At 70.2% G+C, this 56571-nt stretch carries 49 protein-coding genes, 1 pseudogene and 1 riboswitch (1 of these 51 only partly in view); of the genes and pseudogenes, 15 read left to right on the top strand and 35 right to left on the bottom strand.

What is annotated here, in order from left to right:
- Both AC1DG4_RS02840 and AC1DG4_RS02835 read left to right on the top strand, forming a co-directional pair.
- On the top strand, positions 1-264 hold the 3' portion of the coding sequence (locus tag AC1DG4_RS02840; RefSeq protein WP_477380772.1) for a hypothetical protein. Its footprint begins 132 nt before the window's first position; 264 of the gene's 396 nt are visible here — the last part of the coding sequence; the start codon falls outside the window, past its left edge; its stop codon occupies positions 262-264.
- 61 nt (positions 265-325) lie between these two features.
- Positions 326-760 carry a pyrimidine dimer DNA glycosylase/endonuclease V gene (locus tag AC1DG4_RS02835; protein WP_477380774.1) on the top strand — a complete coding sequence of 145 codons (435 nt, stop codon included), beginning with the start codon at positions 326-328 and terminating at the stop codon, positions 758-760.
- A gap of 159 nt (positions 761-919) precedes the next feature.
- Here AC1DG4_RS02835 and AC1DG4_RS02830 read toward each other — a convergent pair whose 3' ends face one another.
- The 4 genes from AC1DG4_RS02830 to AC1DG4_RS02815 all read right to left on the bottom strand — a co-directional run bounded on the left by AC1DG4_RS02830 (position 920) and on the right by AC1DG4_RS02815 (position 7182).
- On the bottom strand, positions 920-1522 hold the full coding sequence (locus AC1DG4_RS02830) for a histidine phosphatase family protein (RefSeq protein WP_477421052.1): 603 nt from the start codon (positions 1520-1522) through the stop codon (positions 920-922).
- Positions 1523-1606: 84 nt separating this feature from the next.
- On the bottom strand, positions 1607-2659 hold the full coding sequence (locus AC1DG4_RS02825) for an aldo/keto reductase (protein ID WP_477421050.1): 1053 nt from the start codon (positions 2657-2659) through the stop codon (positions 1607-1609).
- A gap of 204 nt (positions 2660-2863) precedes the next feature.
- A complete protein-coding gene (locus AC1DG4_RS02820; RefSeq protein ID WP_477380779.1) occupies positions 2864-5140 on the bottom strand; it encodes a polyribonucleotide nucleotidyltransferase in 2277 nt (758 codons plus the stop codon).
- Positions 5141-5256: 116 nt separating this feature from the next.
- Positions 5257-7182 (bottom strand): GDSL-type esterase/lipase family protein, encoded by a 1926-nt coding sequence (locus AC1DG4_RS02815; protein WP_477380781.1) that lies wholly within the window; start codon positions 7180-7182, stop codon positions 5257-5259.
- A 183-nt stretch (positions 7183-7365) separates the two neighbouring features.
- Here AC1DG4_RS02815 and AC1DG4_RS02810 point away from each other — a divergent pair, with 183 nt between their 5' ends.
- Both AC1DG4_RS02810 and AC1DG4_RS02805 read left to right on the top strand, forming a co-directional pair.
- Positions 7366-7536 carry a DUF5302 domain-containing protein gene (locus tag AC1DG4_RS02810; RefSeq protein WP_477380782.1) on the top strand — a complete coding sequence of 57 codons (171 nt, stop codon included), beginning with the start codon at positions 7366-7368 and terminating at the stop codon, positions 7534-7536.
- Between the two features lie 110 nt (positions 7537-7646).
- Positions 7647-8852 (top strand): aggregation-promoting factor C-terminal-like domain-containing protein, encoded by a 1206-nt coding sequence (locus AC1DG4_RS02805; protein WP_477421049.1) that lies wholly within the window; start codon positions 7647-7649, stop codon positions 8850-8852.
- Positions 8853-8864: 12 nt separating this feature from the next.
- Here AC1DG4_RS02805 and AC1DG4_RS02800 read toward each other — a convergent pair whose 3' ends face one another.
- Both AC1DG4_RS02800 and AC1DG4_RS02795 read right to left on the bottom strand, forming a co-directional pair.
- On the bottom strand, positions 8865-9350 hold the full coding sequence (locus AC1DG4_RS02800) for an SRPBCC family protein (RefSeq protein WP_477380785.1): 486 nt from the start codon (positions 9348-9350) through the stop codon (positions 8865-8867).
- A 105-nt stretch (positions 9351-9455) separates the two neighbouring features.
- Entirely contained in the window at positions 9456-10913 is a 1458-nt protein-coding gene (locus AC1DG4_RS02795; protein WP_477380787.1) for a cation:dicarboxylate symporter family transporter, read from the bottom strand.
- Positions 10914-11093: 180 nt separating this feature from the next.
- Here AC1DG4_RS02795 and AC1DG4_RS02790 point away from each other — a divergent pair, with 180 nt between their 5' ends.
- From AC1DG4_RS02790 to AC1DG4_RS02780, 3 genes and pseudogenes are all read left to right on the top strand, one after another.
- A complete protein-coding gene (locus AC1DG4_RS02790) occupies positions 11094-12389 on the top strand; it encodes a sensor histidine kinase (RefSeq protein ID WP_477380789.1) in 1296 nt (431 codons plus the stop codon).
- Complete coding sequence (locus AC1DG4_RS02785) at positions 12386-13084, top strand: response regulator (RefSeq protein ID WP_477380790.1); 699 nt, start codon at positions 12386-12388, stop codon at positions 13082-13084. Before AC1DG4_RS02790 ends, AC1DG4_RS02785 begins: the two co-directional genes overlap by 4 nt.
- Positions 13085-13149: 65 nt before the next feature.
- Positions 13150-13295: riboswitch (FMN riboswitch) on the top strand.
- Between the two features lie 7 nt (positions 13296-13302).
- Positions 13303-13743 (top strand): annotated as a pseudogene (locus tag AC1DG4_RS02780) (6,7-dimethyl-8-ribityllumazine synthase); the annotation flags it as partial.
- Positions 13744-13806: 63 nt separating this feature from the next.
- Here AC1DG4_RS02780 and AC1DG4_RS02775 read toward each other — a convergent pair.
- The 6 genes from AC1DG4_RS02775 to efeU all read right to left on the bottom strand — a co-directional run bounded on the left by AC1DG4_RS02775 (position 13807) and on the right by efeU (position 20861).
- Entirely contained in the window at positions 13807-15159 is a 1353-nt protein-coding gene (locus tag AC1DG4_RS02775) for an FAD-binding oxidoreductase (RefSeq protein WP_477380792.1), read from the bottom strand.
- A 67-nt stretch (positions 15160-15226) separates the two neighbouring features.
- Positions 15227-15871 carry an FMN reductase gene (locus AC1DG4_RS02770; RefSeq protein WP_477380794.1) on the bottom strand — a complete coding sequence of 215 codons (645 nt, stop codon included), beginning with the start codon at positions 15869-15871 and terminating at the stop codon, positions 15227-15229.
- Between the two features lies 1 nt (position 15872).
- Complete coding sequence (locus tag AC1DG4_RS02765) at positions 15873-17087, bottom strand: LLM class flavin-dependent oxidoreductase (protein ID WP_477421083.1); 1215 nt, start codon at positions 17085-17087, stop codon at positions 15873-15875.
- Positions 17088-17279: 192 nt separating this feature from the next.
- A complete protein-coding gene (gene efeB, locus AC1DG4_RS02760; protein ID WP_477380796.1) occupies positions 17280-18638 on the bottom strand; it encodes an iron uptake transporter deferrochelatase/peroxidase subunit in 1359 nt (452 codons plus the stop codon).
- A gap of 1 nt (position 18639) precedes the next feature.
- Entirely contained in the window at positions 18640-19872 is a 1233-nt protein-coding gene (gene efeO / locus AC1DG4_RS02755) for an iron uptake system protein EfeO (protein WP_477380798.1), read from the bottom strand.
- On the bottom strand, positions 19869-20861 hold the full coding sequence (gene efeU / locus AC1DG4_RS02750; RefSeq protein WP_477420373.1) for an iron uptake transporter permease EfeU: 993 nt from the start codon (positions 20859-20861) through the stop codon (positions 19869-19871). The genes efeO and efeU overlap by 4 nt, the downstream gene beginning before the upstream one ends.
- Before the next feature lie 164 nt (positions 20862-21025).
- Between efeU and AC1DG4_RS02745 the strand changes: the two genes are divergently transcribed.
- Positions 21026-22030, top strand: a complete 1005-nt coding sequence (locus tag AC1DG4_RS02745; protein ID WP_477380801.1) for an isopenicillin N synthase family dioxygenase — start codon at positions 21026-21028, stop codon at positions 22028-22030.
- Between the two features lie 288 nt (positions 22031-22318).
- On the opposite strand, the gene rpsO is transcribed toward AC1DG4_RS02745, so the two are convergent.
- Complete coding sequence (rpsO, locus tag AC1DG4_RS02740) at positions 22319-22588, bottom strand: 30S ribosomal protein S15 (protein ID WP_116241715.1); 270 nt, start codon at positions 22586-22588, stop codon at positions 22319-22321.
- A gap of 162 nt (positions 22589-22750) precedes the next feature.
- Between rpsO and AC1DG4_RS02735 the strand changes: the two genes are divergently transcribed.
- On the top strand, positions 22751-24037 hold the full coding sequence (locus AC1DG4_RS02735) for an MFS transporter (RefSeq protein ID WP_477380802.1): 1287 nt from the start codon (positions 22751-22753) through the stop codon (positions 24035-24037).
- 33 nt (positions 24038-24070) lie between these two features.
- Here the strand turns inward: AC1DG4_RS02735 and AC1DG4_RS02730 are convergent, their stop codons facing one another.
- Positions 24071-24565, bottom strand: a complete 495-nt coding sequence (locus AC1DG4_RS02730) for a carboxymuconolactone decarboxylase family protein (RefSeq protein WP_477380804.1) — start codon at positions 24563-24565, stop codon at positions 24071-24073.
- A gap of 84 nt (positions 24566-24649) precedes the next feature.
- Between AC1DG4_RS02730 and AC1DG4_RS02725 the strand changes: the two genes are divergently transcribed.
- Entirely contained in the window at positions 24650-25516 is an 867-nt protein-coding gene (locus AC1DG4_RS02725; RefSeq protein ID WP_477380806.1) for a sigma-70 family RNA polymerase sigma factor, read from the top strand.
- A 64-nt stretch (positions 25517-25580) separates the two neighbouring features.
- Positions 25581-26474: a DNA-3-methyladenine glycosylase family protein gene (locus AC1DG4_RS02720; RefSeq protein WP_477380807.1), complete on the top strand. Its 894-nt coding sequence runs from the start codon at positions 25581-25583 to the stop codon at positions 26472-26474.
- 72 nt (positions 26475-26546) lie between these two features.
- Here AC1DG4_RS02720 and AC1DG4_RS02715 read toward each other — a convergent pair whose 3' ends face one another.
- The 3 genes from AC1DG4_RS02715 to AC1DG4_RS02705 all read right to left on the bottom strand — a co-directional run bounded on the left by AC1DG4_RS02715 (position 26547) and on the right by AC1DG4_RS02705 (position 29283).
- Positions 26547-27095, bottom strand: coding sequence for a YceI family protein (locus AC1DG4_RS02715; protein WP_045273818.1), 549 nt, complete (start codon positions 27093-27095; stop codon positions 26547-26549).
- Between the two features lie 164 nt (positions 27096-27259).
- Positions 27260-27628 (bottom strand): FKBP-type peptidyl-prolyl cis-trans isomerase, encoded by a 369-nt coding sequence (locus tag AC1DG4_RS02710; protein ID WP_477380809.1) that lies wholly within the window; start codon positions 27626-27628, stop codon positions 27260-27262.
- Positions 27629-27846: 218 nt separating this feature from the next.
- On the bottom strand, positions 27847-29283 hold the full coding sequence (locus tag AC1DG4_RS02705) for a PrsW family intramembrane metalloprotease (protein WP_477380811.1): 1437 nt from the start codon (positions 29281-29283) through the stop codon (positions 27847-27849).
- A 60-nt stretch (positions 29284-29343) separates the two neighbouring features.
- Between AC1DG4_RS02705 and AC1DG4_RS02700 the strand changes: the two genes are divergently transcribed.
- Positions 29344-30213, top strand: coding sequence for a fumarylacetoacetate hydrolase family protein (locus tag AC1DG4_RS02700; protein WP_477380813.1), 870 nt, complete (start codon positions 29344-29346; stop codon positions 30211-30213).
- Positions 30214-30243: 30 nt separating this feature from the next.
- On the opposite strand, the gene AC1DG4_RS02695 is transcribed toward AC1DG4_RS02700, so the two are convergent.
- The 9 genes from AC1DG4_RS02695 to AC1DG4_RS02655 all read right to left on the bottom strand — a co-directional run bounded on the left by AC1DG4_RS02695 (position 30244) and on the right by AC1DG4_RS02655 (position 40579).
- Positions 30244-31359 (bottom strand): LacI family DNA-binding transcriptional regulator, encoded by a 1116-nt coding sequence (locus AC1DG4_RS02695; protein ID WP_477380814.1) that lies wholly within the window; start codon positions 31357-31359, stop codon positions 30244-30246.
- Between the two features lie 24 nt (positions 31360-31383).
- A complete protein-coding gene (locus tag AC1DG4_RS02690; RefSeq protein WP_477380816.1) occupies positions 31384-33237 on the bottom strand; it encodes a glycoside hydrolase family 3 protein in 1854 nt (617 codons plus the stop codon).
- Between the two features lie 26 nt (positions 33238-33263).
- Positions 33264-34124: a carbohydrate ABC transporter permease gene (locus AC1DG4_RS02685; RefSeq protein ID WP_477380818.1), complete on the bottom strand. Its 861-nt coding sequence runs from the start codon at positions 34122-34124 to the stop codon at positions 33264-33266.
- 4 nt (positions 34125-34128) lie between these two features.
- Positions 34129-35088 (bottom strand): carbohydrate ABC transporter permease, encoded by a 960-nt coding sequence (locus tag AC1DG4_RS02680; RefSeq protein ID WP_477380820.1) that lies wholly within the window; start codon positions 35086-35088, stop codon positions 34129-34131.
- A 1-nt stretch (position 35089) separates the two neighbouring features.
- Positions 35090-36358 carry an extracellular solute-binding protein gene (locus AC1DG4_RS02675; protein ID WP_477421047.1) on the bottom strand — a complete coding sequence of 423 codons (1269 nt, stop codon included), beginning with the start codon at positions 36356-36358 and terminating at the stop codon, positions 35090-35092.
- A gap of 162 nt (positions 36359-36520) precedes the next feature.
- A complete protein-coding gene (locus AC1DG4_RS02670; RefSeq protein WP_477421045.1) occupies positions 36521-37981 on the bottom strand; it encodes an aspartate ammonia-lyase in 1461 nt (486 codons plus the stop codon).
- A gap of 64 nt (positions 37982-38045) precedes the next feature.
- The gene (locus AC1DG4_RS02665) at positions 38046-38948 is read right to left on the bottom strand and encodes a metallophosphoesterase (protein WP_477380826.1); all 903 of its coding nucleotides are present in this window, start codon (positions 38946-38948) and stop codon (positions 38046-38048) included.
- 63 nt (positions 38949-39011) lie between these two features.
- Complete coding sequence (locus AC1DG4_RS02660; protein WP_477380827.1) at positions 39012-39344, bottom strand: peptidase; 333 nt, start codon at positions 39342-39344, stop codon at positions 39012-39014.
- Positions 39341-40579, bottom strand: coding sequence for an inorganic phosphate transporter (locus AC1DG4_RS02655; protein ID WP_477380829.1), 1239 nt, complete (start codon positions 40577-40579; stop codon positions 39341-39343). Before AC1DG4_RS02655 ends, AC1DG4_RS02660 begins: the two co-directional genes overlap by 4 nt.
- A gap of 168 nt (positions 40580-40747) precedes the next feature.
- Between AC1DG4_RS02655 and AC1DG4_RS02650 the strand changes: the two genes are divergently transcribed.
- Both AC1DG4_RS02650 and AC1DG4_RS02645 read left to right on the top strand, forming a co-directional pair.
- On the top strand, positions 40748-42880 hold the full coding sequence (locus tag AC1DG4_RS02650) for a S9 family peptidase (protein WP_477380831.1): 2133 nt from the start codon (positions 40748-40750) through the stop codon (positions 42878-42880).
- A 199-nt stretch (positions 42881-43079) separates the two neighbouring features.
- The gene (locus AC1DG4_RS02645; protein ID WP_477380832.1) at positions 43080-44000 is read left to right on the top strand and encodes a hypothetical protein; all 921 of its coding nucleotides are present in this window, start codon (positions 43080-43082) and stop codon (positions 43998-44000) included.
- Positions 44001-44162: 162 nt separating this feature from the next.
- On the opposite strand, the gene AC1DG4_RS02640 is transcribed toward AC1DG4_RS02645, so the two are convergent.
- The 6 genes from AC1DG4_RS02640 to truB all read right to left on the bottom strand — a co-directional run bounded on the left by AC1DG4_RS02640 (position 44163) and on the right by truB (position 50602).
- Positions 44163-45191, bottom strand: coding sequence for a 6-phosphofructokinase (locus tag AC1DG4_RS02640; RefSeq protein ID WP_477380834.1), 1029 nt, complete (start codon positions 45189-45191; stop codon positions 44163-44165).
- A gap of 221 nt (positions 45192-45412) precedes the next feature.
- Positions 45413-47578 carry a DEAD/DEAH box helicase gene (locus tag AC1DG4_RS02635; protein ID WP_477421043.1) on the bottom strand — a complete coding sequence of 722 codons (2166 nt, stop codon included), beginning with the start codon at positions 47576-47578 and terminating at the stop codon, positions 45413-45415.
- Positions 47579-47792: 214 nt separating this feature from the next.
- Positions 47793-48770, bottom strand: a complete 978-nt coding sequence (locus AC1DG4_RS02630; RefSeq protein WP_477380837.1) for a bifunctional riboflavin kinase/FAD synthetase — start codon at positions 48768-48770, stop codon at positions 47793-47795.
- Positions 48767-49201 carry a hypothetical protein gene (locus tag AC1DG4_RS02625; RefSeq protein WP_477380978.1) on the bottom strand — a complete coding sequence of 145 codons (435 nt, stop codon included), beginning with the start codon at positions 49199-49201 and terminating at the stop codon, positions 48767-48769. Before AC1DG4_RS02625 ends, AC1DG4_RS02630 begins: the two co-directional genes overlap by 4 nt.
- Before the next feature lie 136 nt (positions 49202-49337).
- On the bottom strand, positions 49338-49709 hold the full coding sequence (locus AC1DG4_RS02620; RefSeq protein ID WP_477380839.1) for a hypothetical protein: 372 nt from the start codon (positions 49707-49709) through the stop codon (positions 49338-49340).
- A complete protein-coding gene (gene truB, locus AC1DG4_RS02615) occupies positions 49706-50602 on the bottom strand; it encodes a tRNA pseudouridine(55) synthase TruB (RefSeq protein WP_477380841.1) in 897 nt (298 codons plus the stop codon). Before truB ends, AC1DG4_RS02620 begins: the two co-directional genes overlap by 4 nt.
- A gap of 86 nt (positions 50603-50688) precedes the next feature.
- Here truB and AC1DG4_RS02610 point away from each other — a divergent pair, with 86 nt between their 5' ends.
- The gene (locus AC1DG4_RS02610; RefSeq protein WP_477380843.1) at positions 50689-51585 is read left to right on the top strand and encodes an HhH-GPD family protein; all 897 of its coding nucleotides are present in this window, start codon (positions 50689-50691) and stop codon (positions 51583-51585) included.
- A gap of 54 nt (positions 51586-51639) precedes the next feature.
- On the opposite strand, the gene AC1DG4_RS02605 is transcribed toward AC1DG4_RS02610, so the two are convergent.
- The 3 genes from AC1DG4_RS02605 to infB form a co-directional block, all read right to left on the bottom strand.
- Positions 51640-53601, bottom strand: a complete 1962-nt coding sequence (locus tag AC1DG4_RS02605) for a LuxR C-terminal-related transcriptional regulator (RefSeq protein ID WP_477380845.1) — start codon at positions 53599-53601, stop codon at positions 51640-51642.
- Positions 53602-53963: 362 nt separating this feature from the next.
- A complete protein-coding gene (rbfA, locus tag AC1DG4_RS02600) occupies positions 53964-54395 on the bottom strand; it encodes a 30S ribosome-binding factor RbfA (RefSeq protein ID WP_477380846.1) in 432 nt (143 codons plus the stop codon).
- A gap of 138 nt (positions 54396-54533) precedes the next feature.
- The coding region (gene infB / locus AC1DG4_RS02595) for a translation initiation factor IF-2 (RefSeq protein WP_477421041.1) at positions 54534-56571 on the bottom strand (2038 nt) is incomplete at its 5' end.

Genomic DNA, 56571 nt, shown 5'->3' with positions numbered 1-56571 from the left:
ATCAACCAGTGGGAAGACTGTGTTCCCAACGCCCCATGGGAAGACGAGCCGATCGAGGCGGTTTACAGTCCAAACGAGATCGAAGCGATGGCCCAGTTCCACCGGGTGTGGACGCGGGCCGCTACTGCGATTCCGAGTGGCTACCCCGACCTGTCCGACGTACAGGTTCTCCCCGAATGGTCGGAGCTGCAGGATCAGGCACAACGCGCGCTAGCAGTGTTCCTCACACGGGGCAAGATGCCCGAGGACCGCGTGAGCTCATGAGCAAGGGCAAGCTCAACCCGAACGCGACCCGGTGGTATCGCAAGGATCTGGAGCAGCACGCATGAGGTTGTGGTCCGTGCATCCGCAGCATTACGACCGGCAGGCGCTGACGGCATGCTGGCGCGAAGGCCTGCTCGCCCAGGCCGTCATCGCGGATCCGACCCGCCGCGGCTATGCGCATCATCCGCAGCTCCAGCGCTTCCGCCAGACGCGTCATCCCCTCGCCGCGGTCGGCGACTACCTCGCCGCGGTCGTCGACGAAGCCGACGCCCGTGGCTACCGGTTCGCGCGCGAGAAGATCCTCAAGACGGGTCCGGTCGAACGCATCCCCGTCGCCCGTGGTCAGCTCGAGTACGAGTGGGGGCACCTGCTCCGCAAGCTGGAAGTGCGCAGCCCGGATCTCTGGGAGCGCTGGCGCACGATCCCCCTCCCGGCGCCGCATCCGCTGTTCACGATCGTGGACGGCCCGATCGCGGACTGGGAACGCGTCGGCTGAGCACGCACCGGCCTGGCCCCCTCGCGCCGCGACGATCAGCACACGATGCGACGATCAGCACACGGATCCAGGGATCCGTGTGCGCATATCGTCGCTGGCTGTGCGGATCGTTGCACGCTCTAGGGGCAAAAGACGCCCCGTACGCCACCCAGAACGGGGTCAGACCAGGAGCGGATCCGGCAGGCCCGTGCGCAGCTCCATGGGGAGGTGGCTCAGGTCGTTGTGCGCGACCAGGCTCCACGGCCGTCCCTGCTTCTGCGAGATCACGGTGAGGCCGCAGTTGGCCTGATTCAGCGTCATCCAGCGCCACTCCGGGGCTTCCAGCACTTCTCGCACGAACCAGCTGATCACGAAGTTGTGCGTGATGAGCACCTCGTGGACGTCTCCCGGCTTGCGCACCAGGAACTCGTTCACGGCGTCGCCCATCTGCGCCCGGCCCGCCTCGATCTCCGCATYGGTGATGGACCCGAAGAACGGCTCGAAGACGGCCGGAGTCTCGTCTGTCATGCCGGTGGGCACGCAATCGAACAGCAGGGCGGACGGCTCCGCCTCGACGGAGGGGATCCGCTCCGAGATCGCACGGGCCGTCTCGGCGGCGCGCAGCAGCGGAGAGTGCCAGATCGCGTCGAGCGGCAGGCCGGACAGGCGATCGGCGAGGAGCGCGGCCTGGCGACGTCCCCGCGGTGAGAGGGGTCCGTCAGCGAGACCGTGCTCGGCGTCCTGATGCTCGCCGTGCCGGACCAGATAGATGTAATGCGTCACAACCCGCTCGCCTCGTCTCCGGCGCCGCGGCCGGGGTGCTTCCAGCCTATGTCACAGATCGGACACAGCGACTGACCGAGTGGGTCAGCTCGCCGCCCGGGTGAGTTCGGCCAGCTGCGCGCGACCGAGGGCGACGCCCGCGCCCTGCATCAGCTCGTCGACCTGCTCGGTCGCGAACGCGTTGACGATGGGCGCCGTGATCGTGCGTTGCGCGAGCAGCCAGCCGATCGCGACGGCGGCGACGGGCACCTGCAACTCGGAGGCGGCGATGTCGAGCGCTCGCAGCACCTTGATCCCACGACGGTTGATGTTGCCGCGCAGCTGCATTCCGCGCACCCCCTGGAGCGACTGCTTGGTGCGGTGCTGGCCGGACAGGAATCCGTGCTCGAGCGCGTGCGACGGCGTGACGGCCAGCCCCTGCGCCGCGGCGACGAGCCGAAGGTCGCCCTCGAAGCCCGCTCGGCGCAGAAGGTTGTACGGCTCGTCCAGGACCTCGATGCGCGGGTAACCTGCGGATGCCAGGATGCGTGCCTCCACGAGCCGTTCCGCAGTGAAGCCGAAAGCACCGATCGCCCGGACCTTGCCGGTCTCGACCAGCCACTCTGCGGTGGCCAGCGTGTCCTCGAGGGCACTGCCGTCGTCGAACGTGCCGTCGAGGTAGAGCACATCGATGCGCTCGACGCCGAGGCGGGTCAGCGAGGCCTCGGCCGCGCGCACCAGGTTCACCGATCCGATGCCGGGGTTGTCGGGGTGGCCGCCGACGCGCACGCTCAGGATGTTGTCCTCGCGGTTGCCGCGCGTCGCGAGCCAGCGGCCGATGATGTGCTCACTGCGCCCGGCGGCGAAGCTGTCGGCCGTGTGCACCGCGTTGCCGCCGAAATCGGCGTAGCGGTCGAGGATGTGCAGCGCGGTGTCCGCGTCGGTGTTCCAGCCGAACTCGGCGCCGCCGAGGATGAGCGRGAAGGTGCTGATGCCGGTGTCTGCGAGCGGCACGCGCAAGCTGCTCCCGATGCCGGGGCCGACCACGGGGATCGGCGCGGAGGGATGGGGCGTGACCAGGGCGGGCGCACCGGTCGCTGCGGGTGCGGCGTGGCCGATGGCGGATCCTGCTGTGGGTCCGACGCTGAAGAGACGCATGCGATCACCCCCGTGCCTGCTGCGTTCGTGTTCTGTGGCGCACCCCCCGGTGCGTCCCTTCGAGAGTAAGGGAGGCCTCGGACAGTTCCGTTCATTGAGTCGTCCAGGAGGCGAACAACTCGTAACGTTTGGATCACGAAGACGGGAAAAGGCCCACCCTGTCCCCCTTTCGGTGGACAGGGCGGGCCTTTTCGTGCGAAGGGCTCAGACCTCGGCGACCTCAGCGGCCGGCTCGGCTGCCTCGGCCGGCGCCTCGTCGATGACCGGCTCGAGCGAGAGCTTGCCGCGGTCGTCGATCTTCGTGATCTTCACGAGGATCTTCTGGCCGACGGAGAGCACGTCATCGACGTTCTCCACGCGCTTGCCACCGGCGAGCTTGCGCACCTCGGTGACGTGCAGCAGGCCGTCCTTGCCCGGGAGCAGGGAGACGAACGCACCGAAGGTCGCGATCTTGACGACCGTGCCCAGGAACTGCTCGCCGACCTCCGGGTTGGTCGGGTTGGCGATCGCGTTGACCTGGGCGCGGGCGGCCTCGGCCGAGGGGCCGTCGGTCGCGCCGATGTAGACGGTGCCGTCCTCCTCGATGGAGATCTGCGCGCCGGTCTCGTCCTGGATCGCGTTGATCGTCTTGCCCTTCGGGCCGATCAGCTCGCCGATCTTGTCGACCGGGATCTGCACGCTGATCACGCGCGGCGCGGTCGGCGCCATCTCGTCCGGGCTGTCGATCGCGGCGTTCAGCACGTTGAGGATCGTGAGACGAGCCTCCTTGGCCTGGGTCAGCGCCCCTGCCAGCACCTCGGAGGGGATGCCGTCGAGCTTCGTGTCCAGCTGGATCGCGGTGACGAACTCGCTCGTTCCGGCGACCTTGAAGTCCATGTCGCCGAGGGCGTCCTCGGCACCCAGGATGTCGGTGAGCGCCGCGTAGCGGGTCTCACCGTCGACCTGGTCGGACACGAGGCCCATCGCGATGCCGGCGACCGGCGCGCGCAGCGGCACACCCGCGTTCAGCAGCGACAGGGTCGAGGCGCAGACGGAGCCCATCGACGTGGATCCGTTGGAGCTGAGCGCCTCGGACACCTGACGGATCGCGTACGGGAACTCCTCGCGGGTCGGCAGCACCGGCACGAGGGCGCGCTCGGCGAGGAAGCCGTGCCCGATCTCGCGACGCTTCGGCGAACCCACACGGCCGGTCTCACCGGTCGAGTAGGGCGGGAAGTTGTAGTGGTGCATGTAGCGCTTGCTCGTCGTCGGGGACAGCGAGTCGATCTGCTGCTCCATCTTGAGCATGTTCAGCGTGGTGACGCCCAGGATCTGGGTCTCGCCGCGCTGGAAGATCGCGGAGCCGTGCACGCGCGGGATGACCTGCACCTCGGCGTCGAGCGGACGGATGTCCGCCAGGCCACGACCATCGATGCGGACGCCCTCGGTGAGGATCCGGCCGCGCACGATCTTCTTCGTGACCGACTTGTAGGCGCCGGAGAACTCGCTGAGCGCGACCTCGGGCTGCTCGCCCGCCTCCACGGCGGCGATGAGCTCGGCCTTGACGCGGTCCTTGATCGCGTCGTCGGCGTTCTGGCGCTCCTGCTTGTCGGCGATCTGGTAGACGTCGACGAGCTCGGCGTAGGCGCGCTCGGCCACGAAGTCGTACGTGCCCTCGCTGTACGGCAGGAAGACCGGGTACACGCCCGGCTCCTTCGACGCCGTGGCGGCCAGCTGGGCCTGCGCCTCGACGAGCTGCTTCAGGAACGGCTTGGCGGCTTCGAGGCCCTGCGCGACGATGTCCTCGCTGGGCTTGGTTGCGCCGGCCTTGATCAGGTTCCAGCTGCCCTCTGTGGCCTCAGCCTCGACCATCATGATCGCGACGTCGGTGCTGCCGTCACCCTTGGTGACGACGCGGCCGGCCACGACGAGGTCGAAGACGGCCTCGGCGACCTGCGCCTGGTTCGGGAACGCGACCCACTGGTCGGCGTGCTCGCCGTGACCGGGGATGAACGCGAGGCGCACACCGGCGACGGGACCGGAGAACGGCAGACCCGAGATCTGCGTCGATGCGGACGCCGCGTTGATCGCGAGCGCGTCGTAGTACTCGCCCGGAGCGATGCTCAGGACGGTGATCACGATCTGCACCTCGTTGCGCAGGCCGTCGACGAACGACGGGCGCAGCGGACGGTCGATCAGGCGGCACACGAGGATCGCCTCGGTGGAGGGGCGGCCCTCGCGACGGAAGAACGAGCCGGGGATCTTGCCGGCGGCGTAGGAGCGCTCCTCCACGTCGACCGTCAGCGGGAAGAAGTCGAAGCCCTCACGCGGCGACTTGCCCGCGCTCGTGGCGGAGAGGAGCATCGTCTCCTCGTCCAGGTAAGCGGCGACCGCGCCTTGCGCCTGCTGCGCGAGACGACCCGTCTCGAAGCGGACGGTGCGGGTGCCGAAGCGGCCGTTGTCGAGAACGGCCTCAGTAGCGGTGATTTCAGGACCTTCCAAGAGGTCTCTCCTTCTTTGTTTAGGCTCGCTCTCCCGTGTGGAGCGCGAGCATGGACGGATGCGCACAGAGGCATCCTGTTCGATCCTATCAGCGTGGCGCGCCTGAGTCCGCGCCGTCAGACTTCGCTGGGCTCGCGCACTCCGCGCTCGCGGCCGAGGCGCACGTAGTCGTGGTGCTTCGCGCTGCGCCCGTCCCCCGCGGCCCTGCCGTGCAGACGACGCCAGACCCACGGCAGCGCGTGCCGGCGCCACCACACGCCGGCCCCGGTGCGCTCCGCGGCGTGCAGGGCCTCGTCCAGCGCGCCGAGCTCGTCGGCGAGGGGCACGCCGAGCGCGACGCCCGCCCGATAGGCGAGGAAGCGGTGCCCTCGACTGGAGAGGTGCACGAGGTCCTCCCCCCAGTTCGGCCGCTCGGCGAGCTGCGGATGCAGGTCGGTGTCGAGCAGGATCGCCCCCTGGCGGTGGGCGATGCCCGCGAGCGCCGTGGCCCAGGCGGAGAACCGGCGGGCATAGATCCGGGCCGCCGGATTCCCCGGCAGGAAGGACGTCACGAGGAGCACGTCGGCGCCCGCCTCGCGCAGCTGCCGCACCGCGTCCTCGAGGCGGGTGGCCAGGAGCGGGACCGAGACCCGCTGCTTCACGAGGTCGTTCGCCCCCACCAGGATCGAGACGAGGTCTGGGCGCAACTGCAGCGCGCGGTCCAGCTGGGTTCCGCACACGTCCCCGACGCGCTTGGACCGGATGGCGAGGTTCGCGTAGTCCAGCGGCTCGCGCGCGGCGAGCAGCAGTGCGAGCCGGTCCGCCCAGCCGCGCAGCGCACCGTCGGGGCCGGGGTCGCACAGGCCCTCGGTGAGCGAGTCGCCGAGCGCGACGTAACGGCGCCAGTGCTTGCGCTCCCCCGCAGGCGTGGGCTCCGGCCGGACGGCCCGGGGCGCGCGCAAACCGGCGTCGGCCCTGTGCAGATCCTGCGCCTCGACGAAATGGCCGAGCAGCTGGTCGCACACCGCGCTCCAGCTGCGCCCCTCCACCGCCTCGCGGCCGGCGCGGCCGAACGCCTGCCGCTTGCGCGCGTCGCCGGCGAGGTCCCGCACCCGCTCGCGCAGATCCTGCAGGTCGCCCGGGCGGTACAGCCAGCCGTCGATGCCCTGGCGCACCAGATCCAGCGGCCCTCCCCTGCCCGTCGCCACCACCGGGATCCCGCTCGCGTGCGCCTCCTGCAGGGTCTGCCCGAACGTCTCGCTCTCCCCTGGATGCACGAAGACGTCGAATGACGCCATCGCCTGCGCGAGCTCCGGGCCGCTGAGATGCCCGAGGAACACGGCATCAGGCAGCAGCGACTCGAGCCGCGGACGGGAGGGCCCGTCTCCGACGATCACGAGCCGCACTCCCGGCAGATCCGCGAGCACGCGCAGATCCTCGACCTGCTTCTCGGGGGCGAGCCGACCCACGTAGCCGACGACGGCCTCGGCGCCGGAGCGGTGCGCCCACGCGCTCGCACGACGGTCCGGGTGGAACCGCTCGGCATCCACGCCCCGGCCCCAGCGACGCACCCGGTCGACCCCGAGCCGGGCGAGCTGCTCCTCCGATTCGGACGAGGGAGCGAGGGTGAGCGTGGCACGTCGGTGCAGCCGGGCGATGTGGGCCTCGGCGAGCGCGGTCGTCAGCGAGACCCCGTAGCGCGCGGCGTAGGCGGCGACGTCTGTCTGATATGCCGCGACCGCGGGCACCCCGATCCGCTCCGCGGCGAGCGCGCCGCGCCAGCCCAGGGCGAACGGCGAGGCGAGGTGCACCACGTCCGGAGCGAAGCGGGCCAGCGACGCCGACAGCCGATGCGTGCTGGACGTGCCGACGCGCACGGTGCGGTAGCCCGGCAGCGCCACGGAGGGGATGGGCTCGACCCTGGCGTGTCCGATCATGCGCGGCATCTCCGCGGCGGCGGGGGCATACACCCGGGCCTCGTGGCCGTGTCGCTCGAGATGACGAAGGATCTGCAGGACGCTCCCGGTCACACCGTTCATGTGCGGGAGGAAGGATTCCGTCACGATCGCTGCTCTCACGTGATCAGGATCCCGCTGGTTTCCGCCGCGCATCGCCGGGAACCCCCGCCGTCGCGGAGTGTTCACCCGATGCACCGCGATCGGTCACCCGGCGTCCGCCACCGCGCCCCCTGCTCGTCCTTCGTCGTTCTCCGGGACTCCGCAGCGCGCCGGGGCTAGGCTGACGCAATGAGTACCGACGACACCGCCGCCGCGGATATGAAGCGCAAGTTCAAGGAAGCGCTCGAGAAGAAGAACGCCCAGCAGAATCGGGGCGAGGCTCACTTGGACGGCGACTCCGCCGTGCACGGCACGCACGGGGCGCAGACCAGGCGCGAGTTCCGCCGCAAGAGCGGCTGATCCCGTATCCACCACGAAGGGCGTCGACGAGGGATCGTCGGCGCCCTTCGTCGTCCGCGCATCCGCGCAAAGGGGTGGGAATCCACAGCGAGCGGGGTTAGCGTCGAATGGTGATCGTTTCCACCGCCCCTGCCGCACCCGCGCGCAGAGCACGCGCAGCCCGCCCGATCCTGGCCCTCGTGGCGGGCGCGCTGCTGATCGTGCCTCTCGCGGTGGCCGCACCGGCGTATGCCRACGACTACCCGTCGTGGCAGGACGTGCAGAACGCGCAGGGTGACGAGCAGGCCACGCAGGATCAGATCACCCGCATCAACGACGCCCTCGCCACGGCGCAGCAGAAGGCCGCGGACGCCTCGACCGCGGCGATGAAGGCCAACCAGGTCGCGGACTCGGCCCGTGCCGACGCGCACACGGCCGCACAGCGTGCGGACGAGCTGGGCGTGCAGGCCGCCGCGGCCGAACAGGCCGTGCAGCAGGCGCACGAGCAGGTCGGTGCGGTCGTGGCCGGCCGTGCCCGCACCGAGACGGCTGCCCCCCTCACCGTGCGACTGTTCACCTCCGCGGATCCGGATCAGCTGCTCATGCGCCTGGGCGTGCTGCAGCAGCTCGACTCGACCTGGGCGCAGCTCGGCGAGCGCGCGATGGCGGCGCAGGGCGTCGCGACGTCGCTGCAGGATCAGGCGCAGACGGCCCGCGCGGCCAGGGACGCGCTCGCGACCGCCGCGGAGAACGCGGCGCAGAAGGCGAAGGCCGCGGCCGACGTCGAAGCCGCCGCCGTCGCCGACCTGCAGGGCCACGTCACCACGCTGTATGCGCAGCTGGCGACGCTGAAGAACACCACGGCCGACGTCGAACGGCGCTACCGGATCGGACAGCAGGTCGCGGAGCAGGAGCGCGAAGCGGCCGCAGCCGCGGCGGCCGCCGGCTCGAGCGGTTCCGGCGGCGGAGACTCCGGCGGGGGCGGCGGTGGCGGTGGCGGTGGCGACCTCAGCGGCGGCGGGGTGAACGTCGACCCCGCGGGCGCACAGGCCTATGCCGCGGGCCAGCTCGGCAACTACGGCTGGGGCCAGGATCAGTTCTCCTGCCTGTACCAGCTCTGGACGCAGGAATCGAGCTGGCGCGCAGACGCGCTGAACCCCGACAGCGACGCCTACGGGATCCCCCAGGCGCTGCCCGCCGAAAAGATGGCGGCGGCCGGGCCGGACTGGCGCACGAACGGCGACACGCAGATCGACTGGGGTCTGAGCTACATCCAGGACCGCTACGGATCCCCGTGCGGGGCCTGGGCCCACGAGGTCGCCAACAACTGGTACTGAGCGGGCGCGGGCTCAGCTCTCCGCGAGCGTCGCGCGGGCGGCATCGAGCACGAGCGGGTCCACGCAGCCGCGCGCGAAGCCGGCGATCCTGCGGCGGATCTCCCGCCCCAGGACCACCCTGCCGATCCGCTCCGCGAGCGGCGCGAGCCACAGGGGTCGGCAGGTGAAGCTGTACTTCCAGACGGCGCGGGTGCCACCGTCGACGGCTTCGAAGCGCCAGCCCGCACCGAGCGTGCGGAGGAACCACGGCCCCTTCTCCATCACCATCCCGACGTTCGTCGGAGGCGCGTACGAGACGTAGTGGGTGATCATCGACAGACCGAACCGCTGCCGGGTGAAGGTACGCACTCCCTTGGCAGGCGACATCGCTCCGTCGAGGAAGTGCTGCGCGTGGATGAAGCCGTCCCAGCGACGGCGCACCTCGCCCGTGGTCTGCGACACCGCATATGCGAGGGCGGGCGGGATCGGGACGACGACGACGGCCTGGACGACGGGCATGCTCCGACGTTAGCGTCCCGTCGTCGTGAACGAGGACGGGACAGCCGTCGGGCCGGGGCGAGAGCCGTCCTTCGCACTCTCCCCCGACCCGACGGGTCGGCCTGATCAGCCGCGCCCGGCGCGAGCGCGGGCCCGCTCCTGCTTCGCCGCCATCTCGTCGACCGCCGCGTGCCCGAGGGTCTCGGTGCTGACCGGCTCCGCGGGCGACGCGTTCTGCGCGGCGGAGTTCTCGTCGTGTCCCACGCCGTCCAGCTGGGATTCGTCGAACGGTCGTGCACCGGAGAGCACCTGACGAACCTGCTCCGTGTCGATCTGCTTCGTCCAGGTGCCGATGAGGATCGTGGCGACCGCGTTGCCGGTGAAGTTGGTCAGCGCGCGTCCCTCCGACATGAAGCGGTCGATGCCCACGATCACGCCGACACCGTTCACGAGATCCGGACGATACGCCTGCAGGCCGCCGGCCAGAGTCGCGAGCCCGGCGCCGGTGACGCCCGCCGCGCCCTTGCTCGCGATGATCATGAAGACGAGAAGACCGATCTGCTCGGGGATCGACATCGGCTGGCCGAGGCCGGTCGCGATGAACAGCGACGCCATCGTCAGGTAGATCGCAGTGCCGTCGAGGTTGAACGAGTATCCCGTCGGCACCGTGATGCCCACCACGGGCTTGGCCACGCCCAGGTGCTCCATCTTCGCGATCAGCCGGGGCAGCGCGGACTCGGACGACGAGGTGCCCACGATCAGGAGATACTCGCGGGCCAGGTACTTCATGAGCTGGAAGATGTTGACTCGGGCGACGAGCAGCAGCACTCCGCCGAGCACCACGACGATGAACACGATGCAGGTGAGGTAGAACGCCCCGAGGAGGATCCCGAGGCTCCAGATCGCCGCGACGCCGGTCTTGCCGACCACGGCCGCGATCGCGCCGAACGCACCGAGCGGGGCGAGCCACAGGATCATCCCGAGCACGCGGAAGACCAGGGTCTGCAGGTGCTTGATCGCTCCCATGATGGGCGCACCGCGCTCCCCCAGCCCCTGCAGGGCGAAGCCGACGAGCAGGGCGATGAAGAGCACCTGCAGCACGCTCTCGCCGGTGAAGGCGCCGAAGAACGTGGCGGGGATGATGCCGAGGATGAAGTCCTGCGTCGTCTTCGCCTCGGTGGTCGTCGCGGCCTGGTAGGTCGCGCCGGCCATGTGCAGGCCCTCACCGGGGTGGATGATGTTTCCCACGACCAGGCCGATCGCGAGCGCGAACGTCGACATGACCATGAAGTACAGGAGCGCGAGTCCGCCGATCTTGCCGACCGTCGCCGCCTTGGCGATGGATCCGACACCGATCACGATCGTGCAGAAGATGATCGGCGCGATCATCATTTTGATCAGGCTCACGAACCCCTTGCCGATGGGCTCGAGTCCCTGCGCGAACTGCGGGAACACCAGCCCCACCGCGATTCCGAGGGCCACGGCGAGGAGAACAGACACATAGAGCCAGGTGTGCTTGTCCCAGGAGTTCTTGCCGCGGCGCCAATCGTGCCGCGGGAGAGTGAAACCTTCGGTGAGAGCCATCATCGCCTCCGCTGAGTGAACCGGATCCCGCACCACTGCGGGCGGGCCGTGTCGACCATGCTGCGATCCCTCGGCGCCGCGCGGCCAGTTCTGGTCGTATTGAAACCAGCGCGGATCCGGCGTAGGCCGCCACGCGCAGCACGACCTCGCGCATACTGGCTGAGGAGGTCCGGATCGGCGATGGCGACGACAAGACGCGGCGGAGTGCGCAGTGCCGCATCGCGCGTGTTCGCGCTGCTGATCGGATCCGTCCTGCTGATCGGCGCGGCGATCGGGGTGTTCCTCACGTGGGAGGCGCAGACCTCGGCGCGGCAGGAGGCCGAGCACGTCACCACGGCGGTCGCCCACGCGCTCTCGGCGGCACCCGCGATCGAGACGGCTGTGACCGCGACCGACCGCCCGTCTGCGCAGGACGCCCTTCGCGCCTACGTCGAGTCGGTGCGCACCGGGGCGGGACTGGACTTCATCACCGTCATGGACCGCGACGGCGTGCGCCTCACGCATCCGGATCCCGCACGCATCGGCGAGAGGTATCTGGGTACGATCCCCGCCGACGGCCGCACGCTTACCGAGCAGTACACGGGCACGCTCGGTCCCTCCGTGCGCACGATCGCCCCCGTCCACGACGCCGGGGGCGCGATCGTCGGGTGGGTGTCCGCGGGGGTGACTGTGGAGTCGCTGTCCGGGGCGCTGCTGCGACGCCTGCCCGTGATCGTGCTGCTGACCCTCGCGGTCGTGGCGCTGGGCGCGATCGGAGCGGTGCTCGCGCGGCTCGCGACCCGGCGCATCACCGGCGATCTGGACGCTCGCGACGTGCGCGAGGCCGTGGCCGGATACGAGTCGGTGCGCACGCTCGGCGAGGCGCTGCGCGCGCAGACGCACGAGCACGGCAACCGCCTGCACACGGCGTTGTCGCTGTTGGAACTCGATCGCCGGGACGAGGCCATCGCGCTGCTGTCGGAATCGTCCCTGCAGAGCCAGTCCGTGATCGACCAGATGACGCTGCGCGACGGGGATCCGACGCTCGGCGCACTGCTCCTGGGCAAGGCCTCGCAGGCGAAGGAGCGCGGGGTGCGCTGGCAGGTCCACGTGGACCCGGCCGCTCCCCGCGCGGATCTGACCCCCGTCGACGCGGTCGCGGTGGTGGGGAACCTCATCGACAACGCGCTCGACGCCGCCCCTCAGGCGGGATCGAGCGCCGACCGCTGGGTGCGGGTCGACGTGACCGCGGCGGACGGCGGGGCTGTGGCGATCACGGTCTCGGACGGCGGCCCTGGGATACCCTCGGACGTCCGCGAGCGGATCTTCGAGCACGGCTTCTCCACCAAGCCGAGCGACCGCTCTGGACGCGGGGTGGGACTCGCCCTCGTGCGCGACATCGCAACGGCCGCGGGCGGGACGGTCGAGCTGTCCGCCGAACCGACCGCGTTCCGGGTGACGCTACCCGGGGTCCCCGCCGGAAGGAGGATCGGATGATCGGCGTCCTGCTCGTGGACGACGACCCGCTCACGCTCGAACTCCATGCGGCGTACATCGCGCGGCTCGAAGGGTTCGAGGTCGTGGGCGAGTGCACCGGCGTCCGGGCCGCGCTGAACGCGCTCACCGCGGATGCGGAGCGGATCGACCTGGTGCTGCTGGACCTCACGATGCCCGACGGGTCGGGCATCGATGTGCTGCGCCGCATCCGCGGCGCCGGCAGCGCGATCGACGTGATCGCGGTGACCAGCGTGCGCGACGTCGAGGCCGTGCGGCGGATGTCGGCCCTCGGCGTCGCCCAGTACCTGCTCAAGCCGTTCCCGTTCGCCGTCTTCCGCGACCGCCTGCTGCAGTACCGCGACCGGCACGAACGCGCGGTCGCGCTCGCGGGCGCGGGCGCCGCCAGCCAAGAGGAGATCGACGCCCTGATCGGAGGTCCCGCGACCGGCGCCATCGCTCTGCCGAAGGGGCTCGCCGTCGAGACGCTCCAGGCGGTGACCGCGGTGCTGCGCGCGCACGGCGACCTCTCCGCCGCGGAGGCGGCGCCTCTCGTCGGTGTCTCGCGCGTCACCGCGCGACGCTACCTGGAGCACCTCGTCGCACAGCGGGTCGCGATCCGCGCCCCACGCTACGGCGCTCCGGGCCGTCCCGAGACCGCCTACCGTCTGGCCGGTGCGGCCGCGACGCCGCACTGACAGCCTCGAGCCGCGCTCCCGGATCGCACCGTGGTCGGACCGCCGGCGGCGCGGTGATAGCGTCGTCCTGTCCTCAGGGCGGGGTGAAAGTCCCCACCGGCGGTGTCGCGGCAGAGTCCGCGTGAGCCCGCGAACGGTCCCCATGGTGGGGACCGCCGATCCGGTGCGATTCCGGAGCCGACGGTCACAGTCCGGATGAGAGAGGACAGAAGGAGCAGTCCACCATGCCCAGAATCGCCATCGTCGCCGCGCAGTGGCACGCCGAGATCGTCGAGCAGGCCGTGTCCGCCTTCCTCGAGCGACTCGCCGAGCTCGGCATCGACCAGGTCGACGTGTACCGCGTGCCCGGAGCGTTCGAGATCCCCCTGCACGCCCAGCGCCTCGCGCGCACCGGCCGTTACGAGGCCATCGCCACGAGCGCCCTCGTCGTGGACGGCGGGATCTACCGGCACGACTTCGTCGCCGGATCCGTCGTCGACGCGCTCATGCGCGTGCAGCTGGCGACCGATGTGCCGGTGTTCTCCGCCGTGCTCACGCCGCACCACTTCCACGAGCACGACGAGCACCTGGAGTACTTCCGGCGTCACTTCTCCGTCAAGGGCCGAGAGCTCGCCGAGGCCGTGTCGGCTACGGTGCAGAGCCTCGCCACGATCGACTGACCGACCCGCGCGACCCCGCACCCGACACGTCCGCCGTCGCTGAGTTCCGTCGTCGAGACGGACTCAGCGCGGCAGGCGTCCTTCGTGCAGCACACCGTCGGGATCGGCGCTCTCGCGCACCGCGCGAAGCCGGTCGATGTCGGACGCCGTGGCGCACTGCGCGAGCGACTGTCCCGGCGTGAGGAATGTCGGGATCATCTGCTCTGCGGCGGCCGGAGCGAGCAGCTCGAGGAGACCCGCGATGCTGGCGTCGCCGGGCTCGGTCGGTGCACCGGGGAAGTTCGGCACGAGCGCGTGCAGGAGCCAGTCGGCCGACGCCAGGGAGGCGAAGCCGGAACGGCGCGGAGCGTCGAGCGCTCCACCCAGCATCCGCAGGTGGATCCCGACGATCGTCGTCTGCGCCGGCGCCTGACGGAAGTCGATCAGCGCGTCGATCATGGCGTCGTCGAGCCGGTCGAGAGCGGCGGACGCGCCCCGGCCCGCGGTCGGCTCGGTCGGCTCTCCCGAGGACGCCGCGATCGCGGCGGGCGACGTCGCGCCGGAGGTCTCGCGCTGCACGGGGCCGGCACGCCGTACCCCGTCGAGGAGTGCTTCGGCGGCGCCGTCGGAGGACAGCGCCTGGACCGTCAGGAAGCTCTTGCCGCGGATCGCCTCCGGCAGCATCGGTGCGTCGGGCATCCGCATGGAGCTCGTGAACACGTTGAGCGTCGACGGCGCGACGGCAGCGAGATCCCGCACAGCGCGGATCACCGCAGCGGAATCGGCCGCGTCGAAGGTCAGGGAAGCGCCCCATTGCGCAGGTGCCCGGACGAGATCGATCTCGAGCGCAGTCACGACGCCCACGAAGCCGCCCGCGCCGCGCAGCGCCCACATCGCCTCGCCGTCGCTGTCGTCGTCGATGCGCTCATGGGTGCCGTCGGGCCGCAGCACCCACGCGGCGCGCAGGTTGTCGGAACCGAGACCCGCCGTGCGGCTGAACCAGGAGTGACCGCCGCCGAGCGTGTAGCCCGCGACAGAGACGACCGGACTCGTGCCCGCCGGGGCCGCCCACCCCGTGCCTTCGAGCGCATCGACGACCGCGCCCCAGCGCACGCCGCTGCCGACCACGACGACACCGGCCGCGAGGTCGATGTCGAGCCGGTCGAACGCCGCCGTCCGCACGATCACGGCCCCGGCCAGGTCTCCGGAGGCGCCATGCCCGCTCGGCTGCACCGCGATCGGCGTTCCCGCCTCGCGGGCCGCCGCGAGGATCAGGCGCAGATCATCCAGGCCCGCGGGCGTCGCGACCGCCGCAGGGTGCTGGTCGATCGCGAGGTTCCATGGGCGGCGGGCGGCGTCGAAGCCGTCGTCGGAGGGGAGCAGAAGGGTTCCGTCAAGCGCACGGTCGAGAGCGTCGAATGCAGAGAGAAGGGGCATGACGCCACCATAGGATGCCCCACGGACATTCCTCCGGTGGCGTCACGCCCTTACGCCTGAGGCCGGCCTACTCCCCCGCGAGACCGCCCAGCAGATGCCCGAACGAGCGTCCTTCGCCGAGGTAGTTGCCCGGGTCGAAAGGATCCTTGTCGGCCGCGGGCTCGCGCCGGGCCATCGCCTCGGCGAGCTCGCGCGCTCCGCGCTCGACCCTCGTGCTGAGCGGCGCCACCTCGTCGGCGTTCGCTCCCCAGTCGCTGGATGCCGCGAAGACGCCCGTGGGGACGGGCTCGGCGTGCAGGTACGTGAACAGCGGGCGGATCGCGTAGTCGATCGCGAGCGAGTGCCGCGCGGTGCCGGCGTTCGCGCCGATCAGGACGGGCTTGCCGGCGAGCGCGTCCGGGTCGAGCACGTCGATGAACGACTTGAACAGGCCGGAGTAGCTCGTGGAGAAGATCGGCGTGACGGCGATCAGGCCGTCGGCCGAGACAACCGTGTTGATCGCCGAGTCCAGCGCCGGCGGCGCGAAACCGGTGAGCAGGTTGTTCGTGATGTCGTGCGCGAGGTCGCGCAGCTCAATCACGTCGACACTGACCTCGGAGCCGAGCTCGGTGAGCCGACGCGCGGTCTCCGCCGCGAGACGGTCGGCGAGCATGCGCGTCGAGGACGGGTTGCTGAGCCCTGCGGAGATCACCGCGATGCGACGGGCGCCCATCTCAGTTCGCCCCCTTCGTGGCGGCGGCTCCGAACGACGAGCCTGCCGCGACCGGAACCGCGCCGCCGTCCTGGTAGGGCGAGCCCGCGGTGAGGTTGTCGCCGCGGTTCGCGCCGGGGCGTGCCTCTCGCGCCGGCCCGTCGCCGTACACGGCCTTGACACGGGCTGCGTGGGTCGGGGCATCCGGCACCGTCTCCGGGCGGTTCTGCGCGAGCTCCTTGCGGAGCACCGGCACGACCTCGCCTCCGAGCAGGTCGATCTGCTCGAGCACGGTCTTCAGCGGCAGGCCGGCGTGGTCCATGAGGAACAACTGACGCTGGTAGTCGCCGTAGTGGTCGCGCATCGCGGCGTAGCGGTCGATGACCTGCTGCGGGGATCCGACCGTGAGCGGGGTCATCTCCGTGAAGTCCTCCATCGACGGACCGTGGCCGTAGACGGGAGCGTTGTCGAAGTAGGGACGGAACTCGTTCACCGCGTCCTGAGAGTTCGGGCGGATGAACGCCTGGCCGCCGAGCCCGACGATCGCCTGCTCCGCCGTGCCGTGGCCGTAGTGCGCGAAGCGCTGCCGGTACAGCTCGATCAGGCGCTGGTAGTGCTCCTTCGGCCAGAAGATGTTGTTCGCGAAGAACCCGTCGCCGTAGTAGGCGGCCTGCTCGGCGATCTCGGGCGTGCGGATGGAGCCGTGCCACACGAACGGCGCGATGCCGTCGAGAGGGCGAGGGGTGGAGGTGAAGCCCTGGAGCGAGGTGCGGAACTTGCCCTCCCAGTCCACGACGTCGTTCGTCCACAGCTCGTGCAGGAGCGCGTAGTTCTCGATCGCGAGCGGCAGGCCCTGACGGATGTCCTTGCCGAACCAGGGGTAGACGGGGCCGGTGTTTCCGCGGCCCATCATGAGGTCCATGCGGCCGCCCGACACGTGCTGCAGCATCGCGTAGTCCTCGGCGATCTTCACCGGGTCGTTCGTGGTGATCAGCGTCGTGGAGGTCGAGACGATCAGGCGCTCGGTCTGCGCAGCGAGCGCGGCCAGGAACGTCGTCGGGCTGGACGACCAGAACGGCGGGTTGTGGTGCTCACCGATCGCGAAGACGTCGAGGCCGACCTCTTCCGCGTGCTGCGCGATCGTGAGCGTGTTCTGGATCCGCTCGCGCTCGCTCGGGGTCTCCCCGGTGACCGGGTTGCGGGTGATGTCGCTGACCGACATGAGGCCGAACTGCATGCCCGACCAGGTGCTCGACTCGCTCACTGCTGTCTCCTTCAGATTTCTATTCACTTGAATGTATCTGATGAAACGTGCTTCTCCGAGAAGTATTCCCGGGATCTGCGACATCGGCCAGGGTCCGCAGACGAGGGAACGCCCGCCCTGGCGGGGACGGGCGTTCGGCGACGGAGACCGGGCGCACTCCGCGAGTCAGTCGAACAGCGCCGCGCCGACGTACGAACCCTTCGCGGCTCCGGGCGGGACGGCCCAGATCCCGGATCCGATGTGCTTGATGTACTCGCTCATGAGGTCGGTCGAGAGCCGCTTCTGAAGGGTGACGAACTGTTCCGGCGAGCGCTGGTAAGACAGGAAGAAAAGGCCGGCGTCGAGGCGGCCCAGGTCGTTGTTGCCGTCGACGTAGTTGTAGCCGCGGCGGAGGATCCGGATGCCGTCGTTGACCTTCGGGTGCGCGAGGCGCACATGCGAGTGCTCGTCGATCGCCGAGCCGGAGAACACCGGCTCCGTCATCTCGCCGCCGCCCGAGAGGGGCGCTCCGCTGCCCTTGACCCGGCCGATGGTGCGATCCTGCTCGGCGAGGCGCAGCCGGTCCCAGGTCTCGATGAGCATCGCGATCTTGCGCGCGACGAGATACGACCCGCCGGACATCCACGCGGGCTGGTCCTTCTCCCCCACCCAGACATGTTCTGCGAGGGCTTGAGCGTCGTCGGCCAGGATGTTCGCCGTACCGTCCTTGTAGCCGAAGAGGTTGCGCGGGGTCTGCTGATCGGCGGCGGTGCGCGAGGTGCGTCCGAATCCGAGCTGCGACCAGCGCAGCCTGGCGCGGCCGAACGCGATCCGGCTGAGGTTGCGCACGGCGTGCACCGCGACCTGCGGGTCGTCGGCGCAGGCCTGGATGCAGAGGTCGCCGCCCGTGTAGCCGGCGTCCAGGGCGTCGCCGACGAACGCCGGCAGCTCGGCGAGCACGGGCGGCCGCCGATCAGCGATGCCGAATCGGTCGCCGGCCGCGAGGAAGAGCGACGGGCCGAGCCCGAACGTGATCGTGAGGCCCGCGGCCGTGAGACCCTGCGCCTCGCCGGTGTCGTCCGGCGGCGCCTCCGGAGAGCCGCCGACCGCGCCAGAGGCGCTGACGTCCAGTCCTTTCGTCAGCCGCGAGGCCGCGTAGCTCCAGTCCTGCAGGAGCGAGACGAGGTCGTCGCGACTCGCGCGCGGCATCATGTCGAAGCTCGCGAAGTGCAGGTGCTCCTGCACGCGCGTGGTGATCCCGGCCTGGTGGGCGCCTTCGAAGGCGTACTCGTCCGCAGGAGCGGATCCGCCCAGCACCCCGGTCGCGGCGACGGCGGCGGCACCCCCGGCTCCGACGGCGATGCCCGCGACACCGCTGCCGAGCGCCCAGCCGATCAGGCCCCGCCGACTGATGCCGGCGTGCGGTGCTGCGCCCTCCTGCGGAGCGCCCTCGGAGGAACCGGCGTACGCGTCGGCGGTCGACAACCCTTCCGGCGCCGCGTCGGCGGGCCGGTCAGGTCCTCCCTCGGGTTCAGGGACCGTCATGTCAGCCGAGGATCGTGCTGGTGAGCTTCGAGAGCGGCTCGGCGAGCGCGTTCAGCAGGTCGGTGAGGTCGCGCTTCTGGGTCTCGGTGACGGTCGAGTACGCCGCGAAGCCGTCCTTCAGCGAACCGTGCACCGCGAGCTCGGCCTCCAGGGCGGAGAACCCGCGATCGATCTGCTCCACGAGCTTCTTGCCCTCGGCGCCCTTGCTCTCGGCGAACTCGCGCACGACCGAGAACGCCATCTTGGATCCCTCGACGTTCGCCGCGAAGTCGGAGAGATCCGTACCGGACCACCAGTCCTCCTCGCCCGTGATCTTGCCGTTGGCGACCTCGTCGAGGAGCGAGATGGATCCGTTGGAGATTCCGGCGATGCCCTTGGACTCGAGATCCTTCACGAAGGCGTCGGAGTGGACGTGGTCGTACAGCTCCTGCAGATCGGCGAGGAGCTTGTCGGCGAAGGTGGCGCGCTCGGCGGACGTCGACGGCGCCCAGTCCAGGTTCGCCGGAGTGGTGCCGTCGGAGTTCATCGCACCAGCAGCCGGTGCCCATAGATCCTTCTCGATGCGGTGGAAGCCGGTCCAGTCGATGCCCTCGGCCTTGGCGTCGAGCTCGCGGAAGTCCAGGCGCGGGTCGAGCGTTCCCAGCTGCTCCGCGATCGGCTCGATGCGCTCGTAGTAGGCGCGCACCGTCGAGAACTGGGCCTTGGCGGCCGCGTCGTCACCGCCGCGGTAAGCGTCGGCGAAGGTCTTCGCGGCGGGGAGCAGCTGGTCGACCTGGTCCTTGACGTACGAGGCGTACTGCGTGAGGGCCTTCTGCTTCTGCGCCGCGTCGCCGCCGGTCTCGGCGACCTTCTCGCCACTGACGGCGAACGCGGTCTTGCCGACGCCGGCCCCGAGCATCCCCGGCTTGCACACCGTGAAGTACTTGCCCGGCTGCGCCACGACGGTGAGGGTGCGCGAGGCGCCGGGCGCCACGTTCTCGACCTCGCCAACGATGCGCACGCCGTCCTCGGCGAGCAGGTAGAACTCGGTCACCTCGTCGCCCTTGTTGTTCACGTCGAAGGCGAGCGTGCCGCTGGTCGCGGTGCCGGCGGAGACGCTGCACGCATCGGCCGTGGACGAGACGGTCAGACGTCCGGCTGCGGAGACGTCGGACTTGGCCACGCACCCGGTGAGGGCGAGGCCGAGGGCGGCGACGGCACCGAGGACGGCGATCGGTCGGCGGGCGATGGTCATGAGGCTCCTTCAGGAGTGGGCGAAACGGTCGACGCGGCACGGGTGGCCGCCGACTCGGTCGTGACGGGCGTCGCGGACGACGCGGAGGCGGGAGCGGAGGACGAGGGCGTCGAGCGGGGCGCGGTGCGGCGCAGACCGCGCACGAACGGCGTGCCGACGATCGCGATGTACAGCACCCAGGCGATCACCTGGAGCCAGCTCATCCGGGGCATGAAGCCGACGGTGGCCTGCAGCAGCACGGCGAGCGCGCTGTCGGGGCGGATCACCGCAGTGACGTCGAAGGCCCAGCCGAACGGCAGAGCCGCCCAGCCGACCATCACGGAGCCCGCGGCGTCGAGCGGCGCGGCTGCGGTGAAGGGTCCGGGTACGACGCCGGCCTCCTGCAGGTCGCTGAGCGCGTATGCGAGCACGCCGGCCGCGATGATGACGAGGAAGCCGCCCGTCCAGGTGAAGAAGCGGGAGAGGTCGAGCCTGACGGCCCCTCGGGCGAGCAGCCATCCGGCCAGCACGGCCACCACGAGACCGAGAGCGGCGCCGAGGATCGCGGACGGCGCGTCGCCGAAGGACTGCACCATCGACCAGAGTAGGAGCGTGGTCTCTATGCCCTCGCGTGCCACCGAGACGAAGCCGACCAGCACCAGCGCCCAGACGGTGCCCGACTCGAGCGCGCGGTCGACGCCGCCCTGCAGCGTGGCCTTCGTGGTGCGTCCGGCCTTGCGCATCCAGAAGATCATCCAGGTGACCATGCCGACCGCGATCAGCGAGAGCGTGCCCCCGATGATCTCCTGCCCCTGGAAAGTGAGCGCGTAGGAGCCGAAGGTCAGCACGGCGCCGATCACGAGCGCCAGCAGGACGGCGGCGCCGACGCCGGTCCACAGGCGTGGCAGGACGTCCTTGCGACCGAGCCGCTTGAGATAGGCGACGAGGATGCCGACGACGAGCGCGGCTTCGAGGCCTTCACGGAGGCCGATGAGGAAAGTGGCGAGCACGAGGAACTGTTCCTGGAGAAGTTGTGAGGTAAGGCATCCCTTACCTAGAAAACTCTAGCATCCGCTCTCCCGCCCGCCGGACGCAGGGTCGCCGGGCGGATCCGCGGCGGTAATCCTCGGCAACAAACGGCCGGACCCCGCTGCGCCCGTCTTAGCCTCGCCTCATGGCCGAACTGAACCTCCCGATCCTTGACCTGTCCCAGCTCGACGCGGGCCCCGAGGCCGCCGCGGCGTTCCGCGACGACCTGCGCGCCGCGACCCATGACGTCGGCTTCTTCTACCTCACCGGCACCGGCGTCACGCCGGAGCTCGAACACCGCCTGCACCAGGCGGCGCGGGACTTCTTCGCGCTGCCCGAGGATGACAAGCTCTCGATCGAGAACGTCAAGAGCCCGCACTTCCGCGGCTACACCCGGATCGGCGGCGAGCGCACGCAGGGCGCGGTCGACTGGCGCGAGCAGATCGACATCGGGCCGGAGCGCCAGGCGGTCGACGGCGGTGCCGCTTACAACCGCCTGATCGGTCCGAACCTGTGGCCGGACGCCCAGCCCGAGCTGCGCGAGATCGTGGCGGAGTGGCACGCGCAGCTCTCCGGCGTGGCCCGCAAGCTGCTTCGCGCCTGGGCGCTYGCGCTGGGCGCCGAGGAGACCTACTTCGAGCAGAACTTCGGCGATCCGTCGACGCTGATCAAGATCGTCCGCTATCCGGGCGCCCACGAGCCCGAGCCGCAGCAGGGCGTCGGCGCCCACAAGGACTCCGGCGTGCTGACCCTGCTCTGGGTCGAGCCGGGCAAGGGCGGTCTGCAGGTCGAGCGCGACGGATCCTGGGTCGATGCTCCCCCGGTCGACGACGCCTTCGTCGTCAACATCGGCGAGCTGCTCGAGTACGCGACCGACGGCTACCTCAAGGCGACCAACCACCGAGTGGTGTCCCCGCAGGCGCCGGATGAGCGGATCTCGATCCCGTTCTTCTTCAACCCGGCGCTCGATGCACGTCTGCCCCTGATCGACCTGCCGGCGGATCTGGCGGCGCAGGCACGCGGCGTCACGAAGGACCCCTCGAACCCCATCCACGCCCTCTACGGCGAGAACGCCCTGAAGTCTCGCCTGCGTGCGCACCCCGACGTCGCGGCGATCCACCACGCGGACCTGGTCGGCGCCTCCGTCTGAGCACGAGCCGCTCGCCACCGCACTGGTTCCTGGCGAGCTCACGGGATCCTGCCGAGCTCACGGGATCCTGCCGAGCTCACGGGATCCTGGCGAGCTCACGGGATCCTGGCGAGTGCACGGGAGCCTGGCGACCCCACGGGATCCTGGCGCGATTTCGCCGTGCGTTCGACAGGATCCCGTGCACTCGATGCCGATGAGCCAGCGCAGAGCCCCGGACAAAGGTCGAGGCCCGCCCCACACCGTGGGACGGGCCTCGCAAGAAGTTTTGCGCGATTGAACGCTGGCTGCTTAGCGGCGCAGGCCGAGACGCTCGATCAGCGAGCGGTAACGCTCGATGTCGACGTCCTGGAGGTAGCCGAGCAGACGACGGCGCTGACCGACGAGCAGGAACAGGCCACGACGCGAGTGGTGGTCGTGCTTGTGCTCCTTGAGGTGCTCGGTGAGGTCCTTGATGCGCTGCGTCAGCATTGCAACCTGCACCTCGGGGGATCCGGTGTCACCGGGGTGCGTCGCGTACTCTTCGATGATCGCCTTCTTGACGTCTGCTTCCAGTGCCATAGGTGATCCCCTTCCTCTTTGCTGCGCGGTGCCCGACGCCGAATGCATGGGCTCTCTTTATCCGCGGCCGATCGAACGGCAACCGCACAAGTCTATCAGCACCTCGCAGCCCGGTGCGCCGAGTCGGATCCCTCCGGCTCCGAGCGCCATTACGCTCGACGAGTGAGCCATCTGATCGACCTGAGTCCGTTCCGGCAGAGCCCGGCGTTCGCCCGGATGTGGATCGGATCCACGCTCAGCGGCATCGGCGGGCAGCTCACGGTCGTGACCGTCATGCTGCATGTGTTCTCGCTCACGCAGAGCACGTTCGCCGTCGCCATGATCGCCGTCGCCGGCCTGGTGCCGATGATCCTGGCCGGTCTGTACGGCGGAATGCTGGCAGACGCCTTCGATCGCCGGCGGGTCGCGCTCATCTCCGCCGTCATCACCTTCGCCGCGACCGCGCTGCTCGCGACCCTCACCTGGACGCATGCGGAGACCATCTGGTGGCTCTACGCGCTGAGCATGATCATCGCGGCGGCGAACTCGGTCGGGATGGCCACGCGCACTGCGATCATCCCCCGGCTGCTGTCCCGCGACATGCTCGCCCCTGCTTCGGCGTTGAACGGCGTGGCCTTCGGGATGACGGTCATGGCGGGCCCCGCCCTCGCCGGACTCCTCGTGGCGCTCACCGGCTACGGCTGGACCTACACGATCGACGTCATCCTCATGCTGTCGATGTTCCTCGGGCTGTGGACGCTGCCGAAGCTGCTGCCCGAGGGCGAGATCGTGCGCCCGGGGCTCGCCTCCCTCGTCGACGGCTGGCGCTTCCTGCGACGCGCCGGCAACATCCGGATGCAGTACATCCTGGACATCTGCGCCATGACGTTCGGCCAGCCCCTCGTGCTCTTCCCCGCGCTCGGCACCGTGATCCTGGGCGGCGGCGCGGTCACCACGGGCCTGCTAACGGCGGCCGTCGCCGTCGGGACGTTCCTCTCGAGCCTGTTCTCGGGGCGCATCGTGCACTACCGCTGGCACGGCCGCGGCATCGCCAGGGCCGTGCAGGCGTACGGCACGACGATCGCGCTGTTCGGCATCGTCCTGCTCGTGGGAGCGATGCTTCCCGCCGGAGACGCCACCAGGTCCTCGCCGAATGTCCTGCTGATCGCGCTCGCCTGCATCGCCCTGGCGTTCTCGGGCGCGGCCGACAACGTCAGCTCCATCTACCGCAACACGATGATGCAGGCCGCGGTCCCCGATGCGATGCGCGGTCGCCTGCAGGGCGTGTTCATCATCGTGGTCGCGGGCGGACCGCGTCTCGGCGCCCTGTACGCCGGAGCGCTGGCCTCGCTCACCGCCCTGTGGTTCCCGCCGTTGCTGGGTGGGCTGCTCGTGATCGGCCTCGTCGCGCTGTTCGTGCGACTCAGCCCGCGCTTCCGGGCGTACGACGCCGAGGATCCGCAGCCCTGACCTCCCGTCGAAGGCCGCGGATCCCGGCAGGCGTCAGCGCTGCCCGGCCGGTTGGCGGATCGCGACGTTGATGCGGTTCCACACGTTGATCGCGCTGATCGCCAGGATCAGCCCCGACAACTGGCGCCGGTCGAAGTGCGCCGACGCCTCGTCCCACAGCTCGTCGGGCACCGGGTCGCTCTTGTCCGCGATGCGTGTGAGCGCTTCGGTGAGCGCGAGCGCCGCCCGTTCCCGCGCGGTGAAGAACGGCGCCTCGCGCCACGCTGCCACGCCGAACACCCGCTCGTCGCCCGCGCCGTCGGCACGCATCTCCTTGGAATGCTCGATCGTGCACCAGCTGCAGCCGTTGATCTGGCTGGCCCGCAGGTGAACGAGGTGCAGCAGCTCCGGCGGCAGATCGGTCGAGGCGGCCACGCCGCTCAGCGCGGAGATCGCGTCGAGCCCGCCCTCCAGCAGGAACGCGGGGTGCGGCATCCGCGCCTTGATCGCGACGGCGGCCGTGGTGTCGATGCTCTGGTCGATGGTCATGTCAGACTCTTCCCGTTCTTCTTGTCAGACGCCGTCCGATCCGGACGGTCACTCTGATGACACGCGGGCCGGAGGAGATGTGACATGACGGACCAGGATTCTCTCGCCGCACTCTTCGAGGAACATCGGCCCCGACTGCGCCGGCTCGCGCAGCGCATGCTCGGATCCGCTGCCGAGGCCGACGACATCGTGCAGGACGTGTGGCTTCGAGCCTCCTCGGCCGGAACGGACGAGGTGCAGAACGTCGGCGGCTGGCTGACCACGATCGCCTCCCGCACCTGTCTGAACGTGCTGCGCTCACGCGCCTCTCGGGGCGAGATCCCGCTGGACGACGACGGGACGGGTCCGGTCATCGCGGCGGATGCGCAGGCACCGGATCCCCTGCACGAGGCGCAGCAGGCCGAAGCCCTCGGCGCCGCGCTCGCCGTGGTGCACGAGCGCCTCTCCCCCTCCGAGCGCGTCGCGTTCGTGCTGCACGACTCGTTCGACGTGCCGTTCGAGCAGATCGCGGATCTGCTCGAACGCTCCCCCGACGCCGTGCGGCAACTGGCCAGCCGCGCCCGCCGTCGGGTGCGTTCGGCGGATGTCGCCGGCGTCAGGGCCGCCCGCGAGCGGCGCCCGATCGTGGATGCGTTCTTCGCCGCCGCCCGCGCGGGTGACTTCGATCGGCTCGTGTCGCTCCTGTCTCCCGAGGTCGAGCTGCGGATCGAGCAGGGGCTCTCCGCCACGGCGCTCGTGCGCGGCGGCGGGGCCGTCGCCGGGCGCGCGCTCATGTTCGCGATCCCGGACGCGGTGCTCCAGCCCGTGCTCGTGGACGGCCTCCCGGGCGTCGTCGTCATGGTCGCCGGGCGCGCCGTCTCGGTCATGGCGTTCGATGTCGATGGCGAGCGGATCGCCGCGATCGACGCTTTCGCCGGCCCCGCCGCGGTGGCCGCACTGTCGCTGCCCTGACGATGCCGACCTCGGGTTGCGCGACATCAGGGCAAATGTCCGTGCCCCGGCGCAGACTGGCGGCATGAGCACCGCCACCCGCACCACGACGCTGCCCCTCACCGGGGCCTACGACCTCCGCGAGGTCGCACTCATGGGGTTCGGTCATCGCGACGAATCCGCCTTCGACGGCGTCATGCGGCTGGCTTTCTGCACCGACGCCCTCGATTCCCAGGTCGGCGTCGAGGTACGCCAGCAGGACGGGGCGCTCGCCCTGACCGTGCACGGCGAAGGCGAACTCGACGCGATCGCCGCACAGGTGGCCCGCGTCGTCTCGGCCGACAAGGACGGCGACGCCTGGGCCGCCGTCTGCGCCGCTGATCCGGTTCTCGCCCGCGTGCACGCGGCGGCACCGGGCTTCCGCCCCTCGAACTTCTACAGCCCGTACGAGGCGGCGGTGTGGGCTGTCCTGTCGGCACGCCGCGCACGAAGGCAGGGCATCGCGCTGCGCCGCCGCCTGTCCGAACAGCACGGAACCGTCTTCGCCCTGGCCGGACGGTCAGAGGCCGCGCTGCCGCTGCCCGAGCAGCTGCTCGGACTCGAGGAGTTTCCCGGGCTGCCCGCAGACCGGGTCCCCCGTCTGCACGCGATCGCGCGCGCGGCATTGGACGGGCAGCTCGATGCGCGGCGGCTCGCCGCTATGGCACCGGCCGAGGCGATGCTCGACGTGCAGCGCCTGCCCGGCATCGGCCCGTTCTACAGTGCGCTCATCGTGATCCGGGCCTGCGGGCTCACCGATGTGCTGTCGACGCAGGAGGATCACACGCGCGCCGCCGTGCAGGCTCTGTACGGCCTCGATCATGCCCCGGACGAAGTCGAGCTGGAGCGGATCGCCGAAGCATGGCGCCCCTTCCGCACCTGGGCCGCCGTGTCCTTGCGTGCGGTCGGATCCCGACTCCTCGATCGAGAGGCGCCCTGAGCCCCGCGCTCTTCACGACGAGAGGGCGGGGGCCGCTGCGCGCGACACCCGCCCTCTCGGACGATGCGACGATTACGCCTGCAGCGCGCCCTGCAGGTCGAGCGTGATCGTGACGTCCTTGCCGACGAGCACGCCACCGGTCTCGAGCGCGGCGTTCCAGGTGAGGCCGAAGTCCTCGCGGTTGATGACGGCCTTCGCGGAGGCGCCGGCCTTGTAGTTGCCGTAGGGGTCGGAGCCGAAGCCGCCGAAGTCCAGCTCGAACGTGACCGGCTTGGTCACGCCGTGGATCGTGAGATCGCCGTCGACGAACAGGTCGCCGCCCTCGACACGGGCGCCGGTCGACGCGAAGTCCATGGTCGGGTACTTCTCGACGTCGAAGAAGTCGGCCGACATCAGGTGGCCGTTGCGGCCGGCGTCGCCGGTGTCGAGCGAGGTGACGTCGACGCTCGCCTCGACGCGCGCCTCGAGCGGGTTCTCCGGGGCGACCAGGGTCGCGCTCTTGACGCCGAAGGTGCCGCGCACCTTCGAGATCATCATGTGGCGGACGCTGAACGTGACCTCGCTGTGGGCGGGGTCCAGGGTCCAGGTGCCGCTGCGGTAGCCGGGGATGTCGATGCTCATGGGTGCTCCTCGTCGAAAGGTCTGCGGCCGCCGCTGGTGCGGCGACATCAGGATCCAACTTACATTCACATGAATGCATTCCCGATTCGCGGAACTTTTTCGAGATTCCCCACCGGAACCACGAAGGCCCCGTCCGGAGACGGGGCCTTCGTGGTTCGCGATCGTCAGCCGACGGCGACGAGGTCGATGATGAAGATGAGGGTCTTACCTCCGAGGAAGTGACCGGATCCGGCGGGTCCGTAAGCGAGGTGCGGCGGGATGGTCAGCTCGCGGCGTCCGCCGACCTTCATGCCGGGGATGCCCTCCTGCCAGCCCTGGATCAGGCCGCGCAGCGGGAACTGGATGGTCTCTCCGCGACCCCAGGAGGAGTCGAACTCCTCGCCGGAGTCGTGCTCGACACCGGCGTAGTGCACGGTCACGGTGTCGCCGGGCTTCGCCTCGTCACCGGTTCCGTCGATGAGGTCGCGGATCACGAGCTCCGTGGGGGCGGGTCCGGTGGGGGCGTCGAACTCGGGCTTGGTGCGCTCAGTCATGCCTCCATCCAACCCGACCCGGTCCGGCCCGGTCAACGCGAGGCACTGCGCCGACGGCGAACAATGCCCCAGGTCTCCGGCGCACGACGATCGGGAGACAGGAAGGCAGCCCGCCCGAACCTTGACATCGTGGGGCGGCGGGTGCACCCTGAAGTCAGATCAACTCAGCGCCCGGAGGACTTGCAGGCATCGCCGCAGCACCGGGCGCTGAGTCTGTCTCAGACCGAGAGCAGCTCGTCGCGGGCCACGTGAGTGCGCTGCAGCAGGACCTGCTCGTCCTGCGTCGCCAGCGGATCCCGTCCGGTGATGATGCGCTGGCGCACGGACGCGAGCGTGGTCGCATCCTTGATGAACCGGCGCATGATCGGACGCCGATCGCCGCGCAGCCCCGACGCCCACCGCAGGCCGACACGGCGACCTGCCGGAGTGGCGAGCATCGACACCTCCTGAGGCGTGAACCAGCCCGCCGTGGCGTAGTCGCTGAGCCGGGCATAGGTGAGCCGGGCCTCCTCCTTGCGCAACAGGATGATCACCACGATGAACCCGACGAACAGCGGCACCTGCAGCACGATGTACAGCACGAAGAAGTTGCCGATCATCGAGGATCCGTTCCACAGCGCGTGCAGCGCCATCGCGCCGAGGAGCCCCACGGCGCCGAAGCCCAGCGCGCGAGCCGCCGAGGCGCCGCGACGCGCCGCGAGTCCGATCGCGAACCCGGTCACGGAGGTGAACATCGCGTGGGCGAACGGCGACATGAGCCCGCGCAGCACGAAGGTGACAGTCAGGTCCGGCGCTCCGCCCTCGATGAGGCTGACCGCGAAGTACTGGATGTTCTCGGTGAAGGCGAAGCCGGCTCCGACCAGCGCACCATAGACGACGCCGTCGATCGGGCCGTCGAAGCTGCGGCGCGCCATCACGAAGATCAGGAAGACGCCGAGTCCCTTCGCGGTCTCCTCGACCAGGGGCGCCTGCAGCACGGCGGTCAGATCGTCACCGCGCTGCCCGAGCAGCAGCGTCAGCAGGAGGTCGACCACGAGCGCGAGCCCGACGGATGCGATCGCGCCCCACGCGATCGCGAACGCGACCAGCGACTTCGGCTCGGGCTCCCAGCGGTCGATGAAGAAGACCCCGAAGAACACGATCGTCAGGGGCACCAGCGCGAGCACCATGCCGATCATCGACGCGGCCGGACCGAGCGCCCACACGAAGTACGCGATCAGGCCGAGCAGGACGAATCCGAGCGCGCCGAACGCCCACACGGAGGCATGCCGCCCCTTCGCGGACGGAACGGGCAGCACGGGCACCGCCTGCACGGGGGCGGGCGGTGTGTACGCATCGTAGGCGACGGCGCCGTGGTGCTCAGGGCGCTGCGCGAGCACCGAGCCGTACACCGGCGCGATCGGCGTCGAAGCGGTCTGCGGATAGCTCTGCGGCTGTACATACTGCGGCTGCTGCCCGTACTGGGGCGGCGTGTAGAGAGGCTGCGCGGCCGGCGCGGAGTACGACGGCTGCGGCTGACGCGGCGCGGCCGGCGCCTGGTCCGCTGCAGGCAGAGGCTGCGCGGCCGCGGGTGGCTGATACGGCGACGGCGCGGGGGGCGACGGGCGCAAGGCCGGGCGCTGCTCGGCGGGATCGCCGTGTCCTCCAAAGGTCATGCCCAAAGCCTAGAGGCTCCCCGCGCCGGGGCAGCAGGTGCGCCCGGTAGCGTGGAGGGTATGCGGTTCGCTCATCTGCGCCGTCCCGAATCCGACACTCCCGCGCTCGCCGTCATCGACGGCACCGGCGCGACGCTCGTCGCCGATCTCGTGGATCCGGCCCCTGCCACCCTCCAGCAGCTCATCGAAGGCGGCGACGTCCTTCTCGACGCCGTCCGCGACGCGCACGCCCGCGGCGAGGCTCCCGTGCACGCGCTCGACGGCTTCGCGTACAGCGCCGCGGTGCTCGCTCCGCCGGTCGTACTGGCGGTGGGTCTCAACTACGCCGCGCACTCGAGCGAACTCGGGCTGAAGACCGACACCGCGCCCACGGTCTTCACGCTGTGGCCGAACTCCCTGGCCGGTCACGAGCAGACCACGTCGTGGCCGCGTGCGCTGTCGGAGTCCGTGGACTACGAGGCAGAGCTCGGTGTCGTGATCGGCGCCGCCGCGAAGGACGTGACCGCCGAGGACGCCCTCGATCATGTCTGGGGCTACACGGTGGTCAACGACATCACCGCGCGGGACATCCAGTTCGCCGAGGCGCAGTGGTCGCGCTGCAAGTCGTTCGACGGCTTCTCCCCCACCGGCCCCGTGGTCGTGACGGCGGACGAGATCGCGGATCCGCAGGACCTGCACATCTGGACCGTCGTCGACGGCCACATGGTGCAGGACGCCTCCACCGGGCAGATGGTGCGGCCCGTGTCGGCCCTCATCTCCCACTTGTCGCGCTCCCTCACGCTGCGCCCCGGGACGCTGATCTCCACGGGCAGCCCCGGCGGCGCCGGCTACTCCCGCGATCCGCAGATCTTCCTGCGCGACCGCTCCACGGTGACGGTCGGCATCGACGGGATCGGCGAGCTCACGACGCACTGCCGGATCCTGGACTGACGACCCGCGCCGCTCGGTGGCCTCGGCCGCTCAGCAGCCGCAGCTGCCCCCGACGCGGAGCTCCGTCGCCAGTCGCACGGTGCGCGGCGGCGCGCTCCCGTCGCCGGGATCGGTCAGCAGCAGGTGGGCGGCGATGCGTCCCATCAGCTCCATCGGCTGGCGCACCGTGGTGAGGGCCGGCGAGGACATCCGGCCGGCCAGGATGCCGTCGAAGCCGGTCACCAGGACGTCCTCGGGAACCCGCAGCCCCTCGCCGCGGAGGACATCCATCACGCGCAGCGCCGTCTGATCGCTGCCGCACACGAGCGCGTCGGGCAGGGCGCCCGCCGCGGCGCGCCGGCGCAGCACCGGATAGGCGGGCGTCATCGCCAGATCGGTGTCGTCGAGCGTCTCTCCGCGCGCGCCGGGGATCTCCTCAACCGCGGAGAAGAACCCCTCGCGCCGCTCATCGAGGTCGTCCTCTCCGATCGCTCCCACCCAGCCGAACGACCGCGTGCCATGCGTCTCGTGCAGGTGCCGAACGATCATCCGCGTGCCCCCGGCGTTGTCCACGATGACCCGATGCCCGATTCCCGCGCGCTTGCTCATCTGAACGACGGGGACGCGCGCGGCCACGGCCTCGATCGCCGCGGTCGTGGAACGGCCGGGCAGGATGGCGAGGCCATCGACCCTGCCGGCCGTGTCGGCGAGGTCGGAGACGCCCACGCCGCCGCTGCTGAGCAGGACCGCTGTTCCGTTGCGTTTGCACTCGAGCACGAAGCCGCGCTGGACCTCGTCGACGTAGAGCGGGAACGTCCGCGGATCGCTCTCGCGCTCATCCGCCGCGGCATCCCAGGCGACGGTATCGGCATCCAGGTCGAGCTCGTCCAGGTCGATCCGCGCTCCTCCGCGGGCCGAGGGCGACGCCTCGGGCTCCTCGTCGAGCAGCATGTCGAAGAGGTGCAGGCCGAGCACCCCGGTGCGTCCGCGCGCGAGGCTCCGGGCGGATCCGCTCGGCACGTACCCGATCTCCCGCGCCGCCTCGAGCACGACCCGGCGGGTGTCCTCGCGCACGCGATCGGGGCGACGGAACGCGAACGAGACCGTGGCGATCGACACGCCGGCGCGCTGCGCCACGTCGTAGACGGTGGGTCGGCTCGACGCCATGAGCACCTCGCTTTCGGAGCGATTCTACTGAGCGCGCGGTCCGTCGATCGTCAGGCCGGCGCCACGGCGGAACACCGGATCCTCCGTTCCGTCCGGCACATCCGCGAAAGCGGCCCGCACAGCGTCCATGGATCGCGGGATGTCGACCGGGAGCACCCCGCGCGGCGGGATCCGTCCGGACAGCGCCGCGAGCACGGCGGCGTCGGAGCTGCCGAACTCCACGGCGATCGCGGCGGCGAACGGGACGAACGGCGTGAGGATGGCAGGACGGTCGAGGTTCACCACGATCACGAGCGGGCAGTGCGCGGCGATCCGGCGCAGCCGTGCGACGAGTCCCGGAGGGAACTCGAGCGAACCCTGGTGGAACCAGGCCTCGAGGAAGAGGTCGTCCCGGGGCTCGAACGGGGCGCCGATCCGCACGAGCGCGACCTCCGCGTCCTCGGGGGCCGCGACACGGTCCGCGTATTCGGCGAGCGCCTCGGTCGCGACGCCCTCCGCATAGATCCGCGGACGCGCACCGCGGAACAGCGGCAGAGTGCTGTCCTGGTTCTGCAGCACCGTGACGGAGGCGGCCTGAGCGCGCTCCCCCTCAGCGCGGAACTCGGCCGCTCCGACGATCCGCTCCGCCTCGTCCTCGTCCACGTACGGGTCGTCGAAGAGACCCAGGCGGAATTTCACCCGCAGGATCCGCCGCGCCGAGCGGTCGATCCGCTCCTCGGCGACCGCCCCCTCTGCGACGAGCTCCAGGAGCAGCTCGACGCACTCCTCCCCGCCGAACTGGTCGACGCCCGCGTCGAGCAGCCGGAGCATCCGCTCCCGCGGCGTCAGATCTTCCACGCCCCATGCCCGCGCCGGCAGCACCTGATCCCCGACGTGATTGTCGTTGATCAGCTCCCAGTCACTGAGGACCACCCCGTCGTAGCCCAGCTCCTCCCGCAGCAGCTCGGTGACGATCTGCCGGCTGTAACTGAATCCGACCTCTTCGATCGGCTCCCCGTGACGCACCAGTCCCACCGGCATCCCGTAGTACGGCATGATGCCCGCGGTGTCGCGGCGGATCGCCTCGACGAACGGCCGCAGGTGCTCCTCGAAACGTCCGCCGGGATAGACCTGCTCACGACCGTAGGGGAAGTGCGCGTCCTCGCCGTCGAGCTGCGGTCCGCCGCCCGGGAAGTGCTTGGTGATGCAGGCGACGCTCTCGGGGCCGAGCTCCGCGCCCTGGAATCCCTCGAGGTACGCGCCCGTCATCTCGGTCACGCGGTCGGCGTCGTAGCCGAGCGTCTGCGCCTGGCGTCCCCAGCGCGCCTCGGTCGGCAGATCCACCTGAGGATGCAGGGCCATGCGGATGCCCACCGCCCGGTACTCGCGGCCCGCGATGCGGGCGAACCGGCGCACCTGTTCGACATCGTCGAGGGCGGCGAGCCCCAGCGGCTCCGGCCACTGGGAGAACGGACCGGCCGCGAAGGCGACTCCCGAGTTCTCCGCGAAGGCATGGCGCGGATCCGTGCTGATCGTCACGGGGATGCCGTGCGGCGAGCCGGCGGCGAGCTCCTGGAGCCGGTTGTTCCAGCCGGCGCCCTCCCGCGCGGTCCGCATTCCGTGCACGTTGAAGTGTGTGAGGTGCTTCTCCAGGACGACCTGAGAGGTCGGCGACTTCGAGATGGCACCCGGCTCCTCACGCAGCTCTCCTCCCTCGCCGATCTCGATGACGGTGTGGAACAGCAGCCCCGCCTTCTCCTCGATCGACAGGCGGGCGAGCAGGTCCTCGACGCGTTCCTCCGTGCCGAGCCGTGGATCCTCGTACGGGTCCATGATCCCGTTGCCGTTGAGGTCGCGGAACCGCACGCCCTCCTCCGTGGTCCGGTCTTCGGCTCTCATCCTTATGTCTCTCCTCGTCGAAGGGGTCATTTCAGGCCTGTGGTGGCGACGCCCCGGATGAACCACCGCTGCAGGAACACGAACAGCAGCAGGATCGGAGCGATCACGAGCACGGAACCAGCGAGCAGCAGCCCGTAGTCGGTCGCGTTCTGCCCTGTGGAGTAGAGCGACAGGGCGACCGGCAGCGTGTACATGTCCTCGGTTTGCGCCGCGACGAGCGGCCACAGGAAGTTGTTCCAGGACCCGAGGAAGGTGAGGATCCCGAGCGTGGCGAGGGGCGGCCCGCACAGCGGCATCACGACACCGCGGAAGATCCGCCACTCCCCCGCACCGTCCAGACGGGCGGCCTCGAGCAGCGCGTCGGGGATGCCCGTCATGAACTGCCGCATCAGGAACACACCGAGGGGCGCCGTGACGAACGGCAGGATCAGAGCCGGATAGCTGTTCACGAGTCCGAGCTTGGAGACCATCACGAACAGAGGCACGAAGGTCACCACCCCCGGCACCATGAGCGTGATCATGACCGCGCCGAACAGCACGCGCTTGCCCGGGAACTCCATCTTGGCGAGCGCGTAGCCGACCATCGAGCAGAACACGAGATTGCCGAGCACGGTGACGAGCGCGACGATCAGGCTGTTCCCGAAGAAGTGCCAGAAGTCGAGCGGGCCGAACCACTGGGCGTAGTTCGCCGCGGTCGGGGACTCCGGCCACCAGGTCGGCGGCCTGCGCAGGATCTCCCCCTGCGTCTTGACGGATCCGAGGAGCATCCACACGAAGGGGACGAGCCAGATCACCAGGCCGATCGTGAGGACGGCGTAAGAGATCGCCCTCCCGCTGAGTCGTCGAGTGCGGGGGCGGGTGCGGGGTGCGGGACGTGTCAGGGTCATGGCGTCAGTCCTTCGATCGCAGCAGCCGGAACTGCAGCAGGCTCACGAGCGCGATCACGAGGAACAGCACATAGCTGGCCGCGGACGCGAGCCCGTACTCGCCGAAACCGAACTGCTGGTACGTGTAGAAGGCGACGGACAGGGTCGAGTCGAGCGGCCCGCCCTTGGTCATCACGAACGCCTCCTCGAAGAACTGCAGATAGCCGACCGAGATGAGCACGGCGCCGAGGAGGAGCGTGGGCCGCAGCAGCGGCAGGGTGACGGAGACGAGCCGCCGCCACGGAGAGGCGCCGTCCATGATCGCGGCTTCGGTGACGTCCTCCGGAACCGCCTGCAGCCCCGCCAGGAAGATCACCATGAGCGTCCCCACGTTGCGCCACACCGCCATCAGGATCAGCGAAGGGAGCGCGAAGGCGGGATCGTTCAGCCAGTTGGGCCCGTGGATGCCGATCGTGGCGAGCGCGGTGTTGAGCAGCCCGTCCGGCTGCAGGATGTAGCGCCAGACCACGGCGACGGCGACGATGCTCGTGACGACGGGCGCATAGAACCCGACCCGGAAGAACGACACCAGCCGCCCCTTGCCGCTGTTCAGCGCGAGGGCGAGGGCCAGCGCGACGATCATCGTCACGGGGATCCCGACCACGACGAAGATGCCCGTGACGCCGAGCGAGGTGAGGAACCGGGGATCGCTGAAGAGCGTGACGTACTGCTGAAGGCCGACCGCGTCGACGGCGAACGGAGAGGTGATGTCGCGCGCAGTGAAGTCGGTGAACGACATCGCGAACGAGCCCACGATCGGCACGACCATGAACACGGCGAAGACGAGCACGAACGGCAGCGCGAATCCCCATGCGATGAGCGCGCGCCGGCGCCGGGCGGCGGCGAACGTGTCGGCGCCGCGCGGGCCGTTCCCGCCGCCGGAGCCCGTGCGGGTCCCGGCGGCGGGCAGGAGGGTGGCCGTCATCTCACTTCAGCCCGATCGTCTCGGCGTCGGACTGCAGCGTCTTCAGGGCGTCCACGACCGATGTTCCGCCGCGACGGACCGATTCGAGCGCTTGGTCTCCCTTCGCGGCCACCTTCACCCAGGAGGTCGAGACGGGCGGGGCCTTGGCGGTCTCCAGCTGAGTGCCGAAGGTCGTGAGGCTCGTGTCCGCGGAGACGGCCTTCTCATCCCAGGCGGCCTTGGCCGCGGGCAGGTCACCTGTCGCGGTGTAGAACTCGGCCTGCACCTCGGGCTGGGAGAGCCAGCGCGCGAGCTTCCACGCCGAGGACGCGTTCTTGCTGCCGTTGAACACCACGAGGTTCGCGCCGCCGCTGAACGAGATCGAGCCCTTGTCCGCGGGCAGGACCGCCGTCGCGTACTTGCTCGCGAAGTCGGCGCCGCCGACCGAGGCCAGCTGGCCGCGCAGGAAGGGCCCCTCCACGACCATGGGCGTGGTTCCGGCGACGAACTCGGACTCGACCGCACCCGCCGAGGTGTCGACGTTCGGATCGGAGAGCTTCTTGTCGAAGAAGCTCTTGTAGTACTCGATGCCCTTCGTCATCTCGGGAGTGTCGAGCGTCCACTTCTTGCCGTCGGAGACCTCCGCCCCGGCCGACCACGGCATCCAGAGCGCACCCTGGAAGGAATCGTTGCCCGCAGGCATGCGGATGCCCCACTTGGCCCCGCCCTTGGACTGCATGTCCGCCGCCATCTGCTGCAGATCGTCCCAGGACTTCGGCGGCGCAGTCCACCCGGCCTTGGCGGCGATGTCGGTGCGGTAGTAGAGCACACGGGTGTCGACGTACCAGGGCACCCCCGCGGCGCGGCCGCCGACCTCGGTCGAGCTCACCGCCCCGTCGAAGAAGCCGGAGGTGTCGATCCCGGAGGGCACGGTCCCGAAGGCATCGCCGAAGTCGGCCATCCAGGTGGTGCCCATCATCGCGATGTCCGGGGTGTTGCCGCCCGCGATCGCGGTCTGGATCTTGTTGTGCGCGGCGTCCCACGGGATCGCGGTCACCTTGACGGTGACCCCGGGGTTGGCCTTCTCGAAGGCCTTGACGAAGTCCGGCAGGGCCTCCCCCWCCGCCCCCATCGCCCACATCGTGATCGTTCCGGTGGCCGGTGCGTCGTCGAGCTGCACCGCGGACGCCGCGGGCGCCGAGGATCCCCCGTCCGCGCGGCCGCACCCCGTGAGTGCGAGGCCGATCGCGGCGAGAGCGGCGATTCCGGCCAGAGCTGTCCTGCTTTTCACGTCTTCCTCCTTGAAGCGTCCTGTCGCCAGGATCTAAGCGCATAGATTCTTGCTCTTCGTAGATCTAAGCGCATAGATTCCGCGGACGCAAGACCCTGTCCCCGGAACGGCGAACGGCCCGCCGCTCCGGAGAGCGACGGGCCGTCGTACGTGCGGCGGAGATCAGGCGCCGGCGTCGAGATCCTTGGACCGGATCACGGGGATCGCCGCGGTGATCGTCTCCAGACCCGACAGGCGCGCGGGCGACAGCTGCTTGGCGACCTCCTCGCGCGACATCAGTCCGGCCTCGACCACGAGGTCGGCGACGTTGCGGTTGGTCAGCAGCGCGGTCTTGGCGAGCGCGGCCGAGGCGGCGTAGCCGATGAACGGGGTGAGCGCCGTGATGACGCCGACCGACGATCCGACCATCGCGCCCAGGCGGTCACGGTTGGCCGTGATGCCGTCGATGCAGTTCACGCGCAGGGTCCACATCGCCTGGCGCATCCAGGTGATGGACTGGAAGATCGAGTGCGCGATCACGGGCTCGAAGGCGTTCAGCTGCAGCTGACCCGCCTCGGCGGCCATCGTCACCGTCATGTCGGATCCGGCGAYGGCGAACGCCACCTGGTTCACGACCTCGGGAATGACCGGATTGACCTTGCCCGGCATGATGCTGGAACCGGCCTGCATCGCGGGCAGGTTGATCTCGCCGAAACCGGCCTGCGGTCCCGAGGAGAGCAGACGCAGGTCGTTGCAGATCTTGGAGAGCTTCATCGCGTTGCGCTTGAGCGACGAGGAGAACGACATGAAGGATCCGGTGTCGCTGGTGGCCTCGACGAGGTCGCTCGCCGTGGCGAGGTCCAGGCCGGAGATCTCCCGCAGGTGCTTCAGCACGGACGGGGCGTAGGCCGGGTGCGTCGTGATTCCCGTGCCGATCGCGGTCGCGCCCATGTTGATCTCGTACATCAGCCAGGCGTTCTCGGTGAGGCGCGTGTGGTCGTAGCCGAGGGTGGAGGCGAAGCCGTGGAACTCCTGGCCGAGGGTCATCGGCACCGCGTCCTGCAGCTGCGTGCGGCCGACCTTGAGCACGTCGTGGAACTCGCGCGCCTTGTTGAGGAACGACACGCGGAGCAGGTCCAGCTCGTCGAGCAGCGAGCGCAGGTTGAGCGACAGACCRATCTTGATCGCCGTCGGGTAGACGTCGTTCGTGGACTGGCTGCGGTTGGTGTGGTCGATCGGAGAGAGGAAGGCGTAGTCGCCCTTCTCGCGGCCGGCCATCTCGAGCGCGATGTTGGTGATGACCTCGTTCGCGTTCATGTTGGTCGAGGTGCCGGCCCCGCCCTGGATGACGCCGACGATGAACTGGTCGTGGAACTCGCCGTTGATGACCTTCTGCGAGGCGGCATCGATGAGGTCGGCCTTCTCGGCGTCGAGGGCGCCGATCTCCTTGTTCGCGCGTGCGCTGGCCTGCTTGACCATCGCGAGCGCCTCGATCAGCTCCGGGTAGACGGAGATCGGGCGCTTCGTGATCGGGAAGTTCTCGGCGGCGCGGAGCGTATGGATCCCCCAATACGCGTCAGCAGGGATCTCCTTGCTTCCCAGGGAGTCGGTTTCGGTACGGGTGGCAGGCGCAACGGCGGCCATGGACACATCCTCGTGAGTGATGGCGAACAGGGAAGGGGGATGCCTCCATCCTACCCGTCCCGGCTCACCGGCCCGGCTTGCGCGAGAACGCCTCCAGCCGCTGCTCCGGCGTGAGTCGGGCCATCCGCGCCACCCATTCCGGGCTGAACGTGTCGACCGGCGTCGCCTCGACCACGGGGACCACGGTGTGCGTGATGGTCTCCGGGCGCACGTGCACGAGCTGGAACGACTGCGCCGCGTCCATGCCGTTCACCTGATCCGCGGGACTCGCGACGTCCATCGTGTAGCAGGTGGCGCTCGCGACGCTCACCGGGATGCCGGCGAACGTGGCGTGCAGCGAATAGTGCAGATGCCCCGCGAGGATCCCCCGGACGTCGGATCCGCGCAGCACCTCGGCGAGCTCATCCTGGTGGCGCAGCTCGAGGATGTCGAAGAACGGGATGTGGCTGGGCACCGGCGGGTGGTGCATCGCGAGCAGAGTGCCATGCGACGCGGGCGTGCGCAGTTGATCGGACAGCCAGGCGCGCTGCTCCGCGTCGATGTCGCCGTGGTGCCAGCCGGGGACGGTGGAATCCAGCGCGATCACACGCAGGCCGTTCAGATCCCAGACGCCCGTGATCGGCTCCTCGGCGGGCGGGACATCGAGGAGGTGCTCCCGCATCGCGGGGCGCTCGTCGTGGTTGCCGGCGACCCAGATCACGGGTGCGCCGAGACGCTCGGACACCGGCTCCACCACGGAGCGCAGGCGCCGGTACGCGTCCGGCTCGCCGAGGTCGGCGAGGTCGCCCGTGACGATGATCGCGTCCGGCCGGTCCGTCGCGCTCTCGATCGCGGCGAGCGTGCGCGCCAGGGTGGTGTCCACGTCGAAGCGTCCGCCCAGAGCGGCTCCCCCGGCCAGCAGATGCGGGTCGCTCACATGGACCAGGGTGTGCGTGGGCGGGGCGTAACGGCCGAACTGCACAGTCATGATCCTCAGGCTAGCGCCGAGACGGCGGCCATCCCGGACGGCGGCTCGCGATGCGGGGGCCCGCTACTTCACGACGATCAGCAGGATGCCGCCGAGCACCGCGGCCGCGCAGACGGCGAAGCACGCATAGGCCCCGACCTGCGCGAGCATCTTCTGCGCGTCGGTGAGCGGGCTCTTGCGGGCGGCCTTCGCGGCGGCTTTCGCCGCGCGCTTCGCCTCCTTCTCGCTGATCACGGTGATCGCGTCGGTGAACTCAGCGGGCGTGACCACCGGAACCCTGCCCGCGCGCACGAGCATCCGCAGGCCGAGCGCGTAGAAGCCCACGACGACGAGGGTGCCGACCAGCGCGGCGCCGAGCACCTGGAAGAACGCGTCCCAGTGGATGACCACGGTCATCGCTCTGCCCCCTTCTCCTTGGCCTTCGCGCGTTCGCGGGCGCGCTGCGCCCTGGCCTGCCGCGGGGTGAGCGGCGGCTCCTCCGGCACCTCGATGGCGCGGCCGGAGTCGGCGACCTCGCTGAACGCGTTGTTGGCCGTGACGGCGTTGCGGCGCGAGCGCAGGAACAGGGCGATGATCACGGCGAGCGCGAGGATCGTGTCGACCAGCACGCCCCAGCCGCCGCCGACGACCACGATGAACGCCGCGACCGCCCCGACGAGTCCGGCCGCCGGAAGCGTGAGCACCCAGCCGATGGCGATGCGGCCGGCGGTGCGCCAGCGCACGGCCGAACCGCGCCGGCCGAGCCCTGATCCGATCACGGATCCGGAGGCGACCTGCGTGGTGGACAGCGCGAAGCCGAGCGCGCTGGAGGCGAGGATCGTCGCCGCGGTGGAGGTCTCCGCTGCGAAGCCCTGTGCGGGCTTAACGTCGGTGAGGCCCTTGCCGAGCGTGCGGATGATGCGCCAACCTCCCAGGTAGGTGCCCAGCGCGATCGTGAACGCGCACGCGACGATCACGTAGATGTGCGGCTGGTGGTCGCCCTTCGCCTGCCACCCGACCGAGATCAGTGCCAGCGTGATCACGCCCATGGTCTTCTGCGCGTCGTTCGTGCCGTGCGCGAGCGCGACGAGCGACGAGGTGAAGATCTGACCCCAGCGGAAGCCGCTTCTGCCGTCGGGCTTGCCGTCGTAGCGCCGCGTGGTCAGATACGCGAGCTTGGTGGCGAGGTAGGCGATCAGCCCGGCCGTGACGGGCGCGATGAGCGCCGGGAGCACGACCTTGGACAGCACGACGCCGAAATTGATGCCACTGAGCCCGACACCGACCAGCGTGGCGCCGATGAGCCCGCCGAACAGTGCATGCGACGAACTGGACGGCAATCCGAGCAGCCAGGTCAGCATGTTCCAGGTGATCGCGCCGATGAGGCCGGCGAAGATGAGCGACGGCATGAGGTGCGCGGTGCTCGAATCCTCCTGGATGATGCCGCCGGACACGGTCGCGGCGACCTCGGTGGACAGGAACGCCCCGACGAGGTTCAGTCCTGCGGCGAGCATGACCGCGGTTCGCGGTTTGAGCGCGCCGGTCGCGATCGGGGTCGCCATGGCGTTCGCCGTGTCATGGAACCCGTTGGTGAAGTCGAAGAAGAGTGCCAGCAGGATCACCAGCACGACGATGAGGGCTGCGGTTTCCACCGTTCGCTTTCGTGAAGTGGAGGGAAGTGACGAACGAAGAGTTCACCGGGGATTCAGCATCCGTTAACGGGCCGGTTGCATCCTCCCACCCCGACCCAGGACGGTCAACTCGGCRCCCCCGCCGTCGGCACCCGCCCCCGCCCTCGCGGCCTCGGCTAGCGTTGATGCGTGACCTCCGTCTCCGAGACCGCTCCCGTCCCTTCCCCCGTTCCGCCGCGCGCGGCCCGCCGTTCGCTGATCCGCACCCACCACGGCGACGTGTTCGATGACCCGTACGACTGGCTGCGCGAGAAGGAGGATCCCGAGGTGATCGCGCACCTCGAAGCCGAGAACGCGTACACCGATGCGCGTCTCGCGCACCTCGAGCCGCTCCGCGAGACCCTGTTCCAGGAGATCAAGGGACGCGTGCAGGAGTCGGATCTGTCGGTGCCCACACGCCGGGGAGGCTGGTGGTACTACGGACGCACCGTCGAGGGCAGCCAGTACGGCCTGCAGTGCCGTGCGGCGGTCTCCTCCGCCGACGACTGGACACCGCCCGTCCTGGATCCCGCCGTCCCCGTGCCCGGCGAGCAGATCCTGCTCGACGGCAACATCGAGGCCGAGGGGCACGAGTTCTTCGCCATGGGCGCGTTCGACGTCTCGGATGACGCCACCCGCCTGCTCTGGTCGACCGATTTCGAGGGCGACGAACGGTACACCGTGCACGTCCGCGACCTGCTGACGAACGAGACGCTGCCCGACGAGATCCCCGGCACGTCCGGCGCATTCTTCACGCCGGACGGCACCGCGGTGATCTACACGACCGTCGACGAGTCGTGGCGCCCCGACACGCTCTGGCTGCACCGGATCGGCACGCCGGTGTCCGACGACGTGCAGCTCTTCCACGAGCCGGACGAGCGGTTCTGGCTCGGCGCGGGGATCACCCGGAGCCGCCGCTATCTGGTGATCGGCGTCGGATCCAGCATCACGAGCGAGGAGCACCTCGTCGACCTCGACGACCTCACCGCGCCTCCGCGCGTGGTGTGGCCCCGACGGGAGGGCGTCGAGTACTCGGTCGAGCACGCCGTGGTCGACGGCCGGGACGAGCTGCTCATCCTGCACAACGACGACGCGCTGGACTTCGAGCTCGTTGCGGTCTCCGCTTCCGAGCCCCAGGGCGAACGCCGCACGGTCCTTCCGCACACGCCGGGACGGCGCCTGCTGGACGTGGACGCGTTCCGCGACACCACGGTCGTCGCGTACCGCTTCGAGGGGCTCGAGCGCATCGCGCTGATGGATCCGGCCACGGGCGCGCTGGACGAGCTCGGCTTCGATGAGCCGCTGTACTCGGCGGGCTTCGGCGGCAACCCCGAGTGGTCCGCGCCGTTCCTGCGTCTGGGCTACGGCTCGTTCGTGACGCCCTCGACGGTCTACGATCTGGAGCTCGCGACCCGCACGCTGCACCTGCGCAAGCGCCAGCCGGTGCTCGGCGGCTACGACCCGGCCGACTACGGGCAGCGCCGCGACTGGGCGGTCGCCGCGGACGGCGCCCGGATCCCGGTCTCGCTGGTGTGGAAGCGCTCGTTCGGCGAGCCTGGAGCGGAGCCCCGCGCCGTGCATCTGTACGGCTACGGATCCTACGAGCACTCGATCGACCCCGGCTTCTCGGTCATGCGCCTGTCGGCGCTGGACCGCGGAGTGGTGTTCGCGGTCGCGCACGTGCGCGGCGGCGGCGAGATGGGCCGGCAATGGTACGAGGACGGCAAGCTCGGGCAGAAGGCGAACTCGTTCACCGACTTCGTCGCGTGCGCGCGCCACCTCGTCGAGGCCGGCGTCACCAGCCCTGACCGGATGGTCGCGGAGGGCGGCAGCGCGGGCGGCCTTCTGATGGGCGCCGTCGCGAACCTCGCTCCCGAGCTGTTCCGCGGCATCCTCGCCTCGGTGCCTTTCGTGGACGCACTGACGACGATCCTGGATCCGTCCCTCCCCCTCACCGTGATCGAGTGGGACGAGTGGGGCGACCCGCTGCACGACGCGGACGTGTACGCGTACATGAAGTCGTACACGCCGTACGAGAACGTGCGCGACGGCGTCGCCTACCCGTCGATCCTCGCCGTCACCTCGCTGAACGACACGCGCGTGCTGTACGTGGAGCCCGCCAAATGGGTCTCCCGGCTCCGCGACGCCGGCGCGGACGACGTCCTGCTCAAGTGCGAGATGGTGGCTGGCCACGGCGGTGTCAGCGGCCGGTACAACTCCTGGCGCGAGCGCGCCTTCGAGCTGGCCTGGATCCTGGACCGCCTGGGCGTCGCCGGCGCCTGAGGCCGCCCTCCCCCGGCCGTGTCCCACTTTCGGCTCGCCCATGTCCCACTTCTGGCTAAGAAAACGGGCGGGAAGCAGCCAGAAGTGGGACATGGTCGGTGAGTCGAAGTCGTTCCGCACAGGCTCGTAACATCAGGGGCACTCCACGGATCCCGTGCGGGGCTCACCATCAGCGGCTGACGCCGTCCACGCTGGGGGCATGCGCGATCCCGTTCCTGAGGTACTCGGTCCGCGGTTCAGCGTCGCCGAGGCCAGAGCACTCGGCGTCACGCGCGGGAGACTGCGCGGATCCGATCTCGAGGCGCCTTTCCCGGGTACGCGTCGGCTCCGCGACCTCGGGTCGGCGTCCGAGTATCGCGACCGTTGCCGGGACTATCTTCCGCGACTGCGCGACGATCAGTTCTTCTCGCACGAGACCGCCCTTGCGCTGCTCGGAGTCGCGCTGCCCGGGCACCCCCATCGGCTGGGGATCCACGTCAGCACGCATCGTCCCGCCCGCGAGCCCCGGGTTCGTGGCATCGTCGGACATCGACTACAACGCCGAGAGCCGGCCACGATCGTGACGCCGGACGGCTTGCCGGTCGAGCATCCGGTGCGGGCCTGGCGGCAATGCGGTCCGCTCTGGCCCCTCGACAACCTCATCGCCGCAGCCGATCATCTCCTCCTTCCCGCTCGGCGACTCGCGGAGGCGGACGATCTGCGCGAAGAGCTCCGCAGCATGGGCGACGTCCGCAGCGGGATCCTGAGGCGTGCATTGGCGGACGCGCGCATCGGGGTCGAATCACCGCGCGAGACGAAGCTCCGGCTCGCGATCGTTCGGGCGGGGCTCCCCGAGCCGATCCCCGGCTGGGAACTCCGCGACCCGCGGGGTGGGTTCATCGCGAGGCTCGATCTCGCCTACCCGCGCTGGCGGGTCGCGCCGGAGTACGACGGTCGCCAGCACGCTACGGATCCGAAGCAGTTCGCGCGCGACGCCGACCGCTGGGAGGCGATCAGGCGCGCGTCCTGGACTCTCGTCCGGGTCCTGTCGCATCACATGGAGGGCCACCGGCCCGCCGCCGTGGAGCGCGTGAGGTACGCGCTACTGGACGCCGGCTGGCGCCCCGGGATGCCCGGCTGACCCGCCGCGTCCCCTCACCTGACCGACCGTGTCCCACTTCTGGCTCCGGATCCCCGGATTCACGACCGAAAGTGGGACACGGTACGACCGAAAGTGGGACACGGTACGACCGAAAGTGGGACACGGTGCGACCGAAAGTGGGACACGGTGACGAACCAGCGCTCACCCGAACAGGGCAGCGGCCTCCTCGTAGCGCGACAGCGGGACGGTGTTCAGCTCGCCGAGCGCCTCGGCGAACGGGACTCGGACGATGTCAGTGCCGCGCAGGGAGACCATCTGACCCCAATCGCCGTCCACGAGGGCGTCCGCCGCGTGCAGCCCCAGACGGGTCGCGAGCACGCGGTCGAACGCCGAGGGCGAACCGCCGCGCTGAATGTGGCCGAGCACCGTGGAGCGGGTCTCGATGCCGGTGCGCTTCTCGATCTCCGGGGCGAGGATCTCGCTGATGCCGCCGAGGCGCGGACGGTTGAAGGCGTCCAGGCCCTTGTCGCTGAAGGCCTGGTCCATGCCCTTGAGCTTGAAGCCCTCCGACACCACCACCAGCGGCGCCCGACCGCGGTCGCTCGCGCGGGTGACGAGGTCGCAGATCTCCTCGATCGACATCGGCACCTCGGGGATGCAGATCACGTGCGCGCCCGTGGCCATGCCTGCGTGCAGGGCGATCCACCCGACGTGGCGGCCCATGACCTCGGCGACCATGCAGCGCTGATGCGAGTCGCCGGTGGTGCGCAGGCGGTCCATCGCTTCGGTGGCGATGTTCACCGCGGTGTCGAAACCGAACGAGTAGTCGGTCGCCCGCAGGTCGTTGTCGATGGTCTTGGGGACGCCGAGAACGCGGATCCCGTCGTTCGAGAGGCGGTCCGCGGCGGCCAGAGTCCCCTCACCGCCGATCGCGACGATGCCGTCGATCCCGTGCTTGGCGAGGGTCTTCGCGACGTTCTCCGCGCCGCCGCGCGGTCCCTCGTACGGATTGGTGCGGCTCGTGCCGAGGATCGTGCCGCCCACCTTGCTCAGGCCCTTCACCTCGTGCCGGGTGAGCGGGAAGAAGTCGCCGTCGACGACTCCGCGCCAGCCGTCGCGGACACCGACGAATTCGAGCTCGTAGTTCGTGGTGCCCTTGAGCACGATGCCGCGGATGACCGCGTTCAGGCCGGGGCAGTCGCCACCGCTGGTCAGGATGCCGATCTTCATGGGTCGTCCTCGGGAAGGGGAAGGGGGGGATGGAAGCGCGGCACCGTTGCCTCGTTCGACCCTAGTGCCGATCGACTCCCGCGCGCCATTCCGCGACGCCGAAAAGCGGAGTTCTTACCCGCCCCTTCGCGGAGTTCTCACCTTCTTGACGAAGAACGGCGCCTCCGCCTCCGAAACCAGGAGAAGAAGCGCCGTTCTTGACGAGCTGTGACGGGATGCGGTCAGTCGCCGCCGAGCGCCTCGCGCAGCAGGTGCATGAGTGCCGCCAGCTGGACCGACTCGCTCGCGCCCTCCTCCACGGCCTCGCCGTCGAGCGCTCGCGCCGCGAGCCCCTGCTTCTGGTCGATGAGCTCGGCGATCTTCGTGTCGAGCGTGTGCGCAGCGATGATCCGCCACGCCGTGACCGGCTCGTCCTGACCGATGCGGTGCACGCGGTCGATCGCCTGGGTCTGCTCCGCCGCGGTCCAGCTGAGCTCGGCGAGCACCACGTTCGAGGCCGTCTGCAGGTTGACGCCGACGCCGGCCGCGGTGAGCGAGCACACGGCGATCCCGACGTCGGGGTCGCCGTTGAAGGCGTCGACCGCCTGCTGTCGCGCGATCGCCGTCTGATCGCCGCGCAGCGACACGGAGCGGATCCCGGCCGCGGCGAAGTGCGCCTCGGCCTGATCCATCACGTCGACGTGCTTGGCGAAGAACACGACCTTGCCGACCGAGCGCTGCAACTGCGCCGCGTAGTCCGCGGCGAGCAGCGCCTTGGCCTGGCCGATCTTGCGCACCATGGTGAAGACGTTGTCTCCCCCGGTGCCGGCCGCCTTCGACTCCTCGAGCTCGCTGTGCGCGACGAGTCGGACGATGTCCTCGTCGATCTCGCCGTGTGAGCCCTTCGACGGGCTCAGGGACCGGTCGGAGGCGGAGCGCGCCTCGATGATCCGGCGGTACTTCGCCGCCATCCGCGCCCCGAGCTCGCGCTCGGCCTGACGGATCCCGCGACCGAACTCGTCGTCGAGCTGCACCGGCAGATCCGCGATGAGCTTGTCGGGGAGGTCGGCGGCCACGTCCTTCTTCTTGCGGCGCACGATGCCCATCGAGATGACCGCGTCCCTGGCCTCGCCGTAGAACGCCTTGTCCGCGGGAGTCAGCCCGGTGGCGTCGAGCTTGTCCGCGAGCTCCGCGGAGGGCCGCTCGCCGTTGGTCCAGCCGAGGAAGCGCCAGATCGCGTCGAAGTCCTCGACGTCGTTGATCAGCGGCGTTCCGGTGAGCGCCATGAGGAGGGGGTGCGAGCCCGCCGACTGCTCCCTGATCCGGGATGCCAGAGCGAGCACGTTCTGCGAGCGCTGCGACGACAGGTTCTTGATGAAGTGCGCCTCGTCGACGACCATGCCGCGCAGGCCGATCTCACCGAGCCAGGACAGGTGCCTGTCGAGGATCTCGTAGTTGACGATGAAGATGTCGGCGAAGGCGTCGACGTCCTGACCATCGCCCTGGATCACCGCGGCACGTCGCTGCGGGGTCCACCGCTCCACCTCGCGCGCCCAGTTCATCTTGACGACGTTGGGCACGACAACGAGCAGCGGATAGGCGTGGGCGATGGACGCGGCGAGAACCGACTGCGCGGTCTTGCCGAGGCCCGGTTCATCGGCGAGCAGGAACGAGCGATGTCCGGCCCTGACCGATTCAAGGAAGCGGGACTGGTGCACCATCACCTCGAGGCCCTTGGGCGAGAGGTGGTCGTACTCGGGCAGCGGAGGCAGCTCCATCGAGGCCACCGTGCCGCCCGCACCCGACTCGAACGCCTTGTACAGCGGGCCCATCAGCTCCCAGCCGTCCAGCCGGCGTCGCGGCGTGACCGCCGCGCGGGGCGTGAGATCCGGGGCGAGGAACGGGTTCGCCAGCATCCGCGACTCCACCGACGGCGGCGTGACCTGGCGCTCCGCGAGCGCTGCCGGCACCACCGGCGCCTGCTGCACGCGGACGACGTCGGCGATCACGAGCTCCTCGGGAGCCAGCTCGGCGCCGGACTCCAGCAGCCAGTCACGACGCATCCGCTTCGCGACGGGGCTCGTCGCCTGGTCCGCCTCGAGCAGCTGGATCAGCGACGTGTCACGCGCGGCGGTCTTCGCGAGGATCGTCCCCACGCCGTCGAGGCGCTTGAGCTGCTCCGCCCGCGCGGAGTCGCCGAGTCCGGCGTCGCCCTTGGCCCTGGCGCGCTCTTCGCGCACCAGGAACGCGATCACCTGGAACTTGACGCGATTGGTCGGACCGAGTTTCCCGTGCTGGGCCTTGGCCTCGATCTCGCGCACCTTGCGCGCGAGGATCGGGATCAGCGGCGCGTCCTCGTCTCGACGAGCCGTCTTCTTCCGCCGAGTGGCGGTCGCCGTGGTCGGCATGCTCCTCCTGAGCGTGGATGCCGTCTCCGAGAGGACGGCGACTGTCCGAAAATGACCGCCTGGACGATGCTCCGTCCCGACGATGCGTGTCCGCGGACGGGCGGCTGCCGAGAGGCATCGCAGACCGAGCGGACGAGAACCCCGCAGGCGTGCATCGCGCACGTCGATCACAACGGGTTCGGGGTCAGTTTACGCCACGCGAGCCCTGTTGCGGTCACTCGGCGGGCGAGTTCGCCGGATCCGGCTCTGTCACGCCCAGCAGGATCCGCGCCTGAGCGACGTCGGAGGCGATGCCCGCGACGAGCGCGTCCATGCTGTCGAAGGCCGTCATCCCCCGCAGCCGGTGGGTGAACTCGACCGTCACATCGTGCCCGTAGAGGTCCAGGTCCGGGCTGTCGATCGCGTGCGCCTCGACCTGGCGCTGCAGCACGTCGTCGAATGTGGGGTTGGTCCCGACGGAGATCGCCGCGGGGTGCACGACCCCGGTCGTGTGGTCCACCAGTCGGCCCGCGTAGACGCCGTCCGCCGGCACCATCTCATCCAGGAGGGTCGGAAGGTTGGCGGTCGGGAAGCCGAGGTCGCGGCCGCGCTTGAGGCCGTGAACGACCTCCCCGCGCACCGACACCGGGCGGCCCAGCACGGCGCCCGCGAGCGCCACGTCCCCCGCCGAGAGCAGTTCGCGCACCCAGGATGAGGAGACCCGCCGATCGGTGCCCTCCAGGAAGACGTCCTCGATCACATCGACGCTGAAGTCGCGCCGCGTGCCCAGCTCGGCCAGCAGTGCCGGCGTGCCCTTGCCGCCGCTGCCGAACCGGAAGTCGCGCCCGACGAGGACGGTGGCCACGCGCAGCGCATCGACGAGGATCGTCTGCGCGAAGTCCTCCGCCGTGCGCGAGGCAAGCTGCTCGTCGAAGGTCAGCACGAGAACAGCGTCCAGTCCGCATCCGGAGAGCAGCTCGATCTTGCGCTCGACGGAGACGAGATCGTCGGGGCACCGGTCCGGGCGCAGCACGCTCAGCGGGTTCCGGTCGAAGGTCACCGCCACGGTCTTCGCGCCGATCCGCGCCGCGTCCTGCTGGGCGCGGCGGAACACCGCGCGATGCCCGGAGTGCACGCCGTCGAACTTGCCGATCGCGGCGACTGTGCGTCCGAAGTCCGCGGGGATCTCGGAAGGGTCGCGGAACACGATCATGCGATGGATCCGTCCGACGGGGCCATGTCATCCGCCACAGCGAGCACCGTGCGGGATGGGCGGTGCGTGACCAGCCACCACAGCCCGACCATCGGCAGGAACAGCGGGATCAGGACGTAGCCGAGGCCGTACTGCGACCACACGGTCTGGTGCTGGAACAGGGCGGGGTGGGTCAGGCTCAGGGTGCCCACGACCAGGACGCCGATCATCTCGAACACGATGGCGACCCACGCGACGCGGTACCAGCCGGGACGTCCGGCGCCGATCAGCGCGAGGGTGGCGACGATGTAGACGACGGCGGAGGCTGCGGAAAGGGAGTACGCGAGGGGCGCCTCGTCGAAGGCCCGCACGATCTGCACGAAGGACCGGCCGGTGGCGCCCAGAGCCATGACCGCGTACACGATCACGAGCACGCGGCCCACGCCGCGCATGCGGGGTCGGGCCGGTGCGACGGAGGAGCCCTCCGGCTGGGGGGCGGAGTCGGACGGGGTCGAGGGTCGCGCGGTGCTCATGGCGGAGTCCATTCTACGGAACGCGAGGACCTGTGGTCCGCGCGCGCGGTTCTGCTCAGCCGCCGATCGGGGTGATCCAGATGACCTGCATGCGCCAGATCATCACCGCCAGCGCGAGCGCGACCACGCCCATGATCACCGTGCTCCACCGCGAGCGCTCGAGCAGCGCCCAGATCGCTCCGCCGATCGGCAGCAGGACCGCCGAGACGAGATACACGCCGTACTCGAGCGGATCGCCCAGGGCCGGGTTCCCGGCGAACGGGGAGACGATCGCCAGGACCACCTGCACGACGAGCAGCAGTTCGATCAGGGCGAGGGATCCGACCGTCCAGTCGTTGGGACGCTTGCCTGCGAAGCCCATGATCAGGCACAGCAGACCGGCCGCGACGGCGACCGCGAGCTGGACGGCCGTGAACCAGAGGATCATGACGCCCCTTCCGGCATGTTCATCGCGCTCTTCAGATCATCGCCCCGGCGCTCGACGACCCCGATCAGGGCGCCGTCCGGATCGATCGCCGCGGCGCGCGGGCCCTGGAGCCTCGTACGCTGGCCGACCAGGCGCTTGCCGTGACGCAGGTCGACGGCCTCCTGCGCGCTGACCTCGAGGACGGGGAGGATCAGGGCCGCGGCATCGGCCGCGGTCAGCGGACGGGCCTCTGCGAGGTCGTCGAGCGAAGACGCGTCGGCCACGTCGAACGGGCCGACCCTGGTGCGGCGCAGCGCCGTGAGGTGTGCACCGACACCGAGGGCTTCACCGAGATCACGGGCGAGGGCGCGGATGTAGGTTCCGGACGAGCAGTCCACGACCACGTCGAGGTCGCGCACGCCTCCGTCCCCTGGACGGTCGTCGAGCACGTCGAAGCGGGACACCACCACGTCGCGGGCCGCGAGCACGACGTCCTCCCCCGCGCGCACCCGGTCATAGGCCCTGCGGCCGTCGACCTTGATCGCGGAGACGGCACTGGGCACCTGCGAGATCGCGCCCGTGAGCGCGGCGATTCCGGTGGCGATTTCGTCCGGGGTGATCGCGGCGATGCGCTCCGGATCCGCCGAGGCCTGGATCTCTCCGTCGGCATCGTCCGTACCGGTGCTCTGACCGAGGCGGATCGTGGCGAGGTAGGTCTTGTCGGCGCCGACCACGAAGGTGAGCAGACGCGTCGCTGCCTCGATGCCGACCACGAGCAGGCCCGTGGCCATGGGGTCGAGCGTGCCGGCGTGCCCGACCTTGCGCGTGCCGAAGACGCGGCGGGTGCGGGCGACGACGTCGTGACTCGTCATCCCGCCCGGCTTGTCGACGAGCAGGATCCCGCTGGTTGCCATTCTCCCAGCCTAGAGGCCCCGGGATCCGGGATTCGACGACTCCTCGCCGGACGGAGGAGCTCCCTCGCGCGGTAGCGTGGACTCCCGTGCCCGACTCCCCCGCCTCCCCTTCGACCGCGTCCGCGCTGATCGCCTGGTACCGGGAGCACGCACGGGATCTGCCCTGGCGACGGGCGGAGTACCTCGCCCGGTACGGCGCGTGGGGCGTGCTGGTGAGCGAGTTCATGCTGCAGCAGACGCCCGTGAGCCGGGTGATCCCGCATCTGGAGGCCTGGCTCGCACGCTGGCCGGATCCGCTCTCGCTCGCGGCGGCGACCCCGGCCGAGGTGCTGCAGCAGTGGGCGAACCTCGGCTATCCACGCCGGGCGCTGTGGCTGCACCGTGCAGCGACGGCGATCCGCGATGAGCACGCGGGCGTCACGCCGCGCGAGGTGCCCGCCCTGCTGGCACTCCCCGGCATCGGCGACTACACGGCGCGCGCCGTGGCGGTGTTCGCGTTCGGCGATCGCCACCCCGTGGTCGACACGAACACGCGCCGCGTGATCGCGCGCGTCGTGCACGGGCGCGCCCAGCCGGATCCGCCCTCGCGACGCGATCTGGACGACATGCTCGCCCTGCTGCCGGACGATTCCGTCGAAGCGGCCGTCGTGAACGCGGCGACCATGGAGCTCGGGGCGACCGTGTGCACCGCCCGCAGCGCGGACTGCGCACGCTGCCCGCTCGCCGAGCAGTGCGCCTGGCGCGCTGCCGGCTTCCCCGACGGCGAGGACCGGCGACGAAGGCAGGCGAAGTACGAGGGGTCGGACCGGCAAGCGCGCGGCGGCGTGCTCCGCGCGCTGCGACACGCCGAGGGCCACCGGCTGCCCGCCGACACGGTCCTCCCGGACTGGCCGGATGCGGTCCAGCGGGATCGCGCGATCGACTCCCTCATCGCCGACGGGCTCCTCGAAGCGGCGAACGGAGAGCTCCTGCTCCCGCGCTGACCTGGTCGCGTCCGTCGCGACCGTGACGCCGTGGCTGCCCGTGACGGCCGCGACTCAGAGGTGCTGGTCGGTGCGATGCGCGAGCACGGTCAGTTCGTGCCTGGTGCGCACATCGACCTTGGCGAAGATCCGCCCACCGTGCACCTCCACGGTCCGCACCGACACATGCAGGGCGAGCGCGATCTCCTTGTTCGTTCGCCCCTCGGCCATGAGGAGCGCGACATCGAGCTCGCGCGCGGTGAGGATGGGCTCCCACATCGCCCGGCACACCTCCAGGGACGACGGCGCAGCGTCCCCCGCTGCGCTGGTGTCCGCGGCGGAGGGCTGCCGACGCTCCCCCAGCGCCCGGAGCCGCCGGCAGACCATGCCCCGCCACGCCAGCGCTCCGGATTCCTCGAAGAGGCTGAGCGCCGCGCGCAGGTGCCGCACCCCGCGGCTGCGGTCGCCGCGCGCCGCGGCGGTCGACCCCAGCAGCGCCTCGACCCTGGCGCGTTCGAACGGCGAGCGGATCCCCCGGCTCTCCGCGGCCACGGCGTCGACATCCGTGCGCCAGGACGACTCCCGTGCGGAGCGGACCCGGTCACGCAACGCCCGCGCGAGCGTCGCCTCGGGCGGCTCCTGCGCCACCGAGGCCGCCAGCGGTCCGATCTCGTCCAATCCGGGAAGGCCGAACCGCTCCGAGGGCCTGCCGCGATCGGTCCAGAGCGCCATGTGCACGGCGGCCTCGTCGCTGCGCCCCCGAAGATAGGCGTCGATCGCGCGGTCCACGAAGCCGTCGGAGTCCGGCGTCCACGGCGCGGCCGCGGCGAGTTCGAGCGGCAGCGGTCCGACACGCCCCTCCACGGCGAGTTCGAGTCGACGGCACAAGGACACGGCGACCCCTCCGAACGGGAGCGCCACGGGGAGTTCCGCAGCGGCGGCGCGCAGGAGCTCGTGCGCGATGCCGATCCGGCCTGCCCAGACGTGCAGCAGCACCTCGGCGACCGCACACCGTGCACGAAGCAGCGCCGAGTCCGCGTGCAGGCCGAGCAGGGGCTCCGCGCTCTCAGCCGCACCCGGCTCCGCCAGGGCGCGGAGCCCGGCGTCCGGATCGCCGTCGAGGCCGGCGCGGAGAGCGTTCGTCACCCGACGGACGGCAGCTCCGCCATCGACCGCTCCCGCCACCGGGCCGCCGGCGCCCGGCGCACCCGCCGCGAGCCATCGCTGGCCGGGTTCGCGGTCACCCCGCGCCGCGCCGAAGGGCGCGCCCAGCAGTGCGGCGAGTCCGCACCCGTGGCGGACCGCCTCGGCGGAGAGCCGCGGATCCGGCCCAGGAACGGTGCCGTGCCGCAGGACATGCGCCAGGACGAACGCCGCCGCCTCACCGCGATGGCCGCGATCGATGCGCAGCGCCTGGTCGAAGCGATCCACGGCATCCTCGATCCAGCCTCCCGCCAGGGCCGCGCACCCGCTGAGCAGCAGAGCCCCGGCGTGCGCCGACGTGCCGGGCCGAGCGTGCTCCGCGGCCTCGGTCGCATGCGACCACGCGCGCGTTGCGTCCCCCTCCTGCAGCGCGGCGCGTGCGAGCACGAGGAGCGGCTCCACCAGCGCCGGATCGCCCATCACGGCGCCGCGCGCACGATGCCACAGCGCCGCATCGACCTCTTCCGCGTCCCGGAGAACCTGCGCGAGCAACTGGTGAGCGCGCAACCGCTCCTGCGACGTCGCCGCAGCGAGCACCTCCACCCGCAGCGCCGGATCCGCGAACCGGAAGCGCCCGCCGCGCAATCGCACAAGACCCGCGAGGGCCGACGCCGGGATCCGGTCGGGCTCGCACCCCGCGATCGCGCACAGGACCTGTATCGACCCGATCCCGCACAGCGCGAGGGTGAGCACATGACCCGGATCCATGTTGTCCGGAAGAGCGCGCCGTGCGTGCGCCTCGCCGGCAGGGATCGCCGGAAGCGGATCGGGCAGTGCCCGCCATCCGCGCCGCTGCTCCGGGGTCAGGGCAGCACGCACCGCCGCGGACGCCACCTCGTCGCCTCCGCAGGCACGGTCGATCGCGGAGCGCACATGCGGAGCGAGGTCGTTGATGTCTCCCCGCTCGGCGGAGGCGTCCTCATTCCTCCGCCTCGTCGGCGACCGGCTTCCCGCTCGCAGATCCCGCGCTCGCGCGCTCTTCGCGTCCCCCATGGCCCAGCCCCCCGCTGTGCTCGCACGTGCGCCCCATCGCGCACGTGCTGGGATGCTACAAGAGCCCGTCGCGGGCTCCAAGGTTCTTGAACCCGGTCGAAGAACTGTCGCAGTTGCGACGAAAGACAAGAAAAGGCCTGGGAAACAGTGTTMCCAGGCCTTCTCTGCGAATCTCACGGCGCCGTGATGCGGCGCGATCGGATCTACTCTTCGTCGTCTTCGCGCGGCTTCACGTAAGGATCGGCCTCGCCCGCGAACGAGGCGGAGGCGGCGATGCCGGCGACCTGCTCGTCGCGCTCGCGCGCCTCACGGAGCAGGTCGCTGATGTGGTCGGCGTTCTCGGGCAGAGCATCCGGGATGAACTCCAGCGTGGGCACGAGGCGCACGCCGAGCTGACGCCCGACCTCCTTACGCAGCAACCCGGTCGCCGCGGTGAGCGCAGCCCCCGAGGCCACACGCTCCTCTTCCGTGCCCAGCACGGTGTAGAACGCGGAAGCGTGCTGCAAGTCACCCGTGACGCGCACGTCGGTGATGGTCACGAAGCCGAGGCGCGGATCGCGCAACCCCTTCTCCAGCCGCTCAGCGAGGATGACGCGGATGCGATCCGCGAGTCGTGCCTGTCGTTCTCCGGCCATGTCCTTACCCTCTCATCGATCGCGCTCTGAGGAGAGCGCGGAGCCTGAGGCACCCTGTGACGACCGTTGGGGCGTCCGCGAAGCGGACCGGGGCCCCATAAGGCCGGCACAGGGTGCCTCAGGCGTGACCACGGACGATCAAGCGCGCGGCTTCTCCACCAACTCGGTGGTCTCGATCTCGTCACCGATCTGGATGTCGTTGTACTTGCCCAGGCCGATACCCGCCTCGAAGTCCGTGCGGACCTCGGTGACGTCGTCCTTGAAGCGGCGCAGCGACTCGATGGCCAGGCCATCGGCGAGCACGATGCCATCGCGGATGACGCGAGCCTTGGCGTTGCGCGTGATCGTTCCCGACCGCACGATGACACCGGCGATGTTGCCGAACTTCGAGGAGCGGAACACCTCGCGGATCTCGGCGACACCCGACTGGACCTCTTCGAACTCCGGCTTGAGCATGCCCTTGAGGGAGTTCTCGATCTCGTCGATCGCGTTGTAGATGACCGAGTAGAACCGCACGTCCACGCCCTCGCGGGACGCGGCCTCACGGGCCTTCGGGTCGGGACGGACGTTGAAGCCCACGATGATCGCGTTGTCGATCGTCGCGAGGTTCACATCCGACTCGGTGACGGCGCCGACACCACGGTGGATGATGCGCAGCTGCACCGAGTCGTCGACCTCGATCTTGAGCAGCGACTCCTCCAGCGCCTCGACGGCACCGGAGACGTCACCCTTGATGATGAGGTTGAGCGTCTCGACCTTGCCCTCTTCGAGAGCACGGGTGAAGTCCTCGAGCGAGATGCGCTTGCGGGCCTTGGCCAGCTGGGCGTTGCGCTCGACGGCTTCGCGCTTCTCCGCGATCTGACGGGCCATGCGGTCTTCTTCGGTGACGATGAAGACGTCGCCGGCACGCGGGACCGAGTTCAGACCCTGCACCTGGACCGGGCGGGACGGAGCTGCGGCCTCGACCGCGTCGCCGTTCTCGTCGATCATGGCGCGGACGCGTCCGTATGCGGTGCCCGCAACGATCGCGTCACCGATCCGGAGGGTTCCGGACTGGATCAGCACGGTCGCGACCGAACCGCGGCCCTTGTCGAGCTTGGCCTCGATGGCGATGCCTCGCGCGGCCTTGTTCGGGTTCGCGGTGAGGTCCAGACCGGCATCCGCGGTGAGCAGCACGGCGTCCAGGAGCTCCTGGATTCCGGTGTTCGCACGCGCCGAGACGTCGACGAAGATGACGTCTCCGCCGTACTCCTCTGCGACCAGGCCGTACTCGGTGAGCTGCTGACGCACCTTCGCCGGGTTGGCCTCGGGCTTGTCGACCTTGTTGACCGCGACCACGATCGGCACACCGGCCGCCTGGGCGTGGTTCAGCGCCTCGACCGTCTGCGGCATGATGCCGTCGTCGGCCGCGACCACGAGGATCGCGATGTCGGTCACCTGCGCACCACGGGCACGCATGGCGGTGAACGCCTCGTGGCCCGGGGTGTCGATGAAGGTGATCGCACGCTCGATGCCCTCGTGCTCGGTCCACACCTGGTACGCACCGATGTGCTGCGTGATGCCGCCGGCCTCGCCATCGATGACGTTGGTCTGGCGGATCGCGTCGAGCAGTCGGGTCTTACCGTGGTCGACGTGACCCATGACGGTGACCACTGGGGGRCGGATCTCGAGGTCATCCTCGCTCTCCGCCTCCAGCTCGGCCTCGAGGTCGAGACCGAAGCCCTCGAGGAGCTCTTTGTCCTCGTCCTCGGGCGAGACCATCTGGATCGTGTAGCCGAGCTCGGCGCCGAGAACCTCGAACGTCGCCTCATCCAGCGACTCGGTGGCCGTGGCCATCTCGCCGAGGTTGAACAGGATCGTCACGAGCGTGCCGGGCTGCACGGTGTAGCCGCGCAGGGCCTCGAGCTTGTCCGCGAAGTCCGCGATCGACGCGCCACGGCGCAGACGGATGATCTCGCCGTTGCCCTTGGAGACGTTGACGCCGCCGACGACCGGCGCCGACCGCATCTCGAACTCTTGCCGCTTCGCCCGCCGCGACTTGCGCTGCTTGCTCTTGCCGCCGCCCTTACCGAATGCGCCGGCAGTACCGCCGCCGGGACCGCGGCCTCGGCCGCCACCACCGCCGGGACGACCGGCGAAACCGCCGGCCGGAGCGCCACCGGGGCGCTGGAAGCCC

This window comes from Microbacterium sp. 05N427, assembly GCF_056397105.1.
Note: the sequence above shows the minus strand (reverse complement) of the source record. Positions and strands in the feature narration are given on the sequence as shown.

Bases quoted from the DNA above. Each gene is read 5' to 3' on its own strand.
- AC1DG4_RS02835 (WP_477380774.1), top strand. From the start codon at position 326: ATGAGGTTGTGGTCCGTGCATCCGCAGCATTACGACCGGCAGGCGCTG.
- AC1DG4_RS02810 (WP_477380782.1), top strand. From the start codon at position 7,366: ATGAGTACCGACGACACCGCCGCCGCGGATATGAAGCGCAAGTTCAAG.
- AC1DG4_RS02800 (WP_477380785.1), bottom strand. From the start codon at position 9,350: ATGCCCGTCGTCCAGGCCGTCGTCGTCGTCCCGATCCCGCCCGCCCTC.
- AC1DG4_RS02795 (WP_477380787.1), bottom strand. From the start codon at position 10,913: ATGGCTCTCACCGAAGGTTTCACTCTCCCGCGGCACGATTGGCGCCGC.
- AC1DG4_RS02790 (WP_477380789.1), top strand. From the start codon at position 11,094: ATGGCGACGACAAGACGCGGCGGAGTGCGCAGTGCCGCATCGCGCGTG.
- AC1DG4_RS02785 (WP_477380790.1), top strand. From the start codon at position 12,386: ATGATCGGCGTCCTGCTCGTGGACGACGACCCGCTCACGCTCGAACTC.
- AC1DG4_RS02775 (WP_477380792.1), bottom strand. From the start codon at position 15,159: ATGCCCCTTCTCTCTGCATTCGACGCTCTCGACCGTGCGCTTGACGGA.
- AC1DG4_RS02770 (WP_477380794.1), bottom strand. From the start codon at position 15,871: ATGGGCGCCCGTCGCATCGCGGTGATCTCCGCAGGGCTCAGCAACCCG.
- AC1DG4_RS02765 (WP_477421083.1), bottom strand. From the start codon at position 17,087: ATGCAGTTCGGCCTCATGTCGGTCAGCGACATCACCCGCAACCCGGTC.
- efeB (WP_477380796.1), bottom strand. From the start codon at position 18,638: ATGACGGTCCCTGAACCCGAGGGAGGACCTGACCGGCCCGCCGACGCG.
- efeO (WP_477380798.1), bottom strand. From the start codon at position 19,872: ATGACCATCGCCCGCCGACCGATCGCCGTCCTCGGTGCCGTCGCCGCC.
- rpsO (WP_116241715.1), bottom strand. From the start codon at position 22,588: ATGGCACTGGAAGCAGACGTCAAGAAGGCGATCATCGAAGAGTACGCG.
- AC1DG4_RS02730 (WP_477380804.1), bottom strand. From the start codon at position 24,565: ATGACCATCGACCAGAGCATCGACACCACGGCCGCCGTCGCGATCAAG.
- AC1DG4_RS02725 (WP_477380806.1), top strand. From the start codon at position 24,650: ATGACGGACCAGGATTCTCTCGCCGCACTCTTCGAGGAACATCGGCCC.
- AC1DG4_RS02720 (WP_477380807.1), top strand. From the start codon at position 25,581: ATGAGCACCGCCACCCGCACCACGACGCTGCCCCTCACCGGGGCCTAC.
- AC1DG4_RS02715 (WP_045273818.1), bottom strand. From the start codon at position 27,095: ATGAGCATCGACATCCCCGGCTACCGCAGCGGCACCTGGACCCTGGAC.
- AC1DG4_RS02710 (WP_477380809.1), bottom strand. From the start codon at position 27,628: ATGACTGAGCGCACCAAGCCCGAGTTCGACGCCCCCACCGGACCCGCC.
- AC1DG4_RS02705 (WP_477380811.1), bottom strand. From the start codon at position 29,283: ATGACCTTTGGAGGACACGGCGATCCCGCCGAGCAGCGCCCGGCCTTG.
- AC1DG4_RS02700 (WP_477380813.1), top strand. From the start codon at position 29,344: ATGCGGTTCGCTCATCTGCGCCGTCCCGAATCCGACACTCCCGCGCTC.
- AC1DG4_RS02695 (WP_477380814.1), bottom strand. From the start codon at position 31,359: ATGGCGTCGAGCCGACCCACCGTCTACGACGTGGCGCAGCGCGCCGGC.
- AC1DG4_RS02690 (WP_477380816.1), bottom strand. From the start codon at position 33,237: ATGAGAGCCGAAGACCGGACCACGGAGGAGGGCGTGCGGTTCCGCGAC.
- AC1DG4_RS02685 (WP_477380818.1), bottom strand. From the start codon at position 34,124: ATGACCCTGACACGTCCCGCACCCCGCACCCGCCCCCGCACTCGACGA.
- AC1DG4_RS02680 (WP_477380820.1), bottom strand. From the start codon at position 35,088: ATGACGGCCACCCTCCTGCCCGCCGCCGGGACCCGCACGGGCTCCGGC.
- AC1DG4_RS02665 (WP_477380826.1), bottom strand. From the start codon at position 38,948: ATGACTGTGCAGTTCGGCCGTTACGCCCCGCCCACGCACACCCTGGTC.
- AC1DG4_RS02660 (WP_477380827.1), bottom strand. From the start codon at position 39,344: ATGACCGTGGTCATCCACTGGGACGCGTTCTTCCAGGTGCTCGGCGCC.
- AC1DG4_RS02645 (WP_477380832.1), top strand. From the start codon at position 43,080: ATGCGCGATCCCGTTCCTGAGGTACTCGGTCCGCGGTTCAGCGTCGCC.
- AC1DG4_RS02640 (WP_477380834.1), bottom strand. From the start codon at position 45,191: ATGAAGATCGGCATCCTGACCAGCGGTGGCGACTGCCCCGGCCTGAAC.
- AC1DG4_RS02635 (WP_477421043.1), bottom strand. From the start codon at position 47,578: ATGCCGACCACGGCGACCGCCACTCGGCGGAAGAAGACGGCTCGTCGA.
- AC1DG4_RS02630 (WP_477380837.1), bottom strand. From the start codon at position 48,770: ATGATCGTGTTCCGCGACCCTTCCGAGATCCCCGCGGACTTCGGACGC.
- AC1DG4_RS02625 (WP_477380978.1), bottom strand. From the start codon at position 49,201: ATGCGCGGCGTGGGCCGCGTGCTCGTGATCGTGTACGCGGTCATGGCT.
- AC1DG4_RS02620 (WP_477380839.1), bottom strand. From the start codon at position 49,709: ATGATCCTCTGGTTCACGGCCGTCCAGCTCGCGGTCGCCGTCGCGGCC.
- truB (WP_477380841.1), bottom strand. From the start codon at position 50,602: ATGGCAACCAGCGGGATCCTGCTCGTCGACAAGCCGGGCGGGATGACG.
- rbfA (WP_477380846.1), bottom strand. From the start codon at position 54,395: ATGGCCGGAGAACGACAGGCACGACTCGCGGATCGCATCCGCGTCATC.